Origin of the sequence: Streptomyces sp. NPDC001848 (assembly GCF_042891915.1) — a bacterium.
GTDB lineage: Bacteria > Actinomycetota > Actinomycetes > Streptomycetales > Streptomycetaceae > Streptomyces.
Window position 1 is genome coordinate 318,853 of record NZ_JBIATP010000004.1, and the last position, 57,671, is coordinate 376,523.

Genomic DNA, 57,671 nt, shown 5'->3' on the forward strand with positions numbered 1-57,671 from the left:
GGCGAGCCCTTGGAGTGCGCCGACCTGACCCCGGTCGTAGCGGAACTCGGCGTGGTGGTCGTCCTCGACGATGACGCCGTTCCGACGCACCGCCCAGTCGATCAGTGCCGGCCGCCGCTCGGGGGCGAGCACGACCCCGGTCGGCCACTGGTGCGCGGGGGTGACGACGACCGCGCGGGCGTCGGTGGCGGCCAGGGCGTCGACATCGATACCGCGGTCGTCCACCGGCACCGGGACCGCCGACATGCCCGCCCATGCGGCGGCGGAGCGGATGGCCGCGGGGGAGCCCGGGTCCTCGAAGGCCACCGCGCGTATCCCCGAGCGGGCCAGCGCGTGCAGCGCCAGACCGAGACCCTGCGCGTACCCGGAGCAGACCAGGATCCGCTCGGGATCCGCCGCGCAGGCCCGCACCCGCCGCAGATAGCCGGCCAGGACATCCCGCAGCGCGGCGCTGCCCCAGGCGTCGCCGTAGGCGAGCGCCGAGCCGGGGGCGGCCCGGGCGGCCTCGCGCATGGCCCACAGCCAGTCGGTCATGGGGAAGGCGCGCAGGTCGGGCACGCCCCACTGGAAGTCCGCCAGCAGCCTCGGCGGCTCCTCGGCACGCTCCGCGCGCGGCTGCGGGTCCTGCGCGCCGGCGGCGACCCGGGTGCCGGAGCCCGCCCGGATCACCAGGTAGCCCTCGGCCTGCAACTGGGCATAGCACTCCTGCACCACGCCCCGGGACAGACCGAGTGCGCGCGCCAGGGCCCGGGAGGACGGCAGGAGTTCGCCGCTGCGCAGCCGACGGCTCCGGATCGCGTCCCGCACCTGCCGCTCCACCTGGGAGCGGAGCGGCTCGCGGCTGTCCCGGTCGATCGTCAGCAAGAGGTCCGGCGCGGCACCGGACCATTCCACAGACATGGAACTGGAGCTTAATGATGGGCAGTTCGACCCGTAGGTTCGCGGCATGACCTCCTCCGTGCATCGGCAGCGGGAGGCCGCCGGAGTCCGGCCGCGGCTGGTCACTCCCGCGCTCCTGCTGCGCTTCGTCACCGTCATCGGCTCGTCGGCGAGCTTCTTCCTGTTGCTGTCGGTCGCCCCCATGTACGCGCAGAGCGTGCCGGGCCGTGGCAGTGACGAGGCCGGTCTGGTCACCGGTTCCCTGATGCTGACCACGGTCGTCGGCGAGCTCGCCGCCCCCTGGCTGGTCGCCCGCTGCGGTTACCGTCTGACGCTCGGGGCGGGCCTGCTGCTGCTGGGCGCTCCGGCCCTGGTACTGACCGTTTCGTCGAGCATGGTGTGGATCGTGGCGGTGTGCCTCGTGCGCGGTCTCGGCTTCGCGCTCACGGTGGTCGCGGGCGGGGCGCTGACCGTGTCCCTGATCCCGCCCGAACGGCGCGGGGAGGGGCTGGCGTTGACGGGCATCGTGGCGGGCGTGCCCTCGCTCGTCGGGCTGCCGCTCGGCGCCTGGTTCGCCGCGCACACGGGGTACGGGCCGGTGTGCGTGGCGGCGGCCGTGTTCGCGCTGGCTGCCATCGTGGCCGTACCGGGGCTGCCCGACCGGGAGCCGGCGTCGGGTCCGTCCCTCGGGGTCCTCGCCGGGGCCCGTACCGCCGGGCTCGTCCGCCCCACAGCCGTCTTCGCGGTGGCCGCGCTGGGAGCGGGCATCGTCGTCACGTTCCTGCCGCTGGCCGTCCCGTCGCGGTACTCCGCCCTGGTCGCGGCGGCCCTGTTCGTTCAGCCCGCCGCCGCGACCGCGGCCCGCTGGTTCGCCGGCCGGCACAGTGACCGGCACGGGCCTGCCGGGCTGATCGTGCCGGCGCTGCTCGCTTCGGCGGTGGGGATACTCGTCACCGCCTTGGCGGACGTTCCCGTGGCGGTCGTGACCGGTGTGGCCGTGTTCGGGATCGGCTTCGGCGTCCTGCAGAACGCGACCATCACGCTCATGTACTCCCGGGTCCCGTCCTCCGGGTACGGCACGGTCAGTGCCCTGTGGAACTTCGCCTACGACGCGGGCATGGGCGTGGGAGCGACCGGGTTCGGGGTGGTGGCCGGTCTGACGGGCTACCCGTGGGCGTTCGTCCTGACCGCGGCGCTGATGCTGACCGCCCTGGGCCCGGCGTGGAGCGACCGCGCGGCGGCGCGCCGGGAGCGGTGAGCGACCGGGCGGTGAGCGACCGGGCGGTGAGCGACCGGGCGGTGAGCGACCGGTGCGCAGGCCGGCGCGGCCTGACGGCGAGTGCGAAACACGGCGTCGGGCGCCGCCTCCGACCGGGCGCGTGATCTCCCGCCTGCCGCCCGGGGGCCGAAGTCCCTGGACACCGCAGCACGGTGGGCTTGCGGACCGGCGGCCACGTCCTGACGACGCGCACCGATGCGGACCCTGCTCCTTCCGCGCCCATCCGGTCCCTCCCGAACTCCGAGCCCGTGACGAGCCGTCAGGGGCCTGGGCAGCCCGTGCCGTACGTCTTCCAAGCCGACCCCAGTGCCACCTCGATCGCGTTGCCTCCGACTCATTGTGCCGCGCCTCGCGCCCCTTTAGTGTTCGACTTTGCCTGAGTTTGTTTGATCCTGATTGCTCAGGCGATATGGAGGCCGCAGTGCACAGAAATCCGATCGGTTCAGAGGCTGCGAGACCCGGCCGCCGTCGATGGTGGAGGGCGGTCCTCGCAACAACCGCGACCATCGCCCTGTCCACGGGCATGACCGCGCCCGCCACGGCAGGAGACGCCGACGGGCAGGCACCCGCCGCCGCGCCCGCGGCCGGTCCGGGGGCGCACACGGTGAGTCTCGACGGCTACTCCTTCCTCGTCGACGGCAAGCGCACCTACCTGTGGTCCGGCGAGTTCCACTACTTCCGGCTCCCGAGTCCGGACCTGTGGCGCGACATCTTCCAGAAGATGAAGGCCGCCGGGTTCAACGCCACTTCCCTGTACTTCGACTGGGGATACCACTCGACGAAGCCCGGTGTGTACGACTTCAGCGGGGTGCGCGACGTCGACAAGCTGCTCGACATGGCCCAGGAGGCCGGACTCTACGTGATCGCGCGCCCGGCGCCGTACATCAACGCGGAGGTCGACAGCGGCGGCCTGCCCGGCTGGATGACCACCAAGGCCGGACACAACCGCAGTGACGACCCGCAGTTCCTGAAGTACGCGGACGAGTGGCTGACGCAGATCGACCGGATCATCGCCCGCCACCAGCTGACCAACGGCACCGGGTCGGTCATCGCCTACCAGGTCGAGAACGAGTACTACAACGGCTCGGCCGCCGGCCGCTCCTACATGAAGCACCTGGAGGACAAGGCCCGCGCCGACGGCATCACCGTACCGCTGACCGGCAACAACAACGGCACCTTCAACTCCGGTACGGGCGCCCTTGACGTCGACGGCCCGGACTCCTACCCGCAGGGCTTCAACTGCTCGAACCCCGCGAAGTGGAACGGCGTCCCCGACATCAGCTACGACCACCCGGCCGGCAAACCGCTGTACTCGCCGGAGTTCCAGGGTGGCGCCTTCGACCCCTGGGGCGGGCCGGGCTACGACAAGTGCGCCCAACTGATCAACGACCAGTTCGCCAACGTGTTCTACAAGCAGAACATAGCCGTCGGCGCCACCGCGCAGAGCTTCTACATGACCTACGGCGGCACCAACTGGGGCTGGCTGGGCATGCCGGAGAACTACACGTCCTACGACTACGGCGCCGCGATCCGCGAGAACCGCCAACTGGACCCGAAGTACTACGAGGACAAGCTGATCGGGTACTTCACGCAGTCGGTCGCCCCGCTGACCAAGACCGAGGCGATCAAGGCGGCGCCGCCGGACGACTCCGCGGTCGTCGACACCGCCCGGATGAACCCCGACACCAAGACGCAGTTCCACGTCCTGCGGCACGGGAACTCCACGTCCACGGCGGTCGACAAGACCCACATCTCGCTGGACTTCAACGCCCAGCCGTCCCCGGACACCACCTACACCTGGGACGACCCCGACTCCGCGCTGCAGTACACCGGTTCGTGGTCGCACGTGGCCGACCAGAACTACACAGGCGGCGACTACAAGCACACCGAGTCGTTCTCCAACAAGGCCGGTGACTCGGTCACCGTCCCCTTCAACGGCACCGCGATCCGCTGGATCGGCTCGAAGACCGACAACCACGGCTACGCCGACGTCTACGTCGACGGCACCAAGGAGGCGACGGTCGACGACTCCGGCAGCGAGAACCAGGCGGTGGTCTTCCAGAAGACCGGCCTGACGCCCGGGGCGCACACCCTGAAGATCGTCGTCGACGGGAACCACAGCTCGGGATCGACGGACAACTACGTGTCCATCGACGCCATCGACGTGCCGACGGCCGCCACCGCGACGCCGACCTACCCGGTCGTGCCGCAGCAGCCCGGCACCGCGATCACGCTCGACGGGCGCGACTCCCACGTGATCGTGGCGAACTACCGGCTCGGGGACGCGCAGTTGCAGTACTCGACGTCGGAGATCATGACTGACGCGACCATCGACAACCGGGAGGTCGCCGTGCTCTACGGCGACCAGGGGAGCGACGGCGAGACCGTCCTTCGCTACTCCTCCAAGCCCACCGTGGTCACCAGCGACGGCACCGCCACGACCACCTGGGACCCGGCCACCGGCGACCTGCGGCTGAACTACATGCACAAGGGCCTGATCCGCATCAGCATCAGCGGCGGCGGAAAGCGCCCGTTGCTGCTGCTCATGGGCGACAAGGACACGGCAAAGACCTTCTGGCGTCAGGACACGGCGACCGGCCCGGTGCTCGTGCGCGGCACCCATCTGCTGCGGACGGCGACCAGCCTGGACGGCGGCCACACCCTGGCGCTCACCGGCGACAACGCCGATGACAAGAACATCGAGGTCTTCACCTCCGCGGACCACGTCACCTGGAACGGCCGCGCGTTGGACACCCGGGCCACCGACACGGGGAGCCTCACCGGGAAGATCCCGGTGGCTGCCCCGATACACCTGCCGACGCTGACGAACTGGAAGCACGCCGAGGAATCCCCCGAAGCGGCGCCCGGTTTCGACGACTCCAGCTGGCAGGTGGCCGACAGGACGACCACCAACAGCGTCTCCGGCGTCAACTCGCTGCCGGTGCTCTACGCGGACGACTACGGGTTCCACACCGGCAACACCTGGTACCGCGGCCGCTTCCGCGCCACCGGCAAGGAGAGCGGCATCCACCTGGTCTCCGACTCCGGCGGAAACGCGCAGGCGTTTTCCGCCTGGCTCAACGGCACCTTCCTGGGCAGCTCCACCACGGGCAGCGCCGACTTCACCTTCCCGGCCGGTTCGGTGAAGTCCAAGGGTGACAACGTCATCTCCGTGCTCACCGTGAACATGGGGCACGAGGAGGACTACAACTCGACCAACGGCAACAAGACCGCGCGCGGCCTGACCAGCGCCTCCCTCGTCGGGGCGCCGCTGACGACCGTGACCTGGCGGCTGCAGGGCGTCCGGGGTGGCGAGGACCTGCAGGACCCGGTGCGCGGCCCGCTGTCGACGGGCGGCCTGTACGGCGAGCGGGCCGGCTGGTCCCTGCCGGGCTACCCGGACGGCAGCTGGAACCGGGTGTCCCTGCCGACGACCGACACCCGTCCCGGGGTTTCCTGGTACCGCACCGACGTCAGCCTGGACATGCCGCACGGCCAGGACACCTCGCTCGGGCTGACGTTCACCGACGACCCGTCCCGCAAGTACCGTGCCACGATCTTCGTGAACGGCTGGCAGGTAGGAAACTACGTCAACTACCTCGGGCCGCAGCACACCTTCCCGGTGCCCAACGGGATCCTGAATCCGAATGGCCGGAACAGCATCGCCATCGCCGTGTGGAACCTGGACGGCAGCACCGGCGGGCTCGGCAAGGTCTCGCTCACCGACTACGGCAGCTTCGCCTCGTCCCTGCGCGTCGCGCAGAACGACAGCCCCCGCTACAACCCCCGGGCGTACGGGATGCCGAAACGCCCGGGAGCGGATGTCACCTTGGACGTGCCGAACACCGCTCAGTCGGGACAGGCCTTCACGGCCGAGGCGACGGTGCAGGTGCCGAAGGACCGACCGTCCGCGTCCCGACTGACGGCCGCGCTCTCCGCGCCCGACGGCTGGAGCGCGACTGCCACCAGCCCCATGTCGGTCGAGCGCCTGCAACCCGGCGGATCGGCCACCTTCACCTGGAAGGTCCAGCCGCCGGCCGGAAAGCTGCCCTCCGCCTCGGCACTCACCGCCACGGTGCACTACCGGCAGAACGGACGGCAGGCTGCCGGCGGTGACGAGCGCATCGTCGGCGGCATCCCGCCGGCTCCGCCGGCCGGGAAGGACGCCGTGAGCGACCTGCCGTTCCTGTCGTCCACCAACGGCTGGGGTCCGGTGGAGCGCGACAGCAGCGTCGGCGAACAGGCGGCCGGGGACGGCCGTCCGATCAGGATCGCCGGTGTCGGCTACCCGAAGGGCCTGGGCACCAACTCGGTCAGCGACGTCGAGGTGTACCTCGCGGGAAAGTGCACACGGCTGACGGCGGACGTCGGCGTCGACGACGAGACCGGTGGCGCGGGAACGGTGACGTTCTCCGTGATCGCCGACGGCAAGACCTTGGTCACCACGCCGACGATCCGCGGCAAGCAGGCCGCGGTGCCGATCGACGTCGACATCAGCGGCGCGCAGGTGGTCGACCTGAAGGTCGGTGACGCCGGCGACGGCAACGGCAACGACCACGGCGACTGGGCCATGCCGACGCTGACGTGCAGCTGAGGCGTGCGGTGAAAGTGCTGGTCACAGCTCCTCGCTCAGGGCTGTGACCAGCACGGTCGACTCCGGTGCGGCAAGCAGCCGGTCAGCGCGCAGAATTGTTTTGGTGGAAGTTCGCGTCGGGCTGGTAGGTGCTCGGCCCTTCGACCTGCTTCCGGACGGGGCCGGGGCGACGGTGGTGACCGAGATGCCGAAGTCGCCTTCCACAGCGGCCACTTGGACGCGGCCCGCGACCTGATCGACGGAACCACCTGGCTCGGCGGCAACCCCTACGCCGACTACGGCATTGCGCCGCGAACGACCGCTTGAGGCCATCGCCTGGAGCTCCGACGGGCACCGGATGCGGTCGCCTCTGCGGAGGCTGCAGACGCTGCGGGCCGGCTGCCCACTCGGGCCGCCCTCAGCGGTACCGCTGGAGCGGAGGCGACGGAGCCCGCCGGGGCCTCGTCACCTCTGCGCTGGTGGCCGGAGGGTCTCCGAACCGCGCCACTGGGCCGGTGCGGTGGCTCGGTGGTCCCCTGAGCCGTTCATGCCGCTGTGCTGTTCCGGGCACAGGCACTCGATCAGGTAGTCGCCGGTCTCCGGGTCGAGGGTCACCCCGTGGGTTTCGCTGCGGAACCCTGGGAACCGGCGGTCGAAGGACTCCAGCGCGGTGAGGTAGCGCAGCAGCGGGCCGTCCTCGGCGCCGAGGCTCTCACCTGGCATCAGCACAGGGATGCCAGGCGGGGTGACGGTGACCATGGCGGCCGCCACCCGGCCCGGTGCGTCGGCCAGCCGCACGCGCTCCGTGCCGCCGCGGATCAGGCGCTGGTAGCACAGCTGCGGAGGGGCGACCGGCTCCGGCAACTGCTGGAAAGCGGTGTCCAGCAGCTCGACCAGGCGGGCCGAGCGCAGATGGCCGTGCATCTCCTGGCACAGCTCGCGCAGGGTTCGGCCGGAGTAGCGCCTCGGATACTGGGCGATCAGTGCGGGCAGGACGCGGTCGAGCGGGGCGTCACCGTCATAGAGGGCCTTGAAGTCCATGAGGGCGTCCAGTAGCGTGCCCCATTTGCCCTTGGTGATGCCCATGGAGAACAGCACCAGCGCGGTGTAGCTGTCGGTCTTCTCCACCACGATGTTCCGGGTGGCCAGATACGCGGTGAGCACCCGGGCCGGGATGCCCCAGTCGGCCATGTCGCCGGTGGCGTCGATCCCCGGACAGGTCAGGGTGACCTTGATCGGGTCGAGCATGCAGTAGCCCTCGGTGAGCCCGGGAAAGCCGTGCCAAGAGGCTCCGGGCTCCAGGTGCCAGCAGGACGGCTCGGTGCGCAGCAGGTCGGCCGGTGCCTCGTCGAACAGCAGCCGCTCGCCGCCGGCCGGGTCGGACACCGTGTCCGGCTGCCACACGCCGAAGAACCAGGGCGGACGGTCCCCGGCGGCCTCGATGCGCCTGTGGATGCGCACGATCTCCTGGCGGAACCGAACAGCCTCGGTCACCGCCTCGTCGACCAGCCAGCGCCCCTGCGGCCCGTCCATCATCGCGGTGGCCACGTCCAGCGAGGCGATCATCGGATACAGCGGCGAGGTCGTGCCGTGCATCATCAGCGCCTCGTTGAACCGGTCGTGCTCCACCGGTGCCCTGGGCGAGGGCCTGACGTGGACCATGGCGCCCTGCGACAGCGCGGCCAGCAGCTTGTGGGTGGACTGAGTGGCGAAGACGGTGGGCCGTCCGGGGCCGGGGAAGGTCTCCGGCCCGACCGACATGCCGTAACGGCCGGCGTAGAGAGGGTGGAAGCGCGCATGGGCGAACCACGCCTCGTCGAAGTGGAGCCTGGGCGTCGTGTCGGCGAACGCCCGTGCCACCGCGACGGCGTCGTAACACAGGCCGTCGTAGGTCGAGTTGGTGAAGACGGCGTACGCCACGTCGGGGGAGAGGGCACCTCGTACGAGCGGGTTGGCCCCCATCCGCGCCGCCACCCTGACCGCCTCGATCTCCGCCGGGGGCAGCGGCCCGGCCAGGCCATAGCCGTTGCGTGTGGGAATCAAGTACACCGGACGTGCCCCGGAGACGACCAGGCCGTGCAGGACCGACTTGTGGCAGTTGCGGTCCACCAGAGCGATCTCGTCACGCGTGACGCTGAAGTGGCCTACCAGCCGGTTGCAGGTGGAGTCGCCGTGCAGGACGAAGTACGTGAGGTCGGCGCCGAAGACCCGGGCGGCGTTGCGCTCCGCCTCGCCGATCGGCCCGGTGTGCTCGAACAACGAGCCGAGCTCTTCGACCGAGATCGACAGATCGCTGCGCAGCAGTCGCTCTCCGAAGTAGTCGTGGAAGGCGCGGCCCACGGGCGACTTGAGGAAGGCGACGCCTCCGGAGTGGGCCGGAGTGTGCCAGGAGTACTCGTGCGCGTCGTCGAAACGGCGCAGCGCCTTGAAGAACGGCGGCAGGACGGCCTCCTGGTATGCGCGGGCAGCGGTGGTGATCCGGCCCGCGATGAAAGCCGCTGTGTCCTCCAGCGGCCACACATAGCCCACCACCGACTCCGACACCCACAGCGGCAGTTCCTGTACGCCCTCGTCCGCCATGACCAGGAACACCGGCAGGTCCTGGAACCTGCTGCCGAGCCGGCGCAGGACCGCCGCACCGGCCGGCTCGCCGTCCGCGCCGCGGCCCGGCGGAAGGTCCCACGCCACCAGCGCCGCGGCCAGACCGGCCTCGGTACGCAGTACCGCCTCGGCGTCGGCGGCGCTGACCGTCCAACGGACCCCGAACCCTCCGGACTCGATCGCCTCACAGATCTTCACGAGCTGCTCGGCCTCGGCGCCCTCGTCCTGCGGATGCGCCCCCACCGCGATCAGGACCTTGCTGCTGTCGGCCATGCCGCCCCCCTCCCCGGTGGCGGGTGCCACCTCGGCCAGTGTTGGCACGACCACTCCGGAGCGGTGCACACCGAAGGGGCAAACCACCCTGACGACGGAAAGGCGCTCCCCAGGCGTTGACCCCGGCGTCCCCGTCATCAGCAAACTTGCGAAGTGGTTGCCGCACCTCGGCGCAGCACGGGCCGCCCAGCAACCGCTGTGCCCGCGACCGTCTTCCTGCCCGCCACCGCCCCCAGGTGAAGGTCACCAAGCTCCGCTCCTACGGCGCCGACGTACGACTGACCGGAACCGAGTACGCCGACGCCCGGGCCGCCTGCGAGGACTGCGCAGCCACCACCGGCGCCCCGGCCAGTGATCCCTGGCCCGCGCCCTCCCGACGCCTCCAACAGCTCACCCACTGTCGTCCACAGAGCCGTCCGGCGTTGACCGCTCTGCCTGCTATGAGGCGTCTGCGTCCCACAGGGCAGTGCTGCGCGCGTCGACGAGGGAGCGAATGCGGGTGAGGGCGCCGTCAGCGAGTTGGGGGTCGAGACGGCGTCCGTCGCGCAGGCGCAGCGCGATACGGTCCTCGGCGGCTTCCTTGGGGCCGATCACGCCTTGGTAGGGGACGAGACGGGCCTCGCGGATGCGTGCGCCGAGGCTGCCGCGTTCCGGGCCGATGACCTCGGCCCGCAGTCCCAGGTCGAGGCTGCGTCGGGCGAGGGCTTCGGTTCCGGGCAGTTCGGCCTCGGAGACGGGCAGGAGGACCAGCTGGGTAGGGGCGAGCCAGGCGGGGAAGGCGCCGCCGTGCTGCTCGGTGAGGTGGGCGACGGCCCGTTCGACGCTGCCGATGATGCTGCGGTGGATCATCACCGGCCGGTGCCTCGCGCCGTCCGCGCCGATGTAGTGCAGGTCGAACTGGTCGGGTTGGTGGAAGTCGACCTGCACGGTGGACAGGGTGGACTCCCGGCCGGCGCCGTCGGCGACCTGAACGTCGATCTTGGGCCCGTAGAACGCGGCTTCCCCCTCCTCGGCCTCGTAGGGCAGGCCGGAGCGGTCCAGGACCTCGGTCAGCAAAGTGGTGGCCCGTTTCCACAGTTCCGGCGCGGCGACGTACTTGCGTCCGCGGCCCGGAAGGGAGAGCCGGTAACGGGCCGGGGTGATGCCCATCGCCTGGTACGCCCCCCGGATCATCTCCAAAGCGCCCTGCGCTTCGTCGGGGACCTGGTCGAGGGTGCAGAAGACGTGCGCGTCGTTGAGCTGGATGGCCCTCACTCGGGTCAGCCCGCCGAGGACGCCCGACAGCTCGGAGCGGTACATGCCGCCCAGCTCGGCCATACGCAGCGGCAGTTCCCGGTAGCTGTGGGAGCGGGAGCGGTAGATCACCGCGTGGTGCGGGCACAGGCTCGGTCGCAGTACGACCTGCTCACCACCCAGGTCCATCGGTGGGAACATGTCGTCGCTGTAGTGCGCCCAGTGGCCGGAGATCTCGTACAGCTCCCGCTTGCCGAGGACCGGTGAGTACACGTGCCGGTAGCCCGCCCGCTGCTCTTCGCCGCGGATGTACTCCTCCAGGGTGTGCCGCACGGTCGCACCATCGGGCAGCCAGTACGGCAGCCCGGCGCCGATCAGCGGGTCGGTGTCGAAAAGGCCGAGTTCGCGGCCGAGCTTGCGGTGGTCGTACATGGCGGTCTCCTCGCGGACAGCGGGCGAGTGACCGCAAGCCGAAGCCCCGGGGCACTCGCCCCGGGGCTCGGACTTAGGACATCAGTCAGCGCGCCGGGACACTCTCCGGCGTCGTCGTCACAGTGGCGCGCATCATGTGAGCGAGCGTAGCAGAGGCGGTTCCGCGTGCGCGGGCTATTTCTCCTCGGGGCATCCGGGCATCCGGGCATCCGGGGCGCGCAAGGCCGGCAGGCCACTCGCCGACTCGGGCAGGAGTGGGGGCGGAGCGGGAGCGTGGGACGTCGTAGGAATGAGCAACCGATGCCCGAGAGCCAGTCCACCGATGCGCAGGTGGCCGATCTGCTCAGGTCGGCACCGGCGGGGATCAGACCGAAGCGATGCTGATGGCAGGCGGTGTCTGCCGGGATCGTGCGGCATGACGGCGGCCATGCGTTCGGTGTCGTTCGGTGTCAGAGGGTTCGGGCCGCAGCCGCGTCGCGGAGGAGTCCGGCGAAGGTCAGCGCGGCGGGGGTGAGCGAGTGGTCGGCCATGCGAACCAGGAGGATGCGGCGGACGGGGGCCGGCGGCTGCAGGGGCAGGACGTTGACGCCGGGTCGGATGCCCTCCAGGGCCAGGGTGGGGGCGAGGGCGACGCCGATGCCGGCGGCGACCATGGCCTGGGCTTCCTGGTAGTCGTGGGCCTCGTAGGCGATGTGGGGCTCGAAGTCGACGGCGCGGCAGCCGCGGACGAGGGCTTCGGCCACCGGGTGATGGTCGGCGCGGGTGATCCAGGGGTCGTCTGCGAAGTCGGCGAGTGAGGCGGCGTCACGGCCGGAGAGTGGATGGTGGTCGCTGACGAGAAGGGCCGGCGGGTCATCGAGCAGTGGGGTGACGACGATGTCCTCCCGGTCGATTCGGCTCCAGTCGTAGTCCCACATCAGCGACATTTCGATCTCCCGGTTCTCCAGCATGGTCCAGAGTCCGGCGATGCGGGCGCTGCGGACGGTCAGCCGTACGTCGGGGTGGGCGTCCCGGAAGGCGATCACGGCCTGCGGGAGGAGCGAGGCGCCGACGGTGGGGAAGGTGCCGATGCGCAGGGTGCCCGCGCGCAGCCCGGCGTAGTCGGCGAGTTCGTTCTCCGCGGCCTGCAGTTCGCGTTCGATCCGTTGCCCCCGCTCCGCCAGCGCCCGTCCGGCGTCGGTGAGGGTGACGCCCCGGGCGTGGCGTTCCAGCAGGGGCTGGCCTGCCTCCGTCTCCAGGCGGCTGATCTGCTGCGATACCGCTGACGGTGTGTAGTTGAGGGCGCGGGCCGTCGCGGTCACCGAGCCGCGCCGGGCGACCTCCGTGAACAACAGGATGCGCCGGACGTCGAGCATGCCGCTACCTCCACCGTTCACTTCATCTTAATAGCCATGCAGATTTCCGAGATTGTACTTCACGCTGCCGTAACCCACCGTGGAGGACACCACGCACGGCGAGACCGTCGGTGGACTTCCCCTTCCACGTCTGTGAGGAGTCAGTTGTGCTGCGTCTGCAGGGCGAGATGATCCGCGGAGGAACCAGCAAGTGCTGGATCTTCGACCACCGCGACGTGGTCGCCACGGGCGTGGATGTCGATGCCCTGCTGCTCGCCGCCTTCAACGCCGCCGACCCCCGGCAGATCGACGGCGTGGGCGGCGCTTCCTCCACCACCTCCAAGGCCGCCGTGGTCCAGGCGTCGACCCAACCCGGTGTGGATGTCGAGTACGCCTTCGCGCAGGTGGGTATCGGCGACGAGCGCGTGGAGTGGGCCAGCAACTGCGGCAACTGCGCCACCGCCGTGGCCCTCTACGCCGTCCACCACGATCTCGTTCCGATCGCGTCGGACACCACCACGGTCCGCATGCTCAACGTCAACACCGGGGCCCGCCTCACCGGCACGATCCCCACCCCCGCGGGCGTGGCCCCGGAGGAGGGCACGGCCGTGGTGCCGGGTACCTCGGCGCCGGGCGTGCCGGTCCTGCTCGGGTTTCAGGACCCGGCGGGCTCGACGACCGGCCGCGCACTGCCGACCGGCCGGGCACTGGACGAGCTGACCGGCCCCGACGGCCCCGTCGAGGCATCCCTGGTGGACGCCGGCGCGCCGGCCGCGCTGTTCGAGGCCAAGGCGTTCGGCCTCGACGGCACCGAGTCCCTCACCGCGTTCGCCACCGCAGTGCCCGCGCTGACACTGCTGCGCCGCCAGGCAGCGCTGGCCATGGGCCTGGCCCGCGAGGGCGATCCGGTCAGCCACGCGGTGCCGAAGGTGGGCATCGTCGCCCGGCCCGCCCCCTATCGCACCACACAGGGCTTGCTCGTCAACCAGGACGAGTACGACCTGGCCGTGCGCATGGTCTCCATGCACGCCCCGCACCCGGCGATCGGCCTGACCTCCGCCGTGGCCCTGGCCACGGCCGCCGTCACCCCTGGCACCCTCGCCCACCGCGTCGCCCGGCAGACCGCCGACGGCACGCTGCGCCTGGGCACCCCCGCCGGCGTGATCACCACCCGAGCCGTTCCCGCACCGGACGGCGCGTCCCCCACGGTGCTCCTGCACCGCGCCGCCCGGCGTATCGCCCGAGCCGAACTCCTCGTTCCCGTCCTGGAAGGACGCCCCGCATGAGCCGCAACGACGCCGCCCCGGGTACCGTCACCGCACCACCTGGCCGCATCCGCCGGATGCTGTCCCACCTCTACATCCAGTGCCTGATCGCCGTCCTCCTCGGCGCCGCCCTGGGCGGGCTGTGGCCGTCCGTCGGCGCCGACCTCAAGCCGCTCGGCGACGGCTTCATCGCGCTGGTGAAGATGTTCATCGCGCCGGTCATCTTCTGCACGGTCGTCCACGGCATCGCCTCCATGGGCAACGCGCGCGCGGTCGGCCGCGTGAGCCTTAAGGCTCTGGTCTACTTCGAGGTGCTGACCACCGTGGCCATGGTGATCGGCCTCGTCGTCGTCAACGTCGTCAAGCCGGGCAGCGGTCTGCACATCGACTTCTCCAGCCTGTCCGCCAAGGGCCTGCCGCCGGAGGCGACCACGGCCCACGAGGGCTTCGCCGAGTTCGTCCTCGCCATCATCCCGGCCACCCTGGTCAGCGCCCTGACCGGCAACGAGATCCTGCCGGTGTTGCTGGTGTCCGTGCTGTTCGGCTTCGGGCTGCGCGCCGGCGGAGAGGCCGGCCTGAGCCTCGCCCGGGGCGTCGAGAAGTTCTCCACGGTCCTGTTCACGCTCATCCGCTGGATCATGCGGCTCGCCCCCATCGGCGCGTTCGGCTCGATGGCCTTCACCATCGGCAACTACGGCCTGGGCACCCTGCGCCACCTGTCCCTGCTGGTCGGCTCGTTCTGGCTGACCGCCCTCTTCTTCGTCCTGGTCGTCCTCGGGACCGTGATGCGCCTGAACGGACTGCGGCTGCTGCCCTTCCTGCGCTACATCAAGGAAGAACTGCTGATCGTCCTGGGCACCTCCTCCACCGAACCCGTCCTGCCGCGCATGATGGCGAAGCTGCAGCACGTGGGCGCCTCGAAACCGGTCGTCGGCATCACGCTGCCCGCCGGGTACTCCTTCAACCTCGACGGCACCGCCATCTACCTGACCATGGGCTCGGTCTTCCTCGCCCAGGCCCTGGGCATCGACCTCAGCCTCACCCAGCAGTTGGCCATGCTCGCCGTCATGCTGCTCACCTCCAAGGGCGCCGCAGGCGTCACCGGCTCCGGCTTCATCGCCCTGGCCGCCACCCTCAGCGCCGTCCCACACGTCCCGGTCGCCGCCCTCTCGCTGATCTTCGGCATCGACCGGTTCATGTCCGAAGCCCGCGCCCTGACCAGCCTGGTCGGCAACGGCGTCGCCACCCTGGCCGTCGCCCGGTGGGAGGGCGAGCTGGACGAGGACCGCGCCAAGGCCGTCCTGCGCGGGGAGATCCCCTACGCCCCCACCCCCGCTCCCTCCGCAGTGACAGCCGAGCCCGATCCGAAGCAGACGCCCGCACCCGAGGCGAGGCCAGAACCAACCCGCGACCCGGTCCCGGCCGCAAGCTGATATCGCGTGGCGGGCCGGTCCGGAGCAGATGCTCCGAGCCGGCCCGCCCACGTCTCAACAGAACGTCGCACTCGCCGTCCGGGCTGACCAGGAACGTCTGGCCCCCGGTACGCCCCAGTCTTCCGACCGCTGATCAAGTCCGGCGAACGCCGCGAAGAACTCCCGCGTCGTCTGCCGTTTCGGTGATCGGGACGCGCGGCTTCCCCGGCGTGAGCGAGGCACCGCTCGTCCGCTCCGGGCCGGAGGTGCGTCAGGCGGCCAGCGATGCGGAACCGGACCTTCATGGACTGATCACGGCCCGCAGGGTCGAACTGCGACTGCAGGGAGAGAAGTTGAGCCGGCAACTGCAATAGGCGCGCGACGAACTCGAGGAACTCACCGTCGCCGAGCGGGTCGCGCGTCGGCCGGCCGAGCAGCCGCACGCCGAAACGAGGGCGACGCCTGGGGTGCCGGCCGGGTCACGGGCCACGGGGTGCTGCTGGTGCCGCAGCGGGAGCGCGGAGCTCCGCGCGCCAGGCGGCCGGTCGGCCGGCGCCGCGGCGAGATCCCTCCACGCGTCCTTGACCGCCGGAGCACTTGTACGCGTGGGACGGTGGGGTAGCGGTGCCGGACCGCGGCCGCGAGTACCTTGCGCGGGCCCGCGACAACGTCCGCTCCGGGACCGTTCTACCGCCCTGCATCGGTCTCGAAGTGCAGGGAGATCGACTGCAGGACGTCCGCCGCAGAGACGTCAGTGCGCCCGCCGTCGTGGACCTCGGCGAGTTGCACAAACGCGAGCGCGAATGCTGACGCGATCTGAACGATCGCCGGCCCGAGTTTCTCGCTCACGGCAGTCGCGACCTCATGGGCGCTCGCATCGGCGCGCAGCTCGATGCGTGGCAGCATCTCTTCGAGCAATGCCGAGACCGTCTCGCTCTGTGTCATGTCACCGTCGCGGTTCTCGCGGGCTTGCCGTCGCATCTCCAGCGCCTCGGTCAGGATGCCGACGACCCGCTGCATGATGTCTCGCTGCTCCATACGGGCACGGTACGCCGTGGAGCCGTCGGAAGTGTGCTTGCCCGGGCCGGGGTGTTCCGCCCCGAGCGCTTCGAGGCGGTGAAAGCCCGCTGCGGAGTGGATTGCGCGGGCGGCAGCCAGAGGCCGGCAATGAGGGGCGGTGCCAGTCGGGTGGCTGGGCCGCTGCGGCCGACACCCGCAAGAGTGAACCATCGGCGGCGCCGATCCTGCTCGGAAGCGGGTGAGCGGGGGTCTCAGGGACACTCGCGATGCGGACGGCACCATGGCAGTGGCAGGCACGCCGACAGAGTTGTTCACGTCGGGCAACGAGCATGCGGGCCACGGTTCGTCACGCGGCCACAGCAGTGGTCCGCCGATCGAACTATCCCAGCAGCCCGGCTCTGCGCGCTCGGGATGGAGTATGACCGCGTCGCGCGCGTAGGGCGCGAGTTCGGGAAGCACGGCGAGTATCGCTTCGGTGGTCGGTCTGGGGGTGCGGGTCATCATGCCTTCAGGTCAGCTGGTCGTGGATTGCTCGCAGCGTATGGGTCCGCTGTGACAGTCGCTCCCCGTCGTGGATCATGCGCTGGGCCACAGCCGGATCGCGGCAGCCGTGAGGGTGTCGTGAACGACGTACGCCCTGCTGCCCCCCGCCGGCGAGGTGTGTCGTTGCAGCGTGGATGGGCCCGGGTGCCGCTGCCGTAGGCGTGAAGCGCCTCACCCACGGCTTCCGCGACGCCGCCGGGAAGCGCTTGTCCGCGGAGGACTCGATCGAGCCGCCTCCGGTGCCGCGCCCCGCCGTCGACCGACATCGGATACCAGGATGTAGTTGACGATTGAACAAGATAGTTTAATATTCATCTGTAAGGATCGGTGATCGCCACCGCGTCGCAGAGCGCGCCGTGCGCGACGCCTGTGCACCACGCGGGCCCGGTCCGTCGTGGCGCACCGTACGCATCCCCAGGATCGGAGACGACTTCCCATGACCAGCCCTGTCCGCCTCGCCGTCATCTACTACTCCTCCACCGGATTCTCGGCCGAGATCGCCAAGGAGATCGCGGAGGCGGCCGAGAAGGCGGGCGCCGAGGTGCGCCTGCTGAAGGCCGCCGAACTGGCCCCCGAGGCCGCCGTCGCCTCGAACGAGGCGTGGGCCGCCCATGCCGCGGCGAGCGCGGGCATTCCGGAGGCCACCGCCGCCGACGTCGAGTGGGCGGACGCGATCGTCTTCGGCACCCCCACCCGCTTCGGGAACATCTCGTCCCAGCTGAAGCAGTTCATCGACACCCTGGGCGGCCTGTGGGCCCAGGGTAAGCTGGCCAACAAGGTCTACAGCGGCTTCGTGACGACCGCCACCGCGCACGGCGGCCAGGAGTCGACGCTGCTCGCCCTGTACAACTCCATCCACCACTTCGGCGGCATCATCGTGTCCCCGGGCTACACCGACCCCGTCAAGTTCGTCGACGGCAACCCCTACGGCACCTCGCACGTCGACGCCCAGGGCAACAACCCGGTCGGCGAGCAGACCCGCAACGCCGCCCGTCACCAGGCCGAGCGCGTGGTCCAGGTCGCCGCCGCCCTGAAGGCCGGCCTCGCCTGACCTGCCCCGTAGTGCGGCCGTCCCGGGGGACGCCGTGCGCCTGTCCGCACCGCAAGTCCGACAGCCGATGTGCTGCCGGACTCGCGGTGCGCGCTGTACCGGCCCGCCGGCCCGGAGGTTGCTTGGGGAGGGCGGGGTGACGACGCCGCCGCGTGGTGCGGACGGCTGACACGGCAGGTGGTGGCAACCGGCCGTCACCGGAACGGAGAGGACGGTCATTGCGGCTCCGCTATCCGCTATTGGAGCCAGTGAACCTTCTCCAACCTGGAAGGCCGCCAGGTCGGCACTGCTCCTTCGTCAAGGCGTGGGCCATTGGCGGAAGTCCTGCACGATGGGGTCGGGCTCGCCCGTCTCGGGATCAAGGCCGGCAAGCCAACGCCGCTGCTGCTCGCGCCAGTGCACGAAGGGGGCCGTCCTGCCCCAGAGGGAAGCGTCACCCAGAGGGCACTCGGCGAACTCGGCTCGCATCATCTTGACCAGGAAGTCGACCATGCCGCAGTCGAACAGCGCCCATCGGGACTCTCCGTGGCTGACCTGCCGACGCCAGGCCACGACGGGCCATCTGTCGGGATCCGGGTCAAGCATCAGCCGGCCCAACTCGTTGCAGTTGCAGCCGGAGCCCCACGGCAGCAAGGCACTCCTGTCCGCCGTGACGCCAGGAACGCCCCCTTCGGTGTCCCACAGGTCCCGGAACGCAGGCACACTGTCCGTGCCGTCGGATGCGGGTCGGGTGGATGGGTTGGGGGTCCCCGGGGTCCTCTCGGCTGTGTCCCTCACAGGCATGACTTGGGTGACCCCGGTCCTGGGTGTGAGCCTTGGGCGCTTGTTCGCCCGTTGTTCGGGGACTGGCCCGTGCGGGGTTGATCTGGCGGTAGCGTGATCGTCATGACGGCTGAGGGCGAGGCGCTGGTCGGCGGGATGGTGAACGCGGGGGCGGTCTTTCGCCGGGGGGCGTTGGTTGAGCGCCCGGCGCCGCGCAACGCGCGCGCTGTGCATGCCCATCTCCTCGCTCTGAAGGAGCACGGCTTCGACGCGGCGCCGGCCCCTGTGGGTCTCACCGCGGACGGCCGTGAGCAGCTGACCTTCATCCCAGGCGACGTGGCTCTGCCACCCTTCCCCAACTGGGCGATGACGAAGCCTGCTCTCGAATCGGTGGGGCGCCTGCTGCGGCGCTTGCATGAGACCAGCGCGGCCGTCGCGGTCGACACCGATGCCGAGTGGCCCCGGGACTTGGCCGACCCGGAGGGGGGAACGATGCTGTGTCACAACGACGTGTGCCCGGAGAACGTCGTCTTCCGCGATGGTCGTGCCGCTGCCCTGATCGATTTCGACTTGGCGGCCCCGGGCCGCCCCCTGTGGGACATCGCCATGACCGCGCGCTATTGGGTGCCCATGGTCGATCCCGGATCGGCAGCTGCCCGCTACCCCTCCGGACTGGATGCGCCCGCGCGGCTGCGGATTCTCGCCGACAGTTACGGCCTCTCGGCGGGGGAGCGCGCTGAGTTGCCCGGCGTCGTCGAGCAGGCCACGGAGGTCTGCCGGGCCTTCGTCGCCCGCCGCGTGGCCGACGGTGACCCCGTCTATCTCCAGGCGCTGGCCGAGCGTGGTGGATGGGAACGCTGGGACCGTATGCAGACCTGGCTGGTGGGCCACCGCAAGATGTTCACGGCTGCCCTGCTGAACTGACCGGCCCGGGACGTTCGAACGAGCTGGTCGACCGAGGCTGGCTGAGGACCTGGAGCGCGGCCCGCCTGGGGCAGCCTTGGGAGGCGAGCCAGCCAGCCGGGCCGGTGCTGAGGTCTGGTCACTTTCGCCAGAACAGGTGGTGTGTCACGCCGCTCGGGCTGGGCACGACCTCGAGGTGGAACCGATCGAGCAGCTCACGGGCGGACTTCCAGAGTTGCAGGCCGGACCCGAGCTTCACCGGCGAGACCGCCACGTGCATGGTGTCGACGAGGTCGGCGTCCAGGAATTCCCGGATGGTGGTGACCCCGCCGCCGAGTCGGACGTCCTTGCCCTGCGCCGCTTCCCGCGCCTGCTCCAGGACCGTGGCGGGGTCGCCGTCGACGAAGTGGGTCTCCCAGGTGATCCGGACCGGCGAACGGCAGGCGTGGTTCCTGGCCGAGCACCTGGTCGACACACCGCTGGTTCGCGCCCGAGGAATGGCCTCGGCCGTCCGACCGTACGCGAGGCGGTGTCCGGAGCGGCATGAGCCGGCATCCGCACGACGGGCCGCCGCCCGCATACGATGCAGCGAAGATCGAAGACAGTCGCCTTCGCACCAGACGGAGCGTTGCCGGACCGGGAGCGGATGATGGATCTGCGGCAGATGGAGGTCGTCGTCTCGGTGGCGGACACGGGCGGTTTCACTGCGGCGGCACGGCGGCTGCACGTGGTCCAGTCCGCCGTGTCCAGCACGGTCCGCGCCCTTGAACGCGAACTGGGCACCCCCTTGTTCGACCGCACCACACACCGTGTCGCCCTCACCCCGGCCGGCGAGGCGTTCGTCCCCGCCGCACGCGCGGCACTGCGGGCCGCCGAACTGGCCCGGGAGGCGGTCGACGCCGTGCAGGGGCAACTGCGCGGGCGGGTGACGGTCGGCACGATGCAGGGGGTGTGGGCGGGGCTCCACCACGCCTTGGCCGCGCTGCGTGCGGAGCACCCGGGCGTGGTCGTGCAGCTGCGACAGGCGGCCGTCGCCGACATCCGGCAGGCACTGCGTGAGGGCACGGTGGACCTGGCCGTGGTGGCCCTGGACCGCCAGCAGCAGCGTGGGCTCACGACCCGGCTGCTGTCCCGCGAGGACATGGTGCTGCTGGCGTCACCCCGGCGGGTGCTCACCGGGGTGACGCCGAAGGGCGAGGTCCGGCTGGCGGACGTCGCCCCGTTGCCACTGGTGGACTTCACACCCGGCTGGGCCATCCGCTACGCGGTCGACCGGGCCTTCCGGGCGGCGGGCGTCGACCGCAGCACGACGTTCGAGGTGAACGACATCGTGGCGGCAGCCGAGCTGGTCCGCAACGACCTGGGCGTCTGCATCATGCCCAAATCGATCGGGGACCGCTTCCCCGATCTGCTCCAGTACCGGTTCGACCGACACGCGCCGAACTGGAAGATCATGGTGGTCCGCCCTCCGGGCGAGGCACCGCCGGCGGTCGCCGCACTACTGCGGCACATCACCTGACCGGGTCTTCAAGGGGACAGCTACAACTCCCCGCCCACATGCTGGTGATCCACACATGGCTCAACGCCAACAGGTCGCTGACCCTGAGGTGTCCCAGGAGCCGGAAGGGCATGCACCCGCTCCTGAACCACCAGTCATCGGGAGAGCGCCATGTCGAGTCCGCCCCTGTCCGTCGAGTCCCCCGCGGTGCTGTTCACGGAACTGGAGCGGCGTCACCGCTGCTTCGTCTGGGTCGGATTCGCAGCCATCACCGCCTTCCTCCCCCCGATCGTCGTCGGCTTCGCGCAGCACGCCCATACGAAACTGAGCCTGGTGCGGACAGGTCTTCTGTCCGGCCTCGTCTACGTCCCGGCGACCTTCGTCGCCCTCGCCTGGGTCTCCATCTCCGACCGGCGCGACGAGCGGGTGAAGCACGTGGTCTGGGGAGCGCTGCTGGCCGCAGCCGGCACCGTCCTGGCCATCAGCGCCTCCAACCTGTGGGTGACCCTGCTCGGTACGGTCCTGCTCACCTCCGGCAGCTACGCCGCCCGCTTCCTCATCTGGCAGATCCCGGTGGCACACCTGAGAGGACGGGTGGCTGTGTCGGTCGGCATCGCCATCACCACCACGGTCGGCAACCTCGGCAGCTTCCTGGCGCCCTACATCGTGGGATGGCTGCGGGACAGCACCGGAAACGTCGACAGCGGGCTGTACTTCATCGCCGTCTCGCTCGTCGCCTGCGCGCTGGTGACCGTGGCAGGCAACCGCATCCGGGTGCACCCGGCGCACGCCCACACACCCACCACCCGTCACGGCGACATCGAAGAGAACCTCGCCCATTGAACAGGTGACGGCACACCGTGCTCAGCATCGACCACATCTCCCTCGGCTGCCGCAGTATCTGCGAAGGCACCGAACGACTCTGCGACGAGACCGGGTCCGGACAGTACGAAGGCGGCTGCTTCCCGCACCTCGGCATCGCCAACCGCATCGTGCCGCTCGGTCCGGACCAGTACATCGAGGTGGAGAGCGTCATCGACGCCTACTCCCCGCAGACGAACCCGAGCGCCCGCTGGTTCTACGACCAGATCGAAAGAGGCGATGTCTACATCGGCTTGGTGCCTGGGCGTCGACTCGCGCGACGAACTGACCAAGCCGGCACGGCACTTCGGCACCGACATCGTCGACAAGCCCCAGCGCAGGCGGACGGACGGTGTGCAGCGCAACGCGTTCACGAGACGATTCCCTGCCGGCAGCAGGGACTGCCCATCGTCTTCCTGGCCGAGGAAGGACATGCGGTCAGGGCTCGGCGACGCGGCCTGCGATCGGCCCCTGAGGTACAACGGCGAACGTCCTGGTGTGTACGCCGTGGCCGTCGCCACGGACCAGGGCGAGGTGGTCATCCGGCGCACGGAGGTCACCCAGCCGGAATAGTTCGCGGAGGGTGCGGGCGGTCGCCCTGTCGAGGCACTGCTACCTCCGGGGCGACGCACTTCCCGAGACAACCGGAGTGTGACAGGGCGAAGACGCCGTAGACCGCTGCCAAAGTCCCCGTGCTCAGGGCAAGAGCCTGAAAGAGCGCGGAGGAAACGACCCCCAGGACGCCGGCGAACCAGACCGGGCTGCGCACGAGATGCCGGACGAGATGGAGCCGGGCCGACGAGTCGGACACCTGCAGAGCCGCTCGCCGTTGCAGCACGGTTCCCGCCGCGTTGCCACCGGCGGCCACTACGGCGAACACCACCGCCAGAATCATTTCAGTCCCACCACTTCCACGTTGTGAGTTGCTTCCGCGGGCGCACGGCTCTGTCGGCGAGCAGAGGGCCGGACGACCCGGTGCGGTCCGTCCGCGCGGACCGCACCGGGTGCGGAGTGACCGTGTGGACCGCACCGGGTGCGGAGTGACCCGCCTTCCCACGGTTGTGTGTTCAGCTGGACACAGGGACGGCCTTCCGTTCGGCGGCGCGGTGTTCGGTGAGCCAGTACAGCAGCGCCAGCAGCGGCAGGGCCGCGCCGAGGATGCTGACCGCGCCCCAGCCGCCGGCGCGGTAGGCGATCGAGCCGAGCTGGGAGCCGAGGGCGCCGCCGAGGAAGAACGTGGCGATGAAGGCCGAGTTGAGGCGGGCCCGGGCGTGCGGGTCGAGCTGGTAGACCGTGTGCTGGCCGAGGATCAGGGTGGTCTGCACGGCCATGTCGATGAGGATCGCGGCCAGGGCGAGCAGCACGATGCTGTGCTGTCCGAGGCCCGCGACAGCGAAGGCCGCGGCGGCGACGGCGAACGCGAGGCCGGTCATGGGGCGGGCGAGCTTGCGGTCGGCCCAGTGTCCGGCGAGCGGGGCGATGGCGGCACCGGCGGCTCCGACGAGGGCGAACATGCCGACGCCGACGGGGGAGTAGCGGAAGTCCGGGCCGGTCAGGACGTACGAGATGGTGGTCCAGAAGGCGCTGAAGGAACCGAACATGGCTGCCTGGTAGAGGCCGCGGCGCAGCAGTGCGGGGTGGGTGCGTACCAGCGCGATGGTGGAGCGCAGCACGTGGTGGTACGGCACGGTCGTGGTCGGGGCGTGCTGGGGCAGTGCGGCCCGCAGGGCGACGGCCAGGAGGGCCATCAGGGCGGCGGCCAGGAGGGCCATCAGGGCGGCGGAGCCGAGGTAGACGACGCGCCAGCCGGCGATGTCGGAGACCAGACTGCTGAGGGTGCGGGAGAGCAGGATGCCGGTGAGCAGGCCGCTCATCACCCGGCCGACGATCCGGCCGCGGGCGTGGTCGGGGGCCAGGCTCGCCGCGAAGGGGACCAGGATCTGGGCGACGACCGAGGTGGCACCGCTGATCAGGGAGGCGGCCAGCAGCATGGGGAAGCCGGTGGCGAGGCCGGCCGCCACCAGGGCGAGGGTGGTGACGGTCAGCAGGATGGTGATCAGGCCGCGCTTTTCCAGCCGGTCGCCGAGCGGCACCAGGAAGAGCATGCCGATCACGTAACCGACCTGGGTCAGCGTGATGAGGACGCCCGCGGTGGCCGTGGAGATGTGGAAGACGTCGCGCAGGGACGACAGCAGCGGCTGCGCGTAGTACAGATTGGCGACCGTCATGCCGGAGGCGACGGCGAGCAGCGCGACCAGCCAGCCCGGTACGCCGTGGGAAGCCGGGGTGCCGGCCGCCGCGCGGTGTGACGTGCGCGGAGCGGATGTGCGGAGATCGGGTGACTGGGACATGGGACCTTCTTCGTGGCGGACGAGCCGGGGACCTGGCTCGCCGATGACGCGTGACGGTGGTCGAGCGGCTTCCTTGCTGCTCTCATCTGGACCAAGCGCGGGACACCTCGTGTAGCTTCCCTATGTGGCGCGATGGATTTCGATGTCAGTTATCTCAATGACAGATGACCGCAGAAAGTCCGCCCCCCGGTGGGCTGCTGGACGCGTCGGCGGCGACGGACGTCCTGGGCCTTCTCCCACCCCTCGCCTCGGTGCGACCGCCCCGGACGCCGTAGGCTGGCGAGAGGCCTCGGCGAAGAGATCACAGGCAGAACATGCCAAGGGGCGCGGCCTCGGCCTGCCACTTTCCCCAAGGGAGTTTCGACCGAGATTTCACGAAGACCTCCGCTCGAATGATCCGCAATGGCCGTTTCGCGGCGCCATCGCTACGGTAGCGACGGCTACCGTAGGCAGTTGTCTTTCGCTGCACGCAGGGAAGTCCACCAGCGCACTGTTCGACCCCTGAGCGAATGTGCGGCGTGCCCGGTCCGCGAATCCGGTCCACGGAGTTTCCGGGCGAGCGCCGTGCAGTGCGGGAATGTCCACGCGATAGCCGGGGTCCGTTCAGGAACCTCCACATCGCATGCATATCCGGATTGCTGATCTCTGTCAGCGATACGTACTCGTGACGGACCTCCTGTCCCAGCACCGTGCCGAGCGTGGCCGTGAGGTGAAGGAGACGGCGCACGGATACTTGTGAACAACATGAGTCAGTACGTCAGGAGTCGGCTTGTCCCGCACCCATCCCCGCAAGTTCTCACGTTCCGAGACCACACGGGCCGAGGCGTTCAGTGACGGTGTGTTCGCCATCGCCGTCACGCTTCTCGTTCTCAATCTCGCCGACCCTCCGCACAAACCGGGCGGCCTCGGCCAGGCTCTGCTGGCTCTGTGGCCTGCCTACCTCGGCTACCTGGCGTCCTTCGGCTATGTCGCGGTGATCTGGCTCAACCATCACCAGGCCTTCGTCCGTATCAGGACCATGGATCGCGGGCTGCATGCCGCCAACCTGTTCCTGCTGCTCACCACGGGGTTGTTGTCCTTTCCGACCGCGGTGGTGGCGGACGCGCTGCAGGCAGATCCCATGGGCGCGGACGCGCGGGTGGCCGTCGCTCTGTACGCAGGCATCGCCGCGGCGATGTGTCTGAGCTGGGTGGCCTTCTACCAGCAGATCTGCCGCCGGCCCGAGCTGCTGGACCCTGAGGTGGAGGACACGTACGTGCGGCACGGCCGGCTTCGTTCCTGGGCCGGTGCCCTCGCCTACACCGTCGCCGGGCTTCTCGGGGTGCTCGTCGCACCGCTGCTGGCGATCGCCGTGTTCGTCCTCCTCCCGGTCTTCTACTTCGTCACCAGCGAAGGTCTGCCCGGTGGGACGGCTCCGCCTGATGCCGGACATCGGGCCGACGAGACAGGTCGTGACGGTGCGGTCTGACACGTCCTGACACTCGGTGGCACGCTGTCAGCCGGGCGGACAGTGCCGTTCGACGTCCGGAGCCCTGGGTCGGCCGAGGTGTTCGGTCTGCGACGCGGCCGGGCCTCGCCGACCCTGGCGTGACGCGCCGGGGCGCTCGTGGGCAGGTGCATCGGCGCCGACTTTGCAAAGCAGGACCGCGGAGGCCTGTGGCCCGCGATCGGTTGAGCGCCGGCCGACCGAGGACAAGGGAGCCACCGCACCAAGCCGAGGGCCGACGACGGCGTGCCCGCCCTGCAGAACGGCCTGCTGGACCACCTGAAGCCGGTCTCACTGACGTGAGCCAGGCGCGAGGCGGACCTGCCGTGGCCTCGCACGGCGGGCCGGCGGCAATGCGGGAATCCGAGGAGCTCCATGGCCGAGCAGGCCATCGCCCCCGCGGACCGCGCCACTGGGACCGACGCGAGGAAGGCGTGATGCAGCCGAGGAACGCGTTCGAGACTCTGGTCATCGGCGGGTCCGTCGGAGGCCTTGCGGCAGCCCACGAGATGCGAGCCGTCGGCGCCGAAGTCGCTGTGTACGAGCGCTCCGCCGGCAGGATGGAGGCCCGTCGCGCGGGCAGGCGCCGGCAGCGCGGCCGCCGCTTCAAGGCGCAGTTCGGCTGAGCGTGTCGATGGCCTCGCGCAGCCATTCCCGCTCTGCCGTTCCGGTGGCGCGGGCTACGCGCAGCATGCCTTCCCGGAACAGGTCGCCGGCCTCTTCCGCGCGCACTGGCTCGCCTCCCCGGTAGAAGAAGCTCGACGGGGTCTCGAGGAAGGCCAGGCGGCGGCGCAGCACCGCGGCCTGTTCGGCGGGGCTGTCCAGGTGCCGCAGGAAGGCCAGGACCGTATTGAAGCGGGCGTGGTCGGTGATCTCGGCTTGTTTGGGTGTGCGTAGCCGCACCAGCAGCTCCGCGCGGCCCTTGTCGGTCAGGGACAGCACCCGGCGGGGGGCGGCGCTCGCGCCGGCTTCCGTGCGCTGGTCGAGCAGCCCGGCGGCGAGGAGCCGGTTGATGGCCGGGTAGAGCGCGCCGTCGCTGACCGGGCGGACGTGCCCGGTGAGAGCCTTGATGCGTTCCTTCAGCTCGTAGCCGTGCAGCGGTGCCTCGGCGAGGAAGCCGAGGATCGACAACTCCAGCACGCGTTCCTCCTTGCGGGCGGCCGGCCTCCATGTTACCTCTAATCGAGCTACCTCGTTTAGAGGTATGGTGCTCGATGAGGTCAAGGAGGCCGGGCTTGAACCCCCACCGCAGGCGGCTCATATCGCTCGCCCACCCCGTCTACTTCTCGCTCCTCGCCTCGGTCGCATCCGGGATCGTCAACACCGTCTGGGTCTCCCGGCTCGGCGGCGCCGCCGTCGCCGCCGTGGCGGTCGCCACCAACACCGAGAACCTGCTGCTCGGTGTCGCCCTGGTCTTCGCCTCCGGTACGACCGTTTCGGTGGCGTACGCCCGGGGGGCCCGCGACCCGGCCGCCGTACGGGCCGCCGTACGCGGCGGTTGGGCACTGTGCGGGCTGGTGACCCCGACCTTCGCGGTGGGCGGGTTCTTACTGCGCGGGCCCCTGGCCCGGCTGGTCCTCGGCAGTGCCGACCCGGAGCCCCTGCGGCTGGCCACCGCCTACTTCGCGATCTCCCTGCCCGGCATGGCCGTCTTCTTCGCCCAGCAGCTTGTCGACGGCATCCTCAAGGGCACCGGCGACACGCGTACCCCCCTGCGGCTCGCGCTCCTTGCCAACGGGCTGATCCTGCTGTGCGACCCCGTCCTCATCCACCTCTACGGCGTGCGGGGCGCTGCCGCCTCCACTGTGCTGTGCCGCTGCGCGGCCCTGGCGGTGGGCCTGCGTGCCCTGCGCCGCAATTCGCTGCTGCGGACGGCCGCCCGGGCCTGTTCCGCCGAGCCGCTCCCCGTCGCCCTGCAGCGCACGCTCACCACCGGGCTGCCCATGTCCGCCGACTTCACCGTGCGGCAAGGAGGGGCGCTGGTGCTGGTGGCGATCGTCGCCCGGCTCGGCGTCACCGTGGTGGCGGCCTACGCCATTGCCTACAAGGTGATGTACGTCGCCACCATGGCCTTTTACGCGGTGCGGCAGGCAGCCGCGATCCACACCGCGCACACCCGGGGCGCGGGCGAAGACGCACGGCGGGACATCGGCCGGCAGGCGGTACGCCTCTCCGGGACGCTGGGGCTCGCGGCCACTGCTCTGTTCGCCGCCACCGCGCCCTGGATCATGGCCGCCTTCGGCGCCGGCCCTGACGCCGCCCACCAGGGTGTGCTGTTCCTGCGCTGCATCGGCCCCTACCTGCTGTCGATGGCCTGCTTCATCGCGCTCGGCGGAGTCTTCGAGGGGAGCGGGGGAGCGCCCGCGCTGCTCCGGGTCACCCTGCTCGGCACCGCCGTCCAACTGCCCTTGGCGTACGCCCTGTCCGGCCTCGGCCTGCCCGGCGTCTGCCTGGCGCTGGGGCTCGCCATGGCAGCGCAGTGCGCGGCGGTCACGGTGCTACTGCTGCAGGGTCGGCACCAGGAACAGACCGGGGTCTCATTGGCGCGGGTCGGCTGAGGTTTTGAAGACCCGCGAACGGCTCACCGCACTCGCTCACGAACTGAACGACCCGCGCTGCACCGCGCCCGGATCGCGGCCTTCCTGCGCACCTTGAAGCCCTGAGCAGCCCTCTTGGAATTCACGCGGGGACCAGTTCCAGGAACTCTGCTCCACCACGCCAGTTCAGCGTTTCTCCCAGGCTGCAGCACAAAGCGCAGTGCTCTTGGTACGTTGCGGCTGCCCGTGGACCGTCTTGCGAGGGGGCGCCTCACGCGGAGGCGGCACCGTAGGCGTCGACCGGTGGAGGCTCGTGGGTGCGCGTTCCCGGGTGTGGGGCCGATGTCGGCAGGAAGGAATGCCAACCATGATCCTCCCGAAGGTCAGGGACCCTCGCTTCGTGACGATCCGCCGTGGTGGGACCCTCACTGATTCGGATCACCGCCTCCTCGCCCTTTGGGCGGCAACGTGCGCGGAGCACGTCCTTGACCTCTTCGAGTCGGCTCAGCCTGAGGACCCACGGCCGCGCCGGGCGATCGAGCATTCCCGCGCCTGGGTGCGTGGCGAGGTCAAGATGATGCAGGCCCGCGCGGCGGGCGGCCATGCAATGGGCGCGGCTCGAGACCTGCGTGGCGCAGCACGGTATGCCGCTTACGCCGCCGGCCAGGCCGCGGTCGTCGCACATGTCGCCGCGCACGAGCTCGGTGCGGCTGCCTATGCGATCAAGGCCGTACGCGCTGCCGCGCCAGAAGACGAGAGTGAGGCCGCAGGACGACTCGAGTGCCAGTGGCAGCGTGACCAGCTCCCGGAGGCGATTCGCGAGCTGGTGCTCGACGACCAGCGCTTGCGGAACGACATCTGCTGGTCGGTGTTTGACGGCTGAGCGCACGTCGGGCGCAAACACCGTCCACGCGGAGCTGAACGCCGTCATCTGTCGGTCTCCGGGCCATCGCAGGCGCGCGCTGTCGCACCGGATCCCGCGGGGCTTCCTCCGTCTCGGTGGGCACCCGCACGGCCGGGAGTTCCCCGATCCCCAGCAGCCGCGCCAGCTACTCGGCATCCCGCTGTGAGAACGTCCTCGCCGAGTTGCATCCCGGCGGCGTCATGATGGGCGCGGGCGGTGGTTGAGTCCACGCCGACCAGCGACAGGTCCACGGCGCTCCGCCTCGCGGCTCCGGCGATCAGATCCTCCAGCAGGGCCCCGAAGACACCGGCATCCCGCCACTGCCTGGAGCGGTTGTGGACGGTGGGCCAGGCGCCGAACTCGGCCGGCATCTCCCGCCACTGCCCGTCAGTCCGAAGCCGCCGGATCACGCCCTCCAACTGCTGCCGCAGCCGCTCGAGATGCGGACAGTGCCTGCCGATCGGCAGGCACGGCTCGACGAATTCCCCGACGAATTCCCCACACTCATCGGTCAGTTGTTCCCGCGTCATGCACGACGATCCACCATATGTCCTGTGACGACGAACCCGGAGCGTGTGCCATCGATGGTCGGGCGGTACTCCTACCGCCCGGAGCGCGGCATCCGTACGACCGCCGTTCCTGCGGCCAGGTCCACCGTCGTCCTGTTCGGCGGGGCCCCGCCATCCTCGCAGCCGGTGACGCGTCGAATGTCAGCCATGGTCCAGGGGTAGGGGGGGGCGCTCGTCGCGGGGCTCGGTAGCGGGGAGCAGTTCCACCACGGCGTAGCCGAGGCGTGGCCGGATCCACTCACCGTCGCGTTCTGTACCGAGCACACCGCCGAGGAAGGCCATCTCGAATGTGCCGGTGGGCGTCTCCCAGCGGAACGGGACGCGGGAGATGTGCGAAGGGAAGTCCTCCTCGTCGGTGGTTCCCGGGCCGAACGACTGCTTGGGAGACGGTCCGTCGTCGGTGTATCGGTGGGCGAAAAAAGCGGTGATCCAGCCAGTGACCCTGTCGCCGCCGGACGCCGACTCCCACTTGTAGAGCGAACGCCAGAACTCCTGGTCGATGCCCCACCCCGAAGCAGTCGCGCTGATCGAGTCCAGTACCGGGTGCAAGGCGGCGAACCACGGCCGCAGGCCTTCGAACCATCCTTCCAGCTCCCGTACCCGGGCCGCCAGCAGGCGCCAGTCTCGGTCCGTGCCCTCCAGTCGGATCCGGGGAATGCCGCAGAGCGAGGTCCATCGGAAGCGGTAGTACGGGCTGACCACGTCCATCAGCGCCACGAGCGCGGCCGTGGCGTCGGTGGGGGTGGTGGTCGAGAAGGCGGGCTGGAACAGGTTGGCTACATCATCGCCGATGCGGGCACGCAGGGGCTGTTGGACCCGGTTGATCGAGCGCCCCCAATCCAGCGAGGCCAGGTCGTCGCGGACGGCGATGGTCTGCCGGTGCCCCGGCGTTTCGGTGAACAGTCCCGCGTATGTGCCGGAGTTGAGGCGGACGTGGACGGCTACCTCGTGCACGACGACGTACCAGAGCAGGTCGGGTGAGAGGCTCAGTGGCAGGTGAGCCGTGAAGCACAGGTGAACGGCGCGCAGCAGGAGGCTGGAGGTGGGCTCCCTGGTCTCCGGAGCGTCGGTGGACCAGCCAACGAGGCGATCGGTGCTGCGGTGGTGGAATCGCGCCTGGTCGCGGAGCACAGCCGCAGGAAGCGCTCGTTGCCGAGTTCGGTGAGCTCGGAAGCGAGCCGAGCGGTCTCGGCGTCTTCAGCGAGCGGCAGGTCTATCTCGAAAGCCATCCGTATCCCCCACAAGCGGTGATCGGCCTTGATCGTAAGAGACCGATGAGACCCTCGTTTCTGTACCACCGCTCGCGTGGCGAAGTCGGAACTCTGGATCAGACGATTTCATGATGTCCGTGGAATGCGGCGCGCCATCATGCAGTAGATCGGGCACGTCCTGGCGCTGCTGCTCCTCTTCAACCTGGCCAACTTCCCTGACACACTGCTTTTGCTGCGTGCCCACGACCCCCTGTGCCTGTCCACGGCCGGGGTCGTCGGCGCCTACGCGGTCTACAACCTCGCCTACGCCGCCCTGTCCTACCCCGCCGGAGCCCCGTCCGGCCGCCGGCCACGTCCGCTCGTGTTCGCGGCGGGCCTGGCCTTCGTCGCTGTCGGCCACCTCGGCCTCATCCATGCGCCCTGGCTGATCTTCGTGGTCCTGCCCCTGTACGGGGGATTCGCCGCCCGCACCGACGGGTTGGCAAAGCCTGGATCTCCACCCTCGTCCCCGACCGCCAACAGGGCACGGCCCAGGGCCTCTACCAGGGCGCCACCGGAGCCGCCGTTCTCCTCGCCGGCCGCCGGGCTCGCCCGGGGCGCCGACGGGCACGTTCCCCTTCTGGCGTCCGGCACCGCAGCCCTCGTCCTGGCCGCCGCTCTCCCTGTCCTCAGCCGCTACCGGGTAGCCGCCCGGTGACAAAACCGGCGGTCGTTAATTGACGTGTCCTTGACCGCTCCCGTCAACTGCCTTTGTGCGGTGCAGCGTTAGTCTCGTCCGGCAACCCGCGTCCCGCCGACATCGGGACCGTACATGCGCCAGCCAAGCCCAAGTCGGACCGCTGTTCGGGTAGTTGGGGGAATCGCCATGCGCAAACGTACAAGAGCGTCTGTCATAGCCACCGCTGCCGCGTTACTGCTCGTCGCCACGGTCGGCAGTTCCGCAGCCTCGGGCGACGGTCGGCCCGACCACCTGGTTTCACCCACTGACCCTTACGCCGCCTGTGACATCAGTGGCGACGGGACCGGCACCAACTACCCGTCCGCGGAGGACGAACCGTACGTCACCGTTTCCCCGCGCGAACCGCGTGACGCGGTCGGCATCTTCCAGCAGGACCGCTGGTCCAACGGCGGCGCCCGCGGCCTGACCGCCACGTACACCCGCGACGGGCGGCACTTCACCGAGACCCCGCTGCCGTTCTCGCACTGCGCCCCGGGCGGGCTCAACTACCAGCGCGCGTCCGACGGCTGGGTGAGCACCGGACCCGACGGCACCGTCTACGCCAGCGGCCTGGTATTCGACGCCACCGACGCACGCAACGGCGTGGCCGCCTCCACGTCGTACGACGGCGGCCGTACCTGGAAACACACGATCCCCCTGATCGACGACACGCAGGCCCAGTTCACCGACGACAAGAACGCCGTCACCGCCGACCCCGTCCACCCCGGCGTCGCCTACCAGGTCTGGGACCGCATCGACGAGGACGACTCCGCCAAGGTCTACGACGGACCCGCCTACATCTCCATCACCCGCGACGGCGGCCGGCACTGGTCCACGGCCCGACCGTTCGTGGACACCTCCGTCGTCCCGCACTCCCAGACCATCGGCAACGTCATCGTCGTCGACCCGCGCACCGACACCCTCTACGACGTCTTCGACTGGCAGACCTACGACATCGACTACGCGACCGGCACCTTCACGCCCACCGACCTGCACTTCGCCCTCGTCAAGTCGACCGACCAGGGCCGCACGTGGAGCAAACCGGTCACCATCGCCAAGGACACATCCGTACCCGAGGTCGACCCCAACGCCCCCACCGACGCCACCAAGTCACTGCGGGCGGGCGGCGACCTGCCGAACGTGGCCATCGACCCGCACACCGGTGAGCTGTACGTCGCCTACGAAGGTTCGGACTTCAGCGGCGGCGCCTACGACTCCGTGGAACTGACCCACTCCGTCGACGGCGGCCGCACCTGGTCAGCCCCGACGCGGGTCAACCAGGTCGCCTCCGCGCCCGCCTTCACGCCCTCGATCAGCGTGGACGAACGGGGCACGGTCGCGATCACCTACTACGACCTGCGCTACCTCACCGCCGGGAACACCACGACCCTGCCCACCGCCGCCTGGCTGGCCACCTTCCCCCGCGGTGCGGAAAACCGCACCACCGAGCGCCGCGTCTCCCGCGTCTTCGACTGGCTCCAGGCCCCCTACGCCGGAGGCCACTTCCTCGGCGACTACGAGGGCCTCGCCACGGATGGCCGATTCGGCGTACGGCCGCTGTTCGTCGAGACCAATTCCAACGCGCCGCAGAACTCCACGGACGCTTACAGCGGGCTGTTCCCCACCGGCACGGGCTACGGCCCCATTGCTGCGGCCACGGCCACACCGCGCGCGACGGGATCCCGGGCAGCCCGGCCTCACCGGATCGACCGGTGATCGAAGGCCCGCCCCCAAAGTGCTGCGACGAGCGCAAGTTTGGGTTCATGCGAGGCGCAAGGTAAACAACCCGCCATTTTTTCCTAGGGTCCCTTTGTAGAACTGTCGCGGGCCACGCCAAGATCTTGCTGCGCCGGGGACACCCCCGTATGCCCCGGTGCAGGGGGGAGAGGGCATGTTGCCCCCTAGGCACCAGCGGCGGTTCATGATCTGCACCGTCGTACCGGCCGCGTTCGGACTGGTAAGCACCGAGTCGTTCGGCGGGGCCGCCGAGGCGGAGAACTCCGCGTTGGCGACGGCTCAGTTCACCGAGGCCCGTAGGCGCCCGGCGTGGTCACGCCCGGCGCCTACGGCGCCGCCTTGCCAACCTGCCCGACGTCCCCGCCAACGCGGTGAAGCTCCTCCCGAACGGCGGCCTCGCCCTCGGCACCGACCTGGCCACCTTCCACCGGCCCGCCGGCGCCACCCAGTGGGTGGTCCTCGGCCACAACCTGCCCACCACGGCCGTGATGCAGCTCCGCCTCGGCCCCGACGGCAAGCTGTACGCCGCCACGCACGGACGCGGTATGCGGCCCTTCGACGTACGACACCTCAAGGGCCGTAACACGACGTGGAGGGCGAGGCCGGAGGACCGGCCGTCCCGGTTCCGCTTGCCGACGGCGTTGTGGCCTGCGGGTCGACGGAAGGACGCGGCGGTGCCGAGCGCGCTTCCGAACGCCGCCGCTCCCTCCGCAGGCGCTCAGCAAGCCGGAAACGGCAACCAGAACGGCCCCGAACCAAGGCCAGGCCGACCCATGCCCCGCGCCGCGTCTGCCATGCTCCACCGCCACAACTGCCCCCTTACGCCACCGCACGCCTCTGTGACATCCTGGGCTGCGGCTCAGTTTCTAGGGGCTGGCCGGGACAGGATGGGGATCCCACCGCTGCATCAGAGGTGGGGTGAGTTCCGGCAGGCGCCGGAACTCACCCCACGTGGCGATGTCGGCGCCTCAGCGGCGGGTCGGCAGGGGCCCGGTCGTGTGCGGTGTGGAAACGGTGGCCGCACCGCGGGTGGTGGAGGCGGCGCTGCCCCCTGTTACAGCGAGGGGCCCGGCGGTGTAGAGGGCCTCGTCGAACGCTTGCCCGTTGGCCGGGGCCTTGCCGACGGCGAAGGCAGAGACCGCCTTGCCCGCGATAACGGAGGTGGACAGGTAGTCGCCGACCATGCTGCCCTGGGTCGAGTTCGCGATCTGGGACAGGGACATGGGTCCCGCGACGGTGCTCGGGCTGCTCCAGGTGCTGCCGCCGTTGGCGGAGGAGACGTAGCCGACCTCCAGCTGGCAGGTGGAGGAGGTGCAGTTCGCTGTCGGATAGAAGTAGTAGTAGAGCCCGATTTTGGCCGTTGTGCCGGACGTGGTGGGGTCGACGCCGATGCCGGGGATGAAGTGGTCGGCGCTGCTGGTGGTGGCGTCGATCGGGACCCGGGTCACGGCCGACCAGCTGGTGCCATTGGTGGAGGTCGCGTACACGATGTCGTTGGCCGGGCAGCCGGAGCGGAAGCGGCAGTCCTGCCAGGCGACGTAGATCTTGCCGGAGCCGTCGATCTCGGCGGACGGCAGGCCCTCACCGTCCCGCAGGTTGCCGGCCACGCCGTGGCTTGAGACGTTGGCGATCAGCGTGCTGGAGGACCAGCTGGTGCCGCCGTTGGTGGAGTTGAAGGCGCGGATGGCGCTGCCGTTGGCGGAGTAGGGGACGACGACCGTGCCGTTGGGCTGCACCAGAGGCTGGCCGCCCAGACCGCTGGGGCCGCCGGAGGGGGTGACCGGTGCCGACCACGTGGCGCCGCCGTCGGTCGACCTGCTCATCACCACGGCGTTGCCCGAGGACGTGATGTCGACCTCGACGTAGCAGGTGCCGTAGTAGGGGCTGGAGGCCGTGTCGTCGCAGACGATCCACTCCTTGTCGTAACCCTGGCCGTCGTTGCCGACCGCCATGACCGGGTTCTGCCAGACGGTGCCGTTCGTCGAGCGGCTGACCGTGACGCCCGCGCCGTTGACGTTGGAGTCGATGACCAGCCCGGCGACCATCCAGGTACCGTGCTTGGCGTCGTATGCGACTGCCGGGTCGGAGACGCGGGCCCAGCTGCCTCCGCCCTGGTAGGTGGTGATGCCGGGCAGCATGCCGTGCTGCCAGGTGGTGCCGCCGTCGGTGGAGGTGTTCCAGCCGATGTCGGAGGAGCCGCCGTCGGTGAACCGGCCGACCTGCGAGGAAGCGACGATCGTGTTGCCGTACGCGAAGGTGTCCGGCTCCAGCTCGGTGGCGTGCTGGCTGGAGGTGTTCGTGAACGGGTCGGTGCTGACCTGGGTCAGCCCGGGCGGCGGGGCGGCGGTGGTGAAGGCGACGTCGTCGTAGAGCGTGTAGGTCGCGTCGCCCGCGTAGTTGTCGTCGTGGCTGACCAGGGTGAGTTTGTAGCTGTGACCGGCGGTCACTGCCGAGGTGACCTGCTTCCAGCCCTGGCCGTTGGTGCACGTCTTCGCCAGTACGGTCGTCGTGGTGCCGGCCGTGGTGTCGGCCAGGGTTGCGGTGGCCCAGTCGTACGTCACCGTGTCGGGGCAGGTCACGTTGTACCAGAAGGACAGCTGTGTGCTGCCGTTGGGAGCGGTGAAGGTCTGGGCGATGGACGAGTCGCCGTTGGTGGGGGAGGTGCCGCCGACCCGGGCGGCGTAGGTACCCGTGTGCGCGCCGGAACTGACCACCGAAGTGGTGCCGGACGTGGTCCAACCGGTCAGACTCCCGGACTCGAAGCCTCCATTGGAGACGTCGGCCAGCGCCGGGTGGGACGCGAGGAGGAGGCCGCCCAAGGACAGAAGGGCGGTCGTGGCGGTCGCCACGGATCTGCGGAAAGCGGTGCGCGACATGAGGAGACCCCTTGTCGGTGATGGAGGTGGGATGAGGGGACCGCCGACGCACGGCCGGCGGTCCGCCCCGGGGACGACGTTTCAGGAACAGGTCCCTGGCCCTGCATGGATCAGGACAGGGTCACGTCGTCGTAGCGGTGTACGCGGCATCACCCGTGTAGTTGTCGTCGTGGCTGATCAGGGTGAGCGTGTAGCTGTGCCCGGCGGTGACGGACGCGGTCTTCTGGACCCAGCGGGAGCAGGACACACAGGTCTTGGCGAGCACCGTGGTCGTCGTCCCGGTGGTGTTGTCCTTGAGCGTGGCCGTGGCAGTCGTAGGTGACGGTGTCCGGGCAGATCACGTTGGAGTAGAAGCCGAGCGTGCTGGAGCCGGACGGGGCGGTGAAGGTCTGGGCGATGGAGGAGTCACCGTTGGTCGGTGACGTGCTGCCGACCCGGGCCGCGTACGCGCCGCTGTGCGCCCCGGAGCTCACCACCGACGCGGCGCCGGCCGATGTCCAGCCGGTCAGAGTGCCCGTCCCGAAGCCGCCGTTGGTGATCCCACCACCGCTGCCGGAGGTGACCTTCAGCGTGTAGGTCACGGCGTGGGTGGCCGAGGCGCCCGTGCCGGTGACGGTGATGTTGTACGTCCCCGCCGGCGTCGACGAGGAGGTCGCCACCGTCAGCGTGGACGAGCCGCCTGCATTGACCGAGGACGGGCTGAAGCTCGCGGTCGCCCCACCGGGCAGCCCGGCCGCCGACAGGCTCGCGGACTGCGCCGAACCGGACATCACAGCGGTAGAGACCGCAGTGCTCGCCGACGAACCGGCGGCCACGCGGACGACCGCGTCACCGTCGTTGGTGGACTGGCAGGAGCCGCCGAAGCCGGACCACGGGGTGCTGGTGCCGGTCGGCGCGAGGAGGGTGGCTCCGGACTTGGAGCACACCGCGTAGGCGGTGTTCACGGTCTCGACGATCTGGCCGGAGCCGACGGCGGCGTTCGGGTCCGGCGGAACACCGGTGATCGAGTAGTTGCCGGCGCCGATGCCCTCGAAGTTCGTGCCCGTGGAGGGGGCGGAGGGGCCGCCCGGGCTGGACTGGACGACCGGATCGGGGATGCGCGAGCCAGGCGGGTGCGGGAGGCGTTCCTCGCCGGGGTCGTCGTCCTGCTGCCTCTTGCCGTGGTGGCCGTGGCGGGCGTGGGCGGCCATGGAGCGCAGGGTGGGGGAGGCGTCGTGGCGGACGGCCGGGCCGGTGTCGGCCGAGTGGCGGGCCGCCGGGGCGTGGGGTGTGGGGTTGGCCTGGGCCGCGGGAGCGGAGAGCCAGAGTGCGGGGACTGCGGTCAGGATCGCGGTGAGCGCGACCATCCGGCCGCGTCTGCGTCTGGATCGGGACACGGAACATCCTTTCGGGCAGCCGGAGACCGCCCGGCATGTGCGGAGAGAAGGACGTTCACGCCGATGGAGCGCGTGTTCGCAATCCGGGATGGTTGCACCGGACATGCCACGCAACAAGAGAGATGCAGCCTGGTGGCGCGAAGCAACCGAGAATTTACGCAAGACAGTCAACTCACAGTAAAAACAAGGGTTTCCCCTGTATCGGTGCAAGGGGTTTCCCTGTATCGCCCGCAATGGGGCCGTGAGCGCCCACCGGACCGGGGGAACGGACTACGCCTCCGCCGCGTCTCACCGCCGGCCTGTCCCAACTCCGTTCGGGGGCATCGTGAGACACCACCACACCGGAGTCGGTTCGCTCACCGTAGCCGCACTCCCGACCCGCACGGTCCCCCCTCGCGGGCCTGGCGATCGACCCTCACCGTGGTCCCGTAACGCGTCGTACGCCTACGGCGGTCCCACGTCGACCAGCAGCCGCCACAGCCGCGTCTGCGGCCCGAACCAGTCCCCGCGAGGCCGGGTAGGCGGGCTGAGAATCCGCACCTGCCGTCGGATGCGCTCGCCGTGCCGGCTGAGGATCCGAAGGTTGGACGCGTCGCGGTGGTGATGGCGTGTGACCGCATGTCGAACTGCCGACGGAACTGACCGTGCGGCTCGCCACGGGCCCGGATGCCAGCCTGAGGTACTTCGCCACCGCACTGCCCGGCTTGCCGGACGAGAACGCTGCTCTCGCTGGCCGAGGATCCCGACCCTCGCGCCCGGGCCGCCATCATCGACGCCGGGAGCCGGCCCAGGCTGCGCCCTGAGGTTCGGGCCGCGGCCGAGGCCGACCCCGATCCCCGGGTGCGCAAGGCCGTCGCCCGCGCCACCCACATCGACGGACCCCTTCCGAGGACGGTCGAGGACTTCCTCACGGAGACGGACGAACGCCGCCGCGCCGCCGCTTTGACCCCACCCGTCGACGCGGCCCTGGCCGCCCTCCTCGTGGCCCACGAGGACGGTTCGATACGTCGCAGGGCCGCTGCCAACCCACACGTGCCGAAGGCGCTCGCCCTTGCACTGGCCGCCGATTCCGAGCCCTCCGTCCGTCTCGCCGTGTCCCTTCGCGCGGATGTGAGCGAGGAGCAGCGGGCGGCGATCGACCGCACCGTCCCCCCGGGCCGCCATCCGGTGCCGACCTGGGTGGCGGAACCGCTTCGGCGCCCCGGACGCACTGCGGGAGATCGCCGCCTCCAGCCACGTTCTGCTGCGCCGGGGCGTCACGTGGGCACCGGAGCTGCCCGCCGACGTGATCGAGCGGTTGGCAGCCGACGACGACTACTACGTCAAGCTGATGCTCTGCGAGAAGGACCATGCCCCGCACGAACTGCTTGTGGAAATGCTCGCCGACTGGGACGGGCTGAGCTGGGGCATGCTGGCGTACCGCCGCAACTTCGAGCGCCCCGGTCTGGCCCGCTTCGCGGACAACCCGAACCACGGCTGCGGTATGCGGCCCTCCACCCACGGGCCGAACCGGAACTCGTCGAACGGCTCTCCCACGACGCGGAGGACATGGTGCGCCGCCACGCAGCGGCCGACCCGCGCCTGCCCCTCCCAAGGCTCGTCGAACTACTCGGCGAGGACGGGATGCCTCGAGCGGCGGCCCGTAACCCCGCGCTGCCCGCCGAACTCATGCACCAACTGCTCGATGTCGCGGGCGTCACAGGGTGAGACCGAATCCGTATCTCGGGCCGTTTTCCTTTCACCGTCACGGTCGCAGCGCGCCTCGGGGCCCACCGGCCTCCGCTGTGGCGAGTGAGCACCCGATGTACGTCACTCTCCGAGCCGGCTGCCGTTGTGAACTTGCCCTTACCCTTGCCGGTGAAAACGACGGTCTTGGCCGCCTTGTCGTCCGTCTTGGCCTTGGGCTTGGTGCTGGGCTCGGCCGCGGCGGCAGGCTTGTCGCTGCTCGACGCGGAGGCGGCGGGCTTGGATGACGAACAGGGCGACGACGCCGAGACAGCCGAAGCTGGTGATCTTTCCGGCCATGGACTTCTTCGGCGGCTGCGGCTGGAACGGCGGGGTGCCGTAGCCCGGCTGCTGCTGGCCGTCCCAAGTGGGCTGCTGGGGCTGCGGAGGCCGCTGCTGGCTCATCGGGGAAGACCGTCCACCCCCTCCCGGCCCCTTCCGCACATCGCGCACCGTGTGGTCTCACGTTCGTAAACGTCTCCCGAGGGGTCCAACCCCCCGGTAGGGGGAGGGGGCGGATGAATCGGACACCCGGGGCGCGCCGCCCGCCAAACCGCCCCATACCGACCGTCCAGACGGCCAGGACCCCCACCGCCGCGGACGCCTTGGAGACGACCGCCGTCACCACGCTCCCGAGGACCACCAGCATGCAGCCGCCGGCGCTGTCGGCGGCTCATTCTCGGCGCTCGCGCCACGGCTCCGTACACGGTGGTGTCGAGCCGGTTCACGGCCTGCGCCAGTGGTACCGCGGCGAACCCGCCCACGCCCGCGCTGGTGCCGAGGCAGATGCCGCACCAGGTGCCGTGCTTGATGTCGCGGCCGCGCTTGGACTTCTTCGCGTCGGCGAGCAGCGCCACGGTGAGGATGAGTACGACGGCCGCGTCGGTCGCCGTAAGCCGCAGGTATGCACTACGGGGCCTCGTGCTTCCGACGTGCCCGCCGACGCTGTCCTGGCACCGTCCCCGACCCGCACCCTGCACACAGACCTAAACGGCTTACCCCCTGGTTCTGATCTGGGACCGATGACGAGCTGGTGGACGACTCGTTGAGCCGACATGATCGATGGTGCGACGGACTAGGTGATCGATTCGAAGGGTTTCCAGTGGTCGTAGGCGGTCAGTGCCCGCATGACGGGCTGGCCGCGCATGCAGCTAGCTCCCCTCATCCGGCGCCTTGGAAACGATTGTCTAGGCTGGCGCGGTGACTGATGAGCAGGAGCGGGCGCAGCCGTCGGGAGTGTGGGCCACGGCGGTGGGGGTGGCCAGGGTGCGGGCGCTGGAGACCCAGCGGGAGAACGCGCTGTTCCGTGACCCACTGGCACAGGCCTTCGCCATCGCCGGCGGCCTGTGGCCCTCCTCGCCGCCGCTGCCCGATGACGAGGCCGCGCGACGCCGCCGGCTGGCCGTGTCGTTCTCCATCGTCATCAGGACGAAGTTCCTCGACGACCTGTTGCAGCAGGCCTCCGCGTCCGGGATCCGGCAGGTCGTGCTGCTCGGCGCCGGCATGGACAGCCGGGCCTTCCGGATGGACTGGCCCGAGGGCACCCGGCTGTTCGAGGTCGACACCGCCGAGCCACTGGACTTCAAGGCTTCGGTGCTGCGCCAGGAGCGGGCCGTCGCACGCTGTGAGCGGATCACCGTCGCGGTGGATCTGCGTGAGGACTGGCCAGGCGCGCTGGCCGCCGCAGGGCACGACCCGGCGGTGCCGACCGTGTGGATCGCCGAAGGACTGCTGATCTATCTGCCCGAGGACGCGGTGGAGCTGCTGCTGGCCCGGATCAGCGCGCAGGCGGCGGCAGGCAGTCGGATGGGGCTGACGTTGGGCTCGCGCGGTGTGATCGAGCGTTTCGGTGCGGACGCCGTGCCGGGATCGGCGGCGTCCATGTGGGTCTCGGAGACGCCGGACGACCCGGTGGGCTGGCTGGCCGGGCACGGCTGGGAGGCCAGCTGCCACACCCTGCGCGAGCGCGCTGCCGCCTATGGCCGCCCGATCAGCACCCCGCCGCAGCGCGAAGAGCGGCCCGGCGGACTGATCTCGGCGGTCCGCCGGTAGAGCGCCTCCCGGTTCCCTGGATGATCGATTCAAGGGCGCCTGATGAGTGGAGCCAGGTTCATGCGCGGCGGGCCGGTCGTGCACGCACTGACCGCCCACGGCGATTGAAGTCCGCCCGAAAATGGCCTGGCTGGACGGTGTTGTGGTCGACCGTTTATTCGCGGCGAACGAAGCGCTGCCGCAGTTGAACGAGCTGCTGTTTTCTTCGGTCGAGGGCGTGTCGGTGGAATCGGTCGGGTGATCGACACGGTAGTCCGGGCCGAGGCCCGTACGACCGCAGGGCGGGCGGGCCTGCCGGGGTGGGGGTGCTGGTCGGGGCGAATTCACGGCTGGCTGCCTGCGGTTTCCTAGTGATCGGCCGACGCCGGGCAGGTTCGTCGCGGTGTCGTTGCGGGTGCGGAGGTTGGTCTGCGAGGAGAAGTCCTGCGAGCGCATGACCTTTGCCGGGCAAGTACCCGGTCTCACCTGAAGGTTCGGGCGACGGACCGGGCGGCTGCGGTCGGCGCTGGTGTCGGTCGGTCTTGCGCTCGCGGGCCGGGCCGGTGCCCGGATGACGGACGCCTTCAGAGTTCCGGTCAGCCGGAACACCCTGTTGAGGCTGAAGGACTCGCAGGCAGTGGCGGTGCTTGGCAACGGTCAACGGTCCGTTCGGCGGCCTCGCTCAGGTTGTGCCAGAGATGCCACCTGCCGGCGACCTGGACGGCCTGGGGCGCTCCGACGGTGGCGCCTTCCGCGAAGCACGGGGCACGGTCCCGGCAGACGACCTCGACGCCGGGCCGCTGGGCGAGCCACGCGGCCGGGCTGGACGCCTCCCGGCCTGGGAACAGATCGATCGGACGGCGGGTTATCGACGTCCACCAGGACAGTGCTGTAATGAAGGCCCTTGCGAGTGGCGTACTCGTCGACGCCAACCACCCGCGGCGCCGGTGCCTCCGGCTCGGGCAGAGTGTTGACCAGACGCAAGACCGTGCTCCGGCTCACGGACACGCCGAGGACGGCAGCCGGCCGAGCACCGGCCCGGCCGGCCAGGGCGAGCCCGACTGCGGCCAGGGTCGAACCAGCGAGTTCGCGCTTACTTCCGCACCAAGCGTCTCTGGGCCGACCCGCTCCCCGCGTCTTCGCCATCGCCCCGCACCGTCGTCGGTTGGATACTGCGGCACCCCGACTCCCTCACCGAGGTGGAAAAACTCCGACTCAAGGCAGCCTTGGCCCACTGTCCCGAGCTGGATGCGCTCACCGGAAAAGTCCGGTCCTTGCCCAGATTCTCACCGAGCGCCAGCGCCACCAGCTCCCTGAGCGGCTCGACGCGGTCCGCCGAGACGACCTGCCCGGTCTCCACACCCTCGCGCAGACATCGACCGAGACCGCGACGCCGTCATCGCCGGCCTCACCCTGCCCCGGAACTCCGGCGTCGTCGAGGGACACGTCAACCGAATCAAGATGTTCAAGCACCAGATGTTCGGACGCGCCGGCTTCCAGCTCCTTCGGAAGAGTGTTCTCCTGGCATGACTGGTGGCTGAGGCCGGCAGGCGTTTCGCAGAGACAGCCCTACGATCTCAGTTCATGACGATTCCCGACTGCTACACATGCAGCAAGGAAGCAGAGTTCGACCACCTACCACCACGCGAGTGCGCGGTGTACGACCAGCACTGGCGAGTGGCCCACGCCTTCGACACGGCAGTGCCCGGCTGGCTGGTGCTGCTGCCTCGGCGCCATGTTGCCGCAGTTCATGAACTCACCAACGCTGAGGCATCTGCCCTTGGGGTGTGGCAGGTCAAACTCTCCCGGGCTCTCCGCAGCATGACTGGTTGCGCCAAGACCTACGTCGTCCAATTTGCCGAAGCCGAAGGCTTCGCGCACGTGCACTTCCACATCGTTCCGCGCATGACAGATCTGCAACCGGAGCATCGCGGGCCGGGCATTTTCGAGTTGCTTCGGCGACCAGAGCAGGAGCGAGTAACGGCTGCCCAGGCAGACCAAATAGCCAAGTCTCTCCGAGCACAACTTCATGGAGGCCCGAACGCTCAGTAACCAGATCACGGAATTTGAGCCAGAACCACTTCTCGTGAACAATCGGCAAGCCGCTGCTGGAGGACCTGGCCGTGGCGCATCCCAGCGTGTCCAAGGTCTGGGCCGCCGGTGGCTACCAGAGCAGCATCTTCAATCATGGCGCCAGCCTGGGCATCGACGTGGAAGTCGTGCAGCGACCGCGGGCGAAGGGGTTCGAGCCACTTACGAAGCGGTGGGTGATCGAGCGGACCTTCGGCTGGTTGGTGCAACATCGCCGCCTGGCGCGGGACTACGAAGCCCTGCCGCAGCGATCCCGGACGGTGATCCACTGGGCCATGGCTCACACTCATGAGACCGGATCATGACATGAGCCCCGCACATCCAGGGGGACGACCAGAGGCCTTGCATCCCAACGTCAGCGCAGTGCCCTGAGTTGTCGATGGGTGATGAGGCAGCAGGCGAGTTTCAGGAACGCTTCGTGGATGTCGGCTCTCCGTTCCCACCGGATCCGCAGACGTCGTGCAACCAGGCAAAACTCCTCTCCGCAACCCAGCGGTAGATGCCCGGCCGGGTGCCTTGTCGGGCGCCGCGGCGGCCGATCGCGGGCACGATGCCGCGGGCGCGGACCCGGTCGCGGTAGATGTCGTGGCCGTAGCCGCGGTCGGCGAACAGCGAGTCCGGCTTGCGGCCGGGACGACCTACCCGGGACGCGGACCGGTGGGATCGCGTCGAGCAGGGACAGCAGCTGGGTGACGTCGTTGCGGTTGCCGCCGGTCAGCAGGACCGCGAGCGGGGTGCCGTGCCCGTCAGGATCAAGTGATGCTTGGAGCCGGCTCCGCCTCGGTCGACCGGCGAGGGACTCGTCTGGCTCCCCCTTTTACCGCCCTGACGTCGGAGGAGTCGACCATGCAGCGGGACCAGTCCAGCCGCGAGGCCGCGTTCAGTTCGGCCAGCAGGACCTCGTGCAACCGCTGCCAGATGCCGGCCTGGTTCCAGTCCCGTAAGCGTCGCCAGCACGTCATGCCCGAGCCGAAGCCCAGCTCCTTGGGGCAGGTAGTCCCACTGGGTCCTGGTGTGCAGCACGTACAGGATCCGACACAGCACCCGCCGGACTGGCAGCGGCTTGCGGCCCGGATACCGAAAGCGTCGCTCATGCTGCGGCAACAACGGCTCCAGGCGGTCCCACAGTTCATCCGAAACGATCCACGGCGACATCCTCCACCGGACCGAACGCTCAACTACCGTGCTGGACACGGCCATCAGGACCGAGCCACCTCGTTGTGTCAGAACGGCTAACACAATGAGTTGATCTGGCGGTGGATGATCAGGCAGCAGACGAGCTTGAGGAAGGCTTGGTGGATGTCCGCCCGTCCTTCCCCGCGGACGCGGAGTCGTTTGAAGCCGTGGAGCCAGGCGAAGGTACGCTCGACCAGCCACCAGTAGACGTCAAGGGCGCTGCCGTGGGGTGTGCCGCGGCGGGCGATGACGGGAAGGATCCGGCGGTCCCGGACCTGGTCGCGGTGGATGTCGTGGTCGTAGCCGCGGTCGGCAAAGACCGACTGGGGCTTGCGGCGGGGCCGTCCGGACCTGCCACGGACGGGCGGGACGGCGTCGAGCAGGGGCATGAGCTGGGTGACGTCGTTGCGGTTGCCACCAGTGAGGACGACCGCGAGCGGGGTGCCGTGGCCGTCGGTGACCAGGTGGTGCTTGGAGCCGGCCCGTCCCTACCTGAACCGCCTCTCCCGCTTCGGCAGGAGCAACTCGATCCGCTCCCACAAGTCATCCACACGATCCACGGCGAAGCCCCCATGCCCCGGACAACGCCGAACTCGCCGACCGGACACGGCCACCTGTGCCGAGGCTCGATAGTTGTCACCGGCGGAGCCGAAAAGGCCGGCAGAAGGGGGCGGGCCGAAGCAGCCTGGTTGTCACCTTGAAGGCAGGCTACTTGTCACAGACGCTCGGTGCCTTTCGATCCCTCACCTCGTGGTCCGCCGGAGGCTCGGGCTCGACGGCCGTACCGACATAGCGTGACGACACCAATCACGAGGACGCGCATGCGCCGTCTCCACGGGGTGGCGCCGCAAACCGGAAGCGCGTCACCAGGGAACCTCTCCCTCGTCGTTGAAGAAGCGGCCGGTCGGCCCGTCGGCCGATACGGTGGCCAGCCGGATCGCGGCGGCTGCGCCCTGCTGGGGGGTGCGCACTCCCCGGAAGCCGTTGAGGTCGGTCGCCGTGAAACCGGGGCAGACGGCGTTGATCAGGATGTGGGTGTCGGCCAGTTCCTTGGCGTACTGCACGGTGACGGCGTTGAGGAACGTCTTCGACGGAGCGTAGGCGATGGAGATGGGGCCCGTCTCGGCGCCGGGCGTGGTCTGGAGTGTGAGGGAGCCGACGCTGCTGGAGACGTTCACAATCCGCGGCGACGGCGAGCGGCGCAGCAGAGGGAGCAGGGCGTTGGTGACGCGGATGACGCCGATCACGTTGGTCTCCACGGCCGCCCGTACCCGGTTCACGTCGACCGTGGTGGGCTCCTGCGGTCCGCCGCCGGTGATCCCCGCATTGTTGACGAGCGCGTCGAGCCGCCCGGCCCGCTCCTCCATCAGCCGAGCCGCCGCTGTCACGCTGGCGTCGTCGGTCACGTCCAGCGGCACGCCGAACGCGTCGGCTCCGGCCGCGCGCAGCTTGTCCACAGCGGCCTCGCGCCGCTCCTCGTTCCGCGCGCCGATTCCGACGGACCAGCCGAGGGCGCCGAGCCCGGCGGCGATCTCGTACCCGATGCCCTTGTTGGCCCCGGTCACCAGCGCGACCTTGTGGTGGTTCACGGTGTTCGTCTCACTCATGACATCGATACTTCTCCCCCGCCGGGCAGGGCGTCCAAGACCGACTGGGTGGACGGCGATACCGCCCGGGTATCGCTCCTGGCCGTCCCGGTTAGGCTGGCGGGGTGGAGACACGTGAGCTGCGGTACTTCGTCGCGGTCGCCGAAGAGCTGCACTTCGGCCGGGCCGCGCAGCGGCTAGGGATCGCCCAACCTCCGCTGTCACGGGCGATCGGCGGGCTCGAACGGCGCCTGGGCACCCTCCTGCTGGAGCGCGGCAGCCGGGGTGTCGCCCTGACCGGGGCAGGGGCGGTGCTGCTGCGGGAGGCGCGGGCGGCGCTGGACGCCATCGAGGCCGCCGAACGGCGCACCCGCCGAGCCGCCCTCGCGGCGACCGGCCGCCCCGCCGTGGTCCTGGCCGCGAAGGCGGGCGCCTCCGGTGAACTGCTGGCGAAACTCCTCGACGCCTACGCCGCCGAGCCCGGCGCCGTCGCCGTGGACGTCGTGCTGTGCGGACCGGGCGAGCAGGCACGGTTGCTGCACGACGGCCGGGCCGACGTAGCCCTGCTGCATCGGCCATTCGACGACACGGCCGGCTTCGACACCGAGGACCTGCACTCCGAGGGTCAGGTCGCGATCCTCCCGGCGGGCCACGCTCTCAGCGCCCGCCCCCACGTGCGGCTCGCCGAGGTCACCGACCTTCCCGACCTGCCCCTGCCCCGCTGGCCTCGGCCTGACGGCACCTTCCCGGACGGCCCCGGACCGCAGGTGCGCGACCACACGCAACTCACCCAGCTCATCGCCCTCGGCCGCGCCTGCGCGGTCGTGCCGGAGTCGGGCCGCACCGGCCTGCGCGAGGACCTCACCGCCGTACCGGTCCCCGACGCCCCCCACGTCACCACGGTCATCGCCTGGCCCCCACACAGCTGCTCAACGGCGGTCGCGGGGCTGGTCCGCGCCGCCACCGCCCTGTGACCGACGGCGGTGAACGCCTGGACACCGTGCTGGATTTCGGGGACAGCGTCCGGTCTGCCATCAGCTCCCGACACATCGTGCGGTACGAGGTGACTGGCCTGCACCGGCGTTGCCGGAACCACAGCCAGGCTCCGACGCGAAGTGACAACAAGCCTGCCTTGGTGACACCTATCGCTCCTCGGCTCACCACCAGGACCGATCAGCTCATTGTGTCAGGCGTTCTTAGCGACTATAGAGGCCGATCTGGGATTCCATGAGCGCGTTGTCCAGAGTATCGCCGGCGGTGCCGATCAAGGCGTCGATGCCGGAGCATCGAAGGAAATGCGCGGTGAACGCGAAAGACGTGTACTGCCCGCATCCGAATGGTGAACCAGGCACGGTCCAGCGGGAGTTCCGGCATGGTCCTGGCGCCACAGGGCCATGTCGAGAGCGTCGGTGCAGACTTCGTAATCCACGCCGAACCCAGAAAGCCCTCACCAGTTCAAGCACCCAGCACGCGTGTCACCGACGTCCCGGGACCACACACCTTGCCGGAGCCCCAGTCATCGCCGACGGCGGCTACCCGGGCACCGGCCTGGTGATGCCGCATCGGCGAAGCAATGGCGAGGAACTACCCGACTGGAAACAGGCGCACAACAAGTCCCACAAAAAACAGGTCTGCGCCCGCGTCGAGCACGCCTTCGCGCGCATGAAGGGATGAAAGATTCTTCGCGACTGCCGACTCAAAGGAGACGGCGTCCACCACGCCTCTGAGTGGCAGCAGCTCGCCGCCTATTGTCCGCTATTCAAGGAACGGCCAGAGGTAGGCCACTCCCGCGATGCAGCCCGTGGCCGACCCGAGTATCCAGTACAAGGAAAAGGTGTTGAGAGGTACCTTGTCCCAAGGCTTCTGCTCCTGTTCCGCAATGTCGGATGCGACCCTTTTTGCGACCGGCACCAGCATGATGATGAACATCACCAGGGCGCAACTATAGAAATACAGGGTATGTGAGACGGAATAGCCTTTTATCGCGGCGTTGGGCAACAGGAATATCCAGCCGACCAGTGGGGCGATAAACATGCGCCGCTTCGCCTTCGGCGTCGGCATGCACCAGTACATTGCAGCCATGTAGACGACGGTGACGCCGGCCGCGATGAGCAACCAGCCGTCTGTGGTCAGGTGGGCAGGCATGATCGGGGTCCTCCCAGGGCGAAACACGAGCTGATTTTCCATGACGCGGAGTTACGGTCCCGCAGGGCGCTTATGCCGTTGAGGCATCAACGAAAGGGTGATAGCCATGAGCTTGGTGGCTCGTATCGCGAAGTTTGCAGGCAGCGTCGTCTCGGGTCGGCCTGCTTCGGGATCGAGTGGCGCCGGCAACAACTTCCTGAGGACTAGCACGGTCACAGCGACGGCCACCATCGAGACCACAGTCGCTATTTCGTAACCCATCATCCCCCACAACCGTCTCGGACCGTCATCACGATCGGCGGGCCATCCGCGGTGAGCAGTTCCAATCCGCTTCGTCCGCGCAGCCGGTCGGCATCATGGGAAGCCCTTCCTACGTCACGTGATGGCACCTTTCCCGCTGAACGTAGCCCCCAGCAACGCCCGCGCTGACCGAATCCCAGAAGGGCCCGGACTCGCGGAAGTGCCCACGTGCCGTGTGCCACTGGACTCCGGGGTAGGCACGGCGTAACGATCGCAGAGCAGCCGAGGTGAGGCCGCAGCGTTTGTAGCCTTCGTAGGACGTGGCGCCTCACCCAGCCAATCTTGCACAGATCGCAGACGATGTACTCGACCTCGAAAGCTGGGTCGGATTTGAAGTAGGCCGAGCGGATTCGCCAGCCTGTCCGCTCGTAGTACCCGGCGGGCCGGTCGACCCATGGCCTCGGCGGGGTAGCGGTCCGGTCGTAGTCGTAGGACTCGGGGAACACCCATCTGCGGAGCCGGTCACGCCAGGTCGGCTTGTCAGACCACTCCCGTACCCAATACACGTGGTCAGCGAGGCGCGCCACAGCACGGATCGCTGTTTCTCTCTCTGCCATGCGCTCTCCTGCCGAGTGAATGGAGTTGCCGTCGGTCATACCAGTAGTGAAGCGGGCGGTAACGCCGGTCGGTTCAGGCGCTCGCAGACGCGGCCCGCGCGCTGGTCACCCTACGCCGGACATCCCCGCGGTTGCGGGGAGCAGGTAGCCGTCAGTCCTCGACCCAGTTGATGATGGGACCATCCCCGCGGGTGCAGGAGCAGTTGAGCCGGAACCGTCCCGGCGTCGCAAACGGCTCCTCGCTGCGGCTGACTCAGGTTACCAGCGGCCAGGGCGTCGTCCCGCTGAACCAGATGTGCTGACCGCAGTCCCTCAGACAGGCTCCGGGAGCGAACCGAGATGCTTGATGACACGCTCGCGCAGAAGGACGTACTCTTCCCAACGGCGAGCCAAAGGGCCCGGAGGACGCTCGATGACACGAGCAGCCGTGACAGTTTGCCCACGCTCGAACTGCTCGCGCGTCAGGTCGAGTTCCACACCACTGGGCAACCGGTTCCACCAGTGGAAGCCATGCTGGGTCCCGTCAAGGTGCACTTCACCGACCACGAGATCGCCGCCGAAGACGTCGTTGACGATCAAGGCCGTGATGTCACAGTGCCCCCAGGCCGGGTTGCCAGGCTCCCAGTCGGCCTGGTCGTCGGGCGAGCAGGTATCAGCAGCCCAGCTGACACGCAGGGCCTTGTCGAGATCGAGCAGGTTCCAAGGGATCATGTCGCCAGCATTGCAGCCACCACTGACACCGGGCATGGCGCAGCCGCCAACAGACGGCCCGGTTGCCCCGCGCATGCACGAGCCGCCGAACAGGGGGCGAACGGTCATACCGGACAGGGAAATCAACTGTCCGCCAGCAGGGACTTGAGTTGTCCGCCCACTCGGATGTCCCACTGGCCGTGGACACCAACCCCGCGGTTGCGGAGAGCAGTAGCCGATCCCAGGCAAGAAACCGGGATGGCTGGGACCATCCCGGCGGGCGCGGGGAGCCGGGACGGCCCTCCTCGGCCGCCGAGACGACCCTCCTCGCGTGCGGGATCTGATGCTGGGTCTGCTGTCGGAGCTGCCACGCAAAAAACTGCCGGAGCATCGCCGAGTGGGCCCCAGAGGCCACACCGGCCGGCATGCAGCACCTGCTCGGCCTGGCCCGATGGGATGGCGACGCCGTGCGCGATGACGTGCGTGAGTACGTCCTGAAGCATCTACGCGACGAGGGTGCAGTGCTGGTGGCCGACGAGACCGGGGCGTGGTGAAGGGGACGCACACCGTCGACGTCCAGGGCCAGTACACCGGCACCGCCGGGAGGATCGAAAACGCGCAAGTCGCTGTCTACCTCGCCTACGCGGGACCGCGAGGCACACGGCGGTGGACCGGGAGCTGGACATCCCGCACTGCTGGACGCTCGACCTGGATCGCTGCCGAGCCGCGGGCCTGGACGAGGACACCGTCTCCGCGACCGAGCCGGAGCTGGCCGCCCGCATGATCGGCCGATTTCTCGATGCCGGGCACCGCGTCCGCTGGGTCGCGGCGGACGAGGTCTACGGCGGCAACCCAAAGCTGTGCTCCGCGCTGGAAGAGCGCCAGGTCGGCCACGTGCTCGCCGTCGCCTGCTCACATGAAGCCACCACCGGCGGGGGGAAGTTTTGCGCGGACGGATGCTGCTGCTGCCCATGCCTGCGCTCGGCAGGAGGCGGGTAGGGCGCGGGGCGGGAGCCTGCTTCGGCGCCGTGGCCGGCGAAGAGTTCGGGCAGGCGGGCGTCGATGTCCGCGAAGGCGGTTGGCAGGCCCGCCGTGAGGGAGGCGGCTGCCTGCGGGAAGCCGGCGCGGACGAGGCCGTGGATGGCGATGGCGGTGTCGTGGGGTCGGATGGATCCGGTGTGGTAGCCGTAGGGGCTGTAGCCTCCTGATGCACTGCTGAGGGTGCGCAGTCCGTGGTCGGCGTCCAGGTCGGGGGCGCTGAGCCGGGCTGCGAGCAGGGCGTTCTGCTCGTGGTTCAGCAGGCCGGTGTCGAGCAGGTGGCCGAGGGCTGAGGTGACCGAGTCGACCGGGCGGCCGTCACGGTCCAGGGCTACGGCCGGGTAGGGGCCTTGAGAGTCCTGCACCCAGAACCGCTTGCGGAAGCCTCCGGCCAGCCGCCAGGCCCACTCCTCTCCATTCGTCGGCTTCCGGGCGGCCGAAGGCTCGCAGCAGCGCGGCTCCGTCGTGCGCGGCCTCGTAGGCGTACACCTGTATCTCGGACAGGGCGATCGGCGGGGTGACGCGGCGGTCGTCGCGGTGGCGGATGGAGTCGTCGTGGTCCTTCCAGCCCTGGTTGGCCAGGCCCCTGCCGGTTTGGTCGACGGATTTGAGGAAGCCGTCGCCTCGCCGGCCTGCAGCAGATCCCCAGCGAGCTCTACGAGGCCGCCCAGCTGGACCGCGCGAGCCGCTGGCAGCAGTTCCGGCGCGTCACCCTGCCCGGCATCCGCGGCGCCCTCGTCTTCGTCGCCATGCTCACCTCGGTGCCGGCCATCCGTGTCTTCGACCAGGTCTTCGTCCTGGTCAACGGCGGCGGCCTGGACGAGGACGCCACCCGCACCGTGATGTACCAGGCGGTCACCACCGCCTTCAACAGAACAACATCGGCCAGGGATCCGCGATCAGCGTCGTCTTCTTCCTGATCGTCGTCGTCCTGACCCTCATCCAGCGCCGCGTCGTCCGCCTCGGCAACGAGGACTGATCATGACTGACTCAGTGATGGTCAGGGCAGGGCCGACGGAGGCCTCGCCGGGGGTCAGCACGCGTTGACACCTCAGCATGCGTCGGCCGATCGCATCGCCTCGGAGGAGGCGTCCGCGGCCACTGGCTTGGTGGCTCGGACGATGGCGGAGTGCATGCCGTCGGCGACCAGGTGGGTCGGGGTGAGCTCGATGTCGATGAAACCGGCGGCTTGCAGCCCTGCCTGGTATTCGGCGAAGGACAGGGCGCCTGCGATGCAGCCGACGTAGTCGCCGCGTTCGGCGCGCTGTGCGGGCGTGAGGGTGTCGTCGGCGACGACGTCGGAGACGCCGATCCGGCCGCCGGGCTTGAGGACGCGGAAGGTCTCGGCGAACACGGCCGGCTTGTCGGTGGACAGGTTGATTACGCAGTTGGAGATGACGACGTCGATGGTGTTCGCGGGCAGGGGGATGGCTTCGATCGTGCCCTTGAGGAACTCGACGTTCGTTGCGCGCGCCTTCGCTGCGTTGGCGAGGGCCAGGGCGAGCATCTCCTCGGTCATGTCCAGCCCAAACGCCTTCCCCGTCGGGCCGACCCGGCGGGCGGAGAGTAGGACGTCGATGCCGCCGCCGGAGCCGAGGTCCAGGACACGCTCGCCCTCACGGAGTTCGGCGACGGCGGTCGGGTTGCCGCAGCCGAAAGAGGCGGCGACGGCCTCCGCCGGCAGTGCGTCGCGGTCGTCGGCGGTGTACAGGGTCGAGCCGAAGTTCTTGTCGACCTCGACCGGCTGCGGCCCGCAACAGGCGGCGCCGCCCTTGGTGACCTTCACGGCCGCCGCGGCGTAGCGCTCGCGGACGGTTTCACGCAGGTCAGTGGACTGCTCGCTCATGACTCACTCCTGGGTGACGGGGCATGGCGGTGCCTCGGAACGGGCTTGTATTGACGTTCTTCGATGCAACCTTGCGCGGTGAATCGAAGAACGTCAACATAGAGGCATGTCGAAACAAGGGCTTGAGGTGATCGGCCAGGGCGCTGACGGCTGCTGCGAGAGGCTCGTGTCCGAACCTCTGGACGATGAGCGTGCGGCTCAGCTGGCCAAGGTGTTCAAGGCACTGGGGGACCCGGTCCGGCTGCGGCTGCTGTCGATGATCGCCTCACGGGAGGGCGGCGAGGTCTGCGTGTGCGAGATGACGCCCGCGTTCGACCTGTCCCAGCCGACGATCTCCCACCACCTCAAGCTGCTTCGCCAGGCCGGGCTCATCGACTGTGAACGCCGCGGCACGTGGGTGTACTACTGGGTGCTGCCCGGCGTCCTGGACCAGCTGGCCGCGTTCCTGACCATGCCGCAGAGCGCAGGAGTCACCGCGTGACCGCATCCCTCGGCCGCCGCATGGCCGCCGAAGCCGCCGGGACCGGGTTGCTGGTCGCGGTCGTCGTCGGCTCCGGGATCCAGGCCACCGAGTTGTCCCGGGACGTGGGCGTGCAGCTGCTCGCCAACTCCCTCGCCACCGTCTTCGGCCTGGGCGTGCTCATCCTGCTGCTGGGGCCGGTCTCCGGCGCGCACTTCAACCCTGCCGTGACCCTCGCGGCCTGGTTCACCGGCCGCCGCACCGCGGACGGGCTCACCCTGCGGGACGTCGCCGCGTACGTGCCCGCCCAGACCGCGGGGGCGATCGGCGGGGCGATCCTCGCCGACGCGATGTTCGCGAGGCCGCTGGTGAAGTTCTCCACCCACGACCGGTCCGCTGGCCATCTGTGGCTGGGGGAGGTCGTCGCCACGGCCGGGCTGGTCCTGCTGGTCTTCGGCCTGGGCAGGATCGGCCGCGCCTCGCTCGCCCCAGTGGGGGTGGCCTCCTACATCGGGGCCGCTTACTGGTTCACCTCCTCCACCTCGTTCGCGAACCCGGCGGTGACCATCGGCCGCGCCTTCACCGACACCTTCGCCGGCATCGCCCCCGCCTCCGTCATCCCCTTCATCGCGGCCCAACTGTTCGGAGCCGTGCTCGGACTGGGCGCCGTCGCGGTGGTCTACGGCCGTCCCGCTCCCGCCCGGGACGAGGCCGTCGTCCCGCACGGCGAACCCGAACTCGCCTCCTTCTGACCCGCCCCCTCTCGAGAAAGGCTCCTGCCATGAGCGCTCCCACCCCGCGTGCGTCGGTGCTGTTCGTCTGCGTCCACAACGCCGGCCGCTCCCAGATGGGCGCCGCCTTCCTCACCCACCTCGCCGGCGGGCAGGTCGAGGTCCGCTCTGCAGGCTCCGCGCCCGCGAACACCGTCAACCCGGCCGTGGTCGCAGCCATGAAAGAGGTCGGCATCGACATCTCCGCCCAGACGCCGAAGATCCTCACCACCGAGGCCGTGCAGTCCTCGGACGTGGTGATCACCATGGGCTGCGGAGACACTTGCCCGATCTTCCCCGGCAAGCGGTACGTGGACTGGCAACTGGACGACCCGGCAGGCCGGGGCGTGGACGCCGTGCGGCCCATCCGGGATCAGATCGAGCAGCGCGTGCGCGGTCTGATCGCCGAACTCGGCATCCCGGCAGCGGCATGACGCCCGAGCGCACTGCTGACGATCTACCAGCTGCACCCTGCGCCCCTCGAGCCGAGGCGATGCCACCAACCGCTCCCTAACCACCCGCGCCCTGCCAGCACCCGGCACCACCTGCACCAACTGACACCCGCCCCCTTCTTTCCCGCCCGACTGACATGCGAGGAACCACCATGACCACCACCGCACACAACCGGGTGCGTCTGCTCGTCCCTGCCGCCCTGGCCGTCAGCGCCACGACGGCCGCCGCACCCACCTCCTCCGCCACCACAGCCGAACAGTCGATCACGTCGCAGAGCCATCAGGCGCCCGCCAAGAGCCCCAAGGCGATGCTCGACGCCTGGCTCCGCCTCTGGAACGGCGACTTCACCCAGGCATCCGGCATCATCCCGCCGGACTTCACGCTCCACGCCGCGCTCCTCGACGGAGGGGACGGCAGCAGCATCCGCGGCGCGGACGGTCTGGCACGCCTGTGAGGGCGGGCCCCAGGCGCGGAGCGAGGCTGTCGCCGTCAATCTGCCGCGCTGAGCGCGTCGGCCGCCAACCGGAGCTCAACCCAAGGGATCGTCTCGCCCGGCAACACATACTCGTCGATCACTGCGAAACCGCGCCGCTGCGCGAAGCGGAGGCCGTCCCTGTTGGAGGCCAACACCACCGTCTCGATGGCCTCCGCGCCGAGTTCCCTCGCCTGCGCAAGACCACGCTCGTACAACTCTGCTCCGAAGCCCTGGCCGCGATGGTCGGGCAGCACGCGAGCGATGACGGTTGCCACCGGCGTCTCGCCCGTGGGCGGGCGCACTGTCGTGCAGCCGATGAGAGTGTCGTCGAGATAGGCAACTTCCAGAACGTTGTGCCCGGAACGCTCTCGCACCTCGTCAAGAGAGCGGTAGTGCGTGGGGATGACGAGGTTGTGGACATGCTGCCAGTCGTGGACCGTGGCGTCGCCGTCCACCTTTTCGATGCGAAGGCGGGACATGCGGCCAGCAAACCTGCAGGTGACGGTCCTCGTCAACAGGCACAGGATCCACAGGCCGAGTAGACCTGCCGCAATGTCGGCGATGGTGCAGACGGTGAGAGCCGTGCGCCGTGTGGCGGCCTGACGGCGCACGGAGCGGTCCGGGGCCGGGTGCTCTCCAGGCCGCGGTGGCCGGCCCGCACCGCTGGTGGGCACCTTCTCCGGCGCCGGGCTGCGGATCACGGTCGGCAGCCCCGGAGGCGAACGACCTGCTGATCGTGGCCCTGGAGGGCCTCATATCAGGTCGATGACGGTCTTGCGCAGGTGCCCGTAGACCACCGAGGTGCGAACGTCCGCCAGTTCCCGTCGTTCGGTCAGCTTGTCCAGGACCACCGAGTGCAGATGGTCCGTGTCGCGAACCGCCACATGGATGAGGAAGTCGTCGGTGCCCGTCAGCACGAAGACCGAGATCACCTCAGGCATCTGCGCCACGAACGCCTGGAACTGCTCGATGACCGCACGAGTCGGCGGCCGCACCCGTACGGCGATAATCGCCTGCAGTCCCCGGCCCAGCGAGGTGAGGTCCACCTCGGCGTGGAACCCGAGCAGCACACCGCGCTCCCGCAAGGAGCGCACCCGCTCCAGGCAGGTCGAGGGTGCGATCCCCAACTCCTGCGCAAGGTCCCGGTTGGTGCGCCGACCGTCTTGCTGCAGAAGTCGCAGCAGCGCCGAATCAAGTTCGTCCACGTTCCGTCACCTTCCATCAGTGCCGAATTATATTCGGCAAGCATGCCGTAACCGCCGTGCGATTGCTAGCATTCTCGCGATTGTTCCGTCTGTGATTCGTTTCTTCGCGGGGCGGGCCGGGCGGAGCCGGGGACTACGGGCGGAAGGGACGAGCGACGGTGGACGAGCGGAGGGGAAGGTTCTGGGCGATCTGTGCCGTCGTGGCGGCCGCGCTCTTTTGGAGCAGCTCCTATGCGGTGACCAAGCAGGTGCTGGCGGATGTCGGGCCACTGAGCATCGGGGCCATCCGCTTCACGATCGCCGCGGGCCTGCTCGCGGTCATGGTGCGCCTGCGCCGCAACCCGGCGGCGCGACCCGATGTCCGGCAGCGGCGCATGATCTACCTGAGCGGTCTGCTCGGCATCACCGCCTACTTCGTGCTGGAGAACATCGGTGTCGAGCTGTCGACAGCCTCCGACGCCTCCCTGATCGTGGCCACCTACCCGCTGATGACCATGCTCCTGGAACTGGTGGTCTTCCGGACCAGGATGCCGATGCTCCGGGTCGGCGGTGTGCTGCTCGCCACCGCGGGCGCCTTCCTGGTCGTGCGCAACGGAGCGCAGGTCGGAGGCAGCCGGCGCTGGCTCGGCGATGTCCTGCTGCTGCTCGGCGGACTGGTGTGGGCCGGGTACAACGTGCTGGCCAAGTACGCGGGCCGCGGGCAGGACTCCGTGAACCTGACCTACCACCAGACCGTGGCGGGCGCTGCCGGCTTCCTGCTCGCCTCGTGCCTGGAGATCGGCCACTGGCGGGCACCGGGCGGGACGGCCTGGCTGCTTCTCGCCTATCTGGCCGTGGCGTGCTCCGTCGGCGGCTTCCTGCTGTACAACTACGGGCTGCGCCGCATGACGTCGAGCGTCGCGGTCAATATCCTGAACCTGGTGCCGGTGTTCGGAGTGCTCGGCGCCGTGGTGATCAACAAGGAGACGGTCCGGTTCCCGCAGGCCTTCGGCGGCGCGATCATCATCGCCGGTGTGGTGCTCGGAGTGATCGAGCGCCGAACGGCCGTTCAGCGCCCCGCGGTCATCGAGTCGGCCCCAATCGGCGAGCGCGTCTGAACGGCCCGCGGACCACGTCCGGGCCCAGGCCGCCGGCGTGCCGACATCGACGAGGACGAGCTGGCCACCGCTCGCGAACTCGTGGACACCCTCAGCGCCGACGGACGACATTCCCGACTTCACCGACCACTACGCGCAGGCCCTCGTCGCCCTCGTCGACGCCAGGGTGCACGATCGCGATCTTCCAGCATCTGATGGACGAGCTGCGGAGCCACGGGGTGGAGACGGCCGTGGACGTCACGCTGGTCGGCCGCTACGACGAGCGGTTTGCCGACGATGCGGTGTCGGTGGCCCGGCGCGTGGTCGACCTGGTCACCGGCGAGCACGTTGACGACCTGCCCA

General features: G+C 69.6%; 43 protein-coding genes and 11 pseudogenes (1 of these 54 running past the window's edge). 31 read left to right on the forward strand and 23 right to left on the reverse strand.

Annotated features, from left to right (window positions below):
* The coding region (locus ACFYZJ_RS10440; RefSeq protein WP_388565234.1) for a PLP-dependent aminotransferase family protein at nt 1–900 on the reverse strand (900 nt) is incomplete at its 3' end.
* Between the two features lie 46 nt (nt 901–946).
* Here ACFYZJ_RS10440 and ACFYZJ_RS10445 point away from each other — a divergent pair.
* Nucleotides 947–2,137, forward strand: a complete 1,191-nt coding sequence (locus ACFYZJ_RS10445; protein ID WP_388565236.1) for an MFS transporter — start codon at nt 947–949, stop codon at nt 2,135–2,137.
* Between the two features lie 544 nt (nt 2,138–2,681).
* Entirely contained in the window at nt 2,682–6,752 is a 4,071-nt protein-coding gene (locus ACFYZJ_RS10450) for a beta-galactosidase (protein WP_388565239.1), read from the forward strand.
* Nucleotides 6,753–7,196: 444 nt separating this feature from the next.
* Here ACFYZJ_RS10450 and ACFYZJ_RS10455 read toward each other — a convergent pair whose 3' ends face one another.
* Complete coding sequence (locus ACFYZJ_RS10455) at nt 7,197–9,605, reverse strand: Orn/Lys/Arg decarboxylase N-terminal domain-containing protein (RefSeq protein ID WP_388565241.1); 2,409 nt, start codon at nt 9,603–9,605, stop codon at nt 7,197–7,199.
* 198 nt (nt 9,606–9,803) lie between these two features.
* Between ACFYZJ_RS10455 and ACFYZJ_RS10460 the strand changes: the two are divergent.
* Nucleotides 9,804–9,976: pseudogene (locus ACFYZJ_RS10460) on the forward strand (threonine/serine dehydratase); the annotation flags it as partial.
* A gap of 67 nt (nt 9,977–10,043) precedes the next feature.
* Here the strand turns inward: ACFYZJ_RS10460 and thrS are convergent.
* Nucleotides 10,044–11,276, reverse strand: a pseudogene (gene thrS / locus ACFYZJ_RS10465) (threonine--tRNA ligase); the annotation flags it as partial.
* A 443-nt stretch (nt 11,277–11,719) separates the two neighbouring features.
* Entirely contained in the window at nt 11,720–12,625 is a 906-nt protein-coding gene (locus ACFYZJ_RS10470; RefSeq protein WP_388565244.1) for a LysR family transcriptional regulator, read from the reverse strand.
* Between the two features lie 146 nt (nt 12,626–12,771).
* On the opposite strand from ACFYZJ_RS10470, the gene ACFYZJ_RS10475 reads away from it, so the two are divergent.
* Nucleotides 12,772–13,890, forward strand: coding sequence for a PrpF domain-containing protein (locus tag ACFYZJ_RS10475; protein ID WP_388565247.1), 1,119 nt, complete (start codon nt 12,772–12,774; stop codon nt 13,888–13,890).
* Nucleotides 13,887–15,302 carry a C4-dicarboxylate transporter DctA gene (gene dctA, locus ACFYZJ_RS10480; protein ID WP_388565250.1) on the forward strand — a complete coding sequence of 472 codons (1,416 nt, stop codon included), beginning with the start codon at nt 13,887–13,889 and terminating at the stop codon, nt 15,300–15,302. The genes ACFYZJ_RS10475 and dctA overlap by 4 nt, the downstream gene beginning before the upstream one ends.
* Before the next feature lie 666 nt (nt 15,303–15,968).
* Here dctA and ACFYZJ_RS10485 read toward each other — a convergent pair.
* Nucleotides 15,969–16,319, reverse strand: coding sequence for a hypothetical protein (locus ACFYZJ_RS10485; RefSeq protein ID WP_388565252.1), 351 nt, complete (start codon nt 16,317–16,319; stop codon nt 15,969–15,971).
* Nucleotides 16,320–17,280: 961 nt separating this feature from the next.
* Here ACFYZJ_RS10485 and wrbA point away from each other — a divergent pair.
* A complete protein-coding gene (gene wrbA, locus ACFYZJ_RS10490) occupies nt 17,281–17,895 on the forward strand; it encodes an NAD(P)H:quinone oxidoreductase (RefSeq protein ID WP_388565255.1) in 615 nt (204 codons plus the stop codon).
* Between the two features lie 297 nt (nt 17,896–18,192).
* Here wrbA and ACFYZJ_RS10495 read toward each other — a convergent pair whose 3' ends face one another.
* Nucleotides 18,193–18,480, reverse strand: coding sequence for a hypothetical protein (locus tag ACFYZJ_RS10495; protein WP_388565258.1), 288 nt, complete (start codon nt 18,478–18,480; stop codon nt 18,193–18,195).
* 300 nt (nt 18,481–18,780) lie between these two features.
* On the opposite strand from ACFYZJ_RS10495, the gene ACFYZJ_RS10500 reads away from it, so the two are divergent.
* The gene (locus ACFYZJ_RS10500) at nt 18,781–19,581 is read left to right on the forward strand and encodes a phosphotransferase (RefSeq protein ID WP_388565260.1); all 801 of its coding nucleotides are present in this window, start codon (nt 18,781–18,783) and stop codon (nt 19,579–19,581) included.
* Nucleotides 19,582–19,699: 118 nt separating this feature from the next.
* Here ACFYZJ_RS10500 and ACFYZJ_RS10505 read toward each other — a convergent pair.
* Nucleotides 19,700–19,969: pseudogene (locus ACFYZJ_RS10505) on the reverse strand (dihydrofolate reductase family protein); the annotation flags it as partial.
* Nucleotide 19,970: 1 nt separating this feature from the next.
* Here ACFYZJ_RS10505 and ACFYZJ_RS10510 point away from each other — a divergent pair.
* The 4 genes and pseudogenes from ACFYZJ_RS10510 to ACFYZJ_RS10525 all read left to right on the forward strand — a co-directional run.
* Nucleotides 19,971–20,051 (forward strand): annotated as a pseudogene (locus tag ACFYZJ_RS10510) (DNA starvation/stationary phase protection protein); the annotation flags it as partial.
* Between the two features lie 155 nt (nt 20,052–20,206).
* Entirely contained in the window at nt 20,207–21,079 is an 873-nt protein-coding gene (locus ACFYZJ_RS10515; protein WP_388565263.1) for a LysR family transcriptional regulator, read from the forward strand.
* Between the two features lie 150 nt (nt 21,080–21,229).
* The gene (locus ACFYZJ_RS10520; protein WP_388565266.1) at nt 21,230–21,901 is read left to right on the forward strand and encodes an MFS transporter; all 672 of its coding nucleotides are present in this window, start codon (nt 21,230–21,232) and stop codon (nt 21,899–21,901) included.
* 17 nt (nt 21,902–21,918) lie between these two features.
* On the forward strand, nt 21,919–22,593 hold the full coding sequence (locus ACFYZJ_RS10525) for a VOC family protein (RefSeq protein WP_388565269.1): 675 nt from the start codon (nt 21,919–21,921) through the stop codon (nt 22,591–22,593).
* A gap of 393 nt (nt 22,594–22,986) precedes the next feature.
* On the opposite strand, the gene ACFYZJ_RS10530 is transcribed toward ACFYZJ_RS10525, so the two are convergent.
* Nucleotides 22,987–24,147, reverse strand: a complete 1,161-nt coding sequence (locus ACFYZJ_RS10530) for an MFS transporter (RefSeq protein ID WP_388565581.1) — start codon at nt 24,145–24,147, stop codon at nt 22,987–22,989.
* An 892-nt stretch (nt 24,148–25,039) separates the two neighbouring features.
* Here ACFYZJ_RS10530 and ACFYZJ_RS10535 point away from each other — a divergent pair.
* Together ACFYZJ_RS10535 and ACFYZJ_RS10540 are read left to right on the forward strand one after the other, a co-directional pair.
* Nucleotides 25,040–25,738 carry a TMEM175 family protein gene (locus ACFYZJ_RS10535; RefSeq protein WP_388565272.1) on the forward strand — a complete coding sequence of 233 codons (699 nt, stop codon included), beginning with the start codon at nt 25,040–25,042 and terminating at the stop codon, nt 25,736–25,738.
* 455 nt (nt 25,739–26,193) lie between these two features.
* Entirely contained in the window at nt 26,194–26,382 is a 189-nt protein-coding gene (locus ACFYZJ_RS10540) for an NAD(P)-binding protein (protein WP_388565274.1), read from the forward strand.
* Here ACFYZJ_RS10540 and ACFYZJ_RS10545 read toward each other — a convergent pair.
* Nucleotides 26,363–26,896 carry a PadR family transcriptional regulator gene (locus ACFYZJ_RS10545; protein ID WP_388565277.1) on the reverse strand — a complete coding sequence of 178 codons (534 nt, stop codon included), beginning with the start codon at nt 26,894–26,896 and terminating at the stop codon, nt 26,363–26,365. The two genes, ACFYZJ_RS10540 and ACFYZJ_RS10545, sit on opposite strands and share 20 nt — an antisense overlap.
* A 95-nt stretch (nt 26,897–26,991) precedes the next feature.
* Here ACFYZJ_RS10545 and ACFYZJ_RS10550 point away from each other — a divergent pair, with 95 nt between their 5' ends.
* Both ACFYZJ_RS10550 and ACFYZJ_RS10555 read left to right on the forward strand, forming a co-directional pair.
* Entirely contained in the window at nt 26,992–28,314 is a 1,323-nt protein-coding gene (locus ACFYZJ_RS10550; RefSeq protein ID WP_388565280.1) for an MATE family efflux transporter, read from the forward strand.
* 346 nt (nt 28,315–28,660) lie between these two features.
* A complete protein-coding gene (locus ACFYZJ_RS10555) occupies nt 28,661–29,176 on the forward strand; it encodes a putative immunity protein (RefSeq protein WP_388565282.1) in 516 nt (171 codons plus the stop codon).
* A 179-nt stretch (nt 29,177–29,355) separates the two neighbouring features.
* Here ACFYZJ_RS10555 and ACFYZJ_RS10560 read toward each other — a convergent pair.
* Both ACFYZJ_RS10560 and ACFYZJ_RS10565 read right to left on the reverse strand, forming a co-directional pair.
* Nucleotides 29,356–29,727: pseudogene (locus ACFYZJ_RS10560) on the reverse strand (transposase); the annotation flags it as partial.
* Between the two features lie 180 nt (nt 29,728–29,907).
* The gene (locus ACFYZJ_RS10565) at nt 29,908–30,897 is read right to left on the reverse strand and encodes a DUF4419 domain-containing protein (protein ID WP_388565285.1); all 990 of its coding nucleotides are present in this window, start codon (nt 30,895–30,897) and stop codon (nt 29,908–29,910) included.
* A gap of 309 nt (nt 30,898–31,206) precedes the next feature.
* On the opposite strand from ACFYZJ_RS10565, the gene ACFYZJ_RS10570 reads away from it, so the two are divergent.
* Together ACFYZJ_RS10570 and ACFYZJ_RS10575 are read left to right on the forward strand one after the other, a co-directional pair.
* Nucleotides 31,207–31,674 carry a hypothetical protein gene (locus ACFYZJ_RS10570; RefSeq protein WP_388565287.1) on the forward strand — a complete coding sequence of 156 codons (468 nt, stop codon included), beginning with the start codon at nt 31,207–31,209 and terminating at the stop codon, nt 31,672–31,674.
* A 168-nt stretch (nt 31,675–31,842) separates the two neighbouring features.
* Complete coding sequence (locus ACFYZJ_RS10575; protein ID WP_388565290.1) at nt 31,843–33,411, forward strand: neuraminidase (sialidase); 1,569 nt, start codon at nt 31,843–31,845, stop codon at nt 33,409–33,411.
* Between the two features lie 989 nt (nt 33,412–34,400).
* Here ACFYZJ_RS10575 and ACFYZJ_RS10580 read toward each other — a convergent pair.
* Together ACFYZJ_RS10580 and ACFYZJ_RS10585 are read right to left on the reverse strand one after the other, a co-directional pair.
* Nucleotides 34,401–36,308 carry a hypothetical protein gene (locus ACFYZJ_RS10580; RefSeq protein WP_388565292.1) on the reverse strand — a complete coding sequence of 636 codons (1,908 nt, stop codon included), beginning with the start codon at nt 36,306–36,308 and terminating at the stop codon, nt 34,401–34,403.
* Nucleotides 36,309–36,457: 149 nt separating this feature from the next.
* Entirely contained in the window at nt 36,458–37,684 is a 1,227-nt protein-coding gene (locus tag ACFYZJ_RS10585; RefSeq protein ID WP_388565294.1) for a hypothetical protein, read from the reverse strand.
* Between the two features lie 1,285 nt (nt 37,685–38,969).
* On the opposite strand from ACFYZJ_RS10585, the gene ACFYZJ_RS10590 reads away from it, so the two are divergent.
* Nucleotides 38,970–39,479 carry a hypothetical protein gene (locus ACFYZJ_RS10590; protein WP_388565296.1) on the forward strand — a complete coding sequence of 170 codons (510 nt, stop codon included), beginning with the start codon at nt 38,970–38,972 and terminating at the stop codon, nt 39,477–39,479.
* Between the two features lie 1,166 nt (nt 39,480–40,645).
* On the forward strand, nt 40,646–41,461 hold the full coding sequence (locus ACFYZJ_RS10595) for a class I SAM-dependent methyltransferase (protein WP_388565583.1): 816 nt from the start codon (nt 40,646–40,648) through the stop codon (nt 41,459–41,461).
* A gap of 575 nt (nt 41,462–42,036) precedes the next feature.
* Here ACFYZJ_RS10595 and ACFYZJ_RS10600 read toward each other — a convergent pair.
* A complete protein-coding gene (locus ACFYZJ_RS10600; protein ID WP_388565298.1) occupies nt 42,037–42,372 on the reverse strand; it encodes a transposase in 336 nt (111 codons plus the stop codon).
* A gap of 652 nt (nt 42,373–43,024) precedes the next feature.
* On the opposite strand from ACFYZJ_RS10600, the gene ACFYZJ_RS10605 reads away from it, so the two are divergent.
* Nucleotides 43,025–43,492: an HIT family protein gene (locus tag ACFYZJ_RS10605; RefSeq protein ID WP_388565301.1), complete on the forward strand. Its 468-nt coding sequence runs from the start codon at nt 43,025–43,027 to the stop codon at nt 43,490–43,492.
* 71 nt (nt 43,493–43,563) lie between these two features.
* Entirely contained in the window at nt 43,564–43,836 is a 273-nt protein-coding gene (locus ACFYZJ_RS10610) for a transposase (RefSeq protein ID WP_388565303.1), read from the forward strand.
* Nucleotides 43,837–43,886: 50 nt separating this feature from the next.
* On the opposite strand, the pseudogene ACFYZJ_RS10615 reads toward ACFYZJ_RS10610, so the two are convergent.
* From ACFYZJ_RS10615 to ACFYZJ_RS10625, 3 genes and pseudogenes are all read right to left on the reverse strand, one after another.
* Nucleotides 43,887–44,686 (reverse strand): annotated as a pseudogene (locus ACFYZJ_RS10615) (IS5 family transposase).
* A 77-nt stretch (nt 44,687–44,763) separates the two neighbouring features.
* Nucleotides 44,764–45,192: pseudogene (locus tag ACFYZJ_RS10620) on the reverse strand (IS5 family transposase); the annotation flags it as partial.
* A gap of 378 nt (nt 45,193–45,570) precedes the next feature.
* Entirely contained in the window at nt 45,571–46,314 is a 744-nt protein-coding gene (locus tag ACFYZJ_RS10625) for an SDR family oxidoreductase (RefSeq protein ID WP_388565305.1), read from the reverse strand.
* Nucleotides 46,315–46,418: 104 nt separating this feature from the next.
* On the opposite strand from ACFYZJ_RS10625, the gene ACFYZJ_RS10630 reads away from it, so the two are divergent.
* Entirely contained in the window at nt 46,419–47,267 is an 849-nt protein-coding gene (locus ACFYZJ_RS10630; protein WP_388565308.1) for a LysR family transcriptional regulator, read from the forward strand.
* Between the two features lie 231 nt (nt 47,268–47,498).
* On the opposite strand, the pseudogene ACFYZJ_RS10635 reads toward ACFYZJ_RS10630, so the two are convergent.
* Nucleotides 47,499–47,641 (reverse strand): annotated as a pseudogene (locus tag ACFYZJ_RS10635) (IS3 family transposase); the annotation flags it as partial.
* A gap of 170 nt (nt 47,642–47,811) precedes the next feature.
* On the opposite strand from ACFYZJ_RS10635, the pseudogene ACFYZJ_RS10640 reads away from it, so the two are divergent.
* Nucleotides 47,812–47,964: pseudogene (locus ACFYZJ_RS10640) on the forward strand (IS5/IS1182 family transposase); the annotation flags it as partial.
* An 84-nt stretch (nt 47,965–48,048) separates the two neighbouring features.
* On the opposite strand, the gene ACFYZJ_RS10645 reads toward ACFYZJ_RS10640, so the two are convergent.
* A complete protein-coding gene (locus tag ACFYZJ_RS10645; RefSeq protein WP_388565310.1) occupies nt 48,049–48,438 on the reverse strand; it encodes a hypothetical protein in 390 nt (129 codons plus the stop codon).
* 1,169 nt (nt 48,439–49,607) lie between these two features.
* A complete protein-coding gene (locus ACFYZJ_RS10650; protein ID WP_388565586.1) occupies nt 49,608–50,006 on the reverse strand; it encodes a hypothetical protein in 399 nt (132 codons plus the stop codon).
* Nucleotides 50,007–50,247: 241 nt separating this feature from the next.
* Here ACFYZJ_RS10650 and ACFYZJ_RS10655 point away from each other — a divergent pair.
* Nucleotides 50,248–51,001: pseudogene (locus tag ACFYZJ_RS10655) on the forward strand (IS701 family transposase); the annotation flags it as partial.
* A gap of 693 nt (nt 51,002–51,694) precedes the next feature.
* On the forward strand, nt 51,695–51,943 hold the full coding sequence (locus ACFYZJ_RS10660) for a hypothetical protein (RefSeq protein WP_388565587.1): 249 nt from the start codon (nt 51,695–51,697) through the stop codon (nt 51,941–51,943).
* Nucleotides 51,944–52,074: 131 nt separating this feature from the next.
* Here ACFYZJ_RS10660 and arsM read toward each other — a convergent pair whose 3' ends face one another.
* Nucleotides 52,075–52,869, reverse strand: coding sequence for an arsenite methyltransferase (gene arsM, locus ACFYZJ_RS10665; protein WP_388565312.1), 795 nt, complete (start codon nt 52,867–52,869; stop codon nt 52,075–52,077).
* Nucleotides 52,870–52,975: 106 nt separating this feature from the next.
* Here arsM and ACFYZJ_RS10670 point away from each other — a divergent pair, with 106 nt between their 5' ends.
* From ACFYZJ_RS10670 to ACFYZJ_RS10685, 4 genes are all read left to right on the forward strand, one after another.
* Nucleotides 52,976–53,350, forward strand: coding sequence for an ArsR/SmtB family transcription factor (locus ACFYZJ_RS10670; protein ID WP_388565314.1), 375 nt, complete (start codon nt 52,976–52,978; stop codon nt 53,348–53,350).
* The gene (locus ACFYZJ_RS10675; RefSeq protein WP_388565317.1) at nt 53,347–54,081 is read left to right on the forward strand and encodes an aquaporin; all 735 of its coding nucleotides are present in this window, start codon (nt 53,347–53,349) and stop codon (nt 54,079–54,081) included. The genes ACFYZJ_RS10670 and ACFYZJ_RS10675 overlap by 4 nt, the downstream gene beginning before the upstream one ends.
* 29 nt (nt 54,082–54,110) lie before the next feature.
* On the forward strand, nt 54,111–54,533 hold the full coding sequence (locus tag ACFYZJ_RS10680; RefSeq protein WP_388565319.1) for an arsenate reductase ArsC: 423 nt from the start codon (nt 54,111–54,113) through the stop codon (nt 54,531–54,533).
* Between the two features lie 170 nt (nt 54,534–54,703).
* Nucleotides 54,704–55,006, forward strand: a complete 303-nt coding sequence (locus ACFYZJ_RS10685; protein ID WP_388565322.1) for a hypothetical protein — start codon at nt 54,704–54,706, stop codon at nt 55,004–55,006.
* 35 nt (nt 55,007–55,041) lie between these two features.
* Here the strand turns inward: ACFYZJ_RS10685 and ACFYZJ_RS10690 are convergent, their stop codons facing one another.
* Complete coding sequence (locus ACFYZJ_RS10690) at nt 55,042–55,638, reverse strand: GNAT family N-acetyltransferase (RefSeq protein WP_388565324.1); 597 nt, start codon at nt 55,636–55,638, stop codon at nt 55,042–55,044.
* 141 nt (nt 55,639–55,779) lie between these two features.
* A complete protein-coding gene (locus ACFYZJ_RS10695; protein ID WP_388565327.1) occupies nt 55,780–56,232 on the reverse strand; it encodes an Lrp/AsnC family transcriptional regulator in 453 nt (150 codons plus the stop codon).
* Nucleotides 56,233–56,390: 158 nt separating this feature from the next.
* Here ACFYZJ_RS10695 and ACFYZJ_RS10700 point away from each other — a divergent pair, with 158 nt between their 5' ends.
* Both ACFYZJ_RS10700 and ACFYZJ_RS10705 read left to right on the forward strand, forming a co-directional pair.
* Nucleotides 56,391–57,329: a DMT family transporter gene (locus ACFYZJ_RS10700; RefSeq protein ID WP_388565329.1), complete on the forward strand. Its 939-nt coding sequence runs from the start codon at nt 56,391–56,393 to the stop codon at nt 57,327–57,329.
* Nucleotides 57,330–57,508: 179 nt separating this feature from the next.
* Nucleotides 57,509–57,671, forward strand: a pseudogene (locus tag ACFYZJ_RS10705) (hypothetical protein); its annotated part runs 98 nt beyond the window's last position; the annotation flags it as partial.

Excerpts from the sequence above, each read along its gene's own strand:
- ACFYZJ_RS10445 (WP_388565236.1), top strand. The coding sequence starts at position 947 with ATGACCTCCTCCGTGCATCGGCAGCGGGAGGCCGCCGGAGTCCGGCCG.
- ACFYZJ_RS10450 (WP_388565239.1), top strand. The coding sequence starts at position 2,682 with ATGACCGCGCCCGCCACGGCAGGAGACGCCGACGGGCAGGCACCCGCC.
- ACFYZJ_RS10455 (WP_388565241.1), bottom strand. The coding sequence starts at position 9,605 with ATGGCCGACAGCAGCAAGGTCCTGATCGCGGTGGGGGCGCATCCGCAG.
- ACFYZJ_RS10470 (WP_388565244.1), bottom strand. The coding sequence starts at position 12,625 with ATGCTCGACGTCCGGCGCATCCTGTTGTTCACGGAGGTCGCCCGGCGC.
- dctA (WP_388565250.1), top strand. The coding sequence starts at position 13,887 with ATGAGCCGCAACGACGCCGCCCCGGGTACCGTCACCGCACCACCTGGC.
- ACFYZJ_RS10485 (WP_388565252.1), bottom strand. The coding sequence starts at position 16,319 with ATGGAGCAGCGAGACATCATGCAGCGGGTCGTCGGCATCCTGACCGAG.
- wrbA (WP_388565255.1), top strand. The coding sequence starts at position 17,281 with ATGACCAGCCCTGTCCGCCTCGCCGTCATCTACTACTCCTCCACCGGA.
- ACFYZJ_RS10495 (WP_388565258.1), bottom strand. The coding sequence starts at position 18,480 with ATGCTTGACCCGGATCCCGACAGATGGCCCGTCGTGGCCTGGCGTCGG.
- ACFYZJ_RS10500 (WP_388565260.1), top strand. The coding sequence starts at position 18,781 with ATGACGGCTGAGGGCGAGGCGCTGGTCGGCGGGATGGTGAACGCGGGG.
- ACFYZJ_RS10515 (WP_388565263.1), top strand. The coding sequence starts at position 20,207 with ATGATGGATCTGCGGCAGATGGAGGTCGTCGTCTCGGTGGCGGACACG.
- ACFYZJ_RS10520 (WP_388565266.1), top strand. The coding sequence starts at position 21,230 with ATGTCGAGTCCGCCCCTGTCCGTCGAGTCCCCCGCGGTGCTGTTCACG.
- ACFYZJ_RS10530 (WP_388565581.1), bottom strand. The coding sequence starts at position 24,147 with ATGACGGTCGCCAATCTGTACTACGCGCAGCCGCTGCTGTCGTCCCTG.
- ACFYZJ_RS10540 (WP_388565274.1), top strand. The coding sequence starts at position 26,194 with ATGCAGCCGAGGAACGCGTTCGAGACTCTGGTCATCGGCGGGTCCGTC.
- ACFYZJ_RS10555 (WP_388565282.1), top strand. The coding sequence starts at position 28,661 with ATGATCCTCCCGAAGGTCAGGGACCCTCGCTTCGTGACGATCCGCCGT.
- ACFYZJ_RS10575 (WP_388565290.1), top strand. The coding sequence starts at position 31,843 with ATGCGCAAACGTACAAGAGCGTCTGTCATAGCCACCGCTGCCGCGTTA.
- ACFYZJ_RS10580 (WP_388565292.1), bottom strand. The coding sequence starts at position 36,308 with ATGTCGCGCACCGCTTTCCGCAGATCCGTGGCGACCGCCACGACCGCC.
- ACFYZJ_RS10605 (WP_388565301.1), top strand. The coding sequence starts at position 43,025 with ATGACGATTCCCGACTGCTACACATGCAGCAAGGAAGCAGAGTTCGAC.
- ACFYZJ_RS10625 (WP_388565305.1), bottom strand. The coding sequence starts at position 46,314 with ATGAGTGAGACGAACACCGTGAACCACCACAAGGTCGCGCTGGTGACC.
- ACFYZJ_RS10645 (WP_388565310.1), bottom strand. The coding sequence starts at position 48,438 with ATGCCTGCCCACCTGACCACAGACGGCTGGTTGCTCATCGCGGCCGGC.
- ACFYZJ_RS10650 (WP_388565586.1), bottom strand. The coding sequence starts at position 50,006 with ATGATCCCTTGGAACCTGCTCGATCTCGACAAGGCCCTGCGTGTCAGC.
- arsM (WP_388565312.1), bottom strand. The coding sequence starts at position 52,869 with ATGAGCGAGCAGTCCACTGACCTGCGTGAAACCGTCCGCGAGCGCTAC.
- ACFYZJ_RS10670 (WP_388565314.1), top strand. The coding sequence starts at position 52,976 with ATGTCGAAACAAGGGCTTGAGGTGATCGGCCAGGGCGCTGACGGCTGC.
- ACFYZJ_RS10680 (WP_388565319.1), top strand. The coding sequence starts at position 54,111 with ATGAGCGCTCCCACCCCGCGTGCGTCGGTGCTGTTCGTCTGCGTCCAC.
- ACFYZJ_RS10685 (WP_388565322.1), top strand. The coding sequence starts at position 54,704 with ATGACCACCACCGCACACAACCGGGTGCGTCTGCTCGTCCCTGCCGCC.